A 56,300-nucleotide genomic window follows, 5' to 3' on the forward strand; every position below is an offset into this window, starting at 1 on the left:
GCGCCGGCGTCACCAGCAATCCGGTGCGGCTGACCCGTTCGGTCAAGGATGCGCTGACCCATGTCTCCTGCGGTGGTGCGCAAGCCTATGTCTGGCCAGGCGGCGGCATCACCGTGATGGCAGACGTGATGGACATGCCGACCAATTCCTTCGGTTACGTGCCGACGCCCGCCTTGGTGGCGCCGATCGAGTTCACCATGCGGCTTTCCGATTATGAAGCGCTCGGCGGCCATATGGAGGCGGTCGTGCCGATCGAGCAGGCTGTTGCGCTGGCCGAGCGGAAGATCGCTCCAGTATCGTCCGGCGCATGGCCGACGGATGTCCGCAATTTCCGCTGGGGCGGGTAGGCGAAGCGGGAGGAGGTCATGGCGGGAGCGGCGGCATATTATCTCGACGGACATGCGGACGGGCGGCTGCATCTGCAGCACGGCCCGATCGATCTCGTCATTGGGGTGGATGGCCCGGCCCGTGGGATCAACGGCCAGCGTCGGATTGCCTATGAGGCTGCCCATGCCCGTTTTGCGACGATCCTCGAAGAACTCGTTTCCGAGCTTTCGCTGCTGAAGCAGCCGGCACGGCGGGGAGGGGCAGATCCAGAGGGATCGACTGCCCGTCGTATGCTGGCTGCCGTCCTGCCGTTTGCGGATAACCACTTCATTACTCCCATGGCCGCCGTCGCCGGTTCCGTCGCCGATGAAATCCTGGCGGCAATGCTAAACGCTTTTTCCGAAAGCGATCGTCCGGCACGCATCCATGTCAACAATGGCGGCGATATTGCCCTTCATCTCGATCCCGGCGCACAGTATGCCATAAGGATGGCGAGGGAGGACGGTATCTCCTTCGGCGATTTTGCGCTTTCTCACCAAGACCAGAGCCGGGGCATCGCCACCAGCGGTCGCGGCGGCCGCAGTCTGTCGATGGGCATTGCCGATTCCGTTACCACGATCGCCGCCGATGCCGCTGCCGCCGATGCAGCCGCGACGCTGATTGCCAATGCCGTCGATCTCCCCGGCCATCCGGCCATCACCCGGCAGCGCGCCAAAGATGTGGTCGATGACAGCGACCTCGGCGAAAGACTGGTCGTCATCGGTTGCGGTGCGCTTTCGGCAGACGAGATCGACAGGGCGTTGGCATCGGGGGGCAAGCAGGCAGAGCGCTTCGTCACCCAAGGTCTCATCCATCATGCCGCTCTTTTCCTGCGCAACGAGGGCAGGCTTGCCTCGGCCTCGCATAAGCCAGAGATTTCACCCATGATATCCATTCCAGCGGAGCATCGCCCCCATGCCTGAACCTATCGTGCGCAAATATGCGCTGACCGTCGAAGAAATATTTCACGAAGGCGGCAAGCCCGCTGACGTGCCGCTGAAGAAGGGCGTCATCCTCGCAGTGATCGCAAATCCGTTCGCCGGCAGCTATCACGAGGACATTGCCGGCTTCATGAAGGATCTCGAACCGCTCGGCGTTGCGATGGCGAAGCGGCTTGCGGACGCGCTGGGCGGTGCCGACCAGATCGAGGGTTACGGCAAGGGTGCGATCGTCGGCCAGGCCGGCGAGTTGGAACATGGCGCGCTCTGGCATGTGCCAGGTGGTTATTCGATGCGCGAAATTTTGGGCGATGCAAAGGCGATCGTGCCTTCGACCAAGAAGGTCGGCGCCCCCGGCACCCGTCTCGATGTACCAGTGACCCATATCAACGCTTCTTATGTGCGCAGCCATTTCGATGCGATGGAAGTCGGCATTCCGGATGCACCCCGCGCCAACGAGATCGTGCTCGCTTTGGTGATGACCACCGGTGCCCGCGTCCATGCCCGTGTCGGCGGCCTGAAGGCAGAAGAGATCAAGGGTGAGGACGGGTTGCGGTGAGTGCGCAGATCCGCAAGATCGCGGTCGTCATCGAGGAGTTGCTGACGGAGGCCGGCCAGCCCGTCTCCCCGCCGACACGCCGGGCCGCGGCGATGGCCGTGATCCGCAATCCGTTTGCCGGGCAATATGTGAAGGACCTTTCGATCCTGATCGACCAGGGTGCAGAGCTTGGTGATATTCTCGCGGCACGATGCATCGCAGCGCTCGGCATCGAGGTGTCTCAGGCCGAGAGTTACGGCAAGGCGGCGCTGGTTGGTGAGGATGGCGAACTTGAACATGCCGCAGCGCTTCTGCACCCGACGATGGGCAAGCCGGTGCGTGATGCGCTCGGCGGAGGTGCGGCGCTGATCCCGTCCTCCAAGGCCCGCGGCCCGATGGGCATGGCCTTCGACATCCCGCTCGGCCACAGGCATGCCGCCTTCGTCCGTTCCCATTTCGACGGCATGATGGTGCGCGTGAGCGATGCACCCCGGCCTGACGAGATTGTTGTTGCCGTCGCCATCACCGATAGCGGGCGTCCGCTGCCGCGTGTCGGCGGGCTGACCAAGGACGAGATCACCGGCAAGGACGGGTTGCGCTGAGCCAATCTTGCAAGTGCCGACCGGATCGACTATTTTCAAGGAGTGGAAGGTGAGCTTTCGCCCACCTTCCGTTTGGCTGCAAAATAAATTGGGCACGTATAACGAGGGTCCAGCTCGTTCGTGCCCTTTTTATTTCAAGCGTGATGCGGATCGGCCATAGCTTCATCGCACACCTCCTTGTTCGAAAACGAGGCTGTCGCCACAGCCAGGGAAGCCCATTTCCCTGGTCGCACCGGCTGGCCCCGGCGCTGCTGCTTTCTCTACCGACACACAATCAATTGCATCTTTAGGTTTTATCATCAAGCGTGATACGCGCGGGCGAATTCGTCGCTTGACAGCCTCGGCCTGTCGCCGCAAATTCGTTCGTATACAAATAATAATCGGGAACGATCGTGGACGAAAATACAGTGCAGAAGGCCGGCCGCCAGTCGCAGGTGGCAGGTATCGATGTCGGCGGCACGTTCACCGATCTGGTGTTGTTCGATTCCGAACATGGCACGGTCAGGCTGGCAAAAACGCCGACGACGCTCGACAATCAGGCGACCGGCGTACTCAACGCACTGGATGCGGCAGATGCCGATCTCGCTGCACTCGACCTCATTGTCCACGGCACGACCACGACGACCAATGCAGTGCTGGAGCGCAATCTCTGTCGGACCGGTCTGATTACCACGATGGGGTTTCGCGACGTGCTGGAACTCGGCCGCCGCACGAGGCCGCAGGCCTATGGCATGAAGGGGCATTTCGTCCCGATCATCCCTCGTGATCTGCGGTTGGAAGTGCCTGAACGGATGGATGCGCGCGGCAATGTGTTGACTCCGCTTGACGAGGAGGCACTGCGCGCCGCGATGCAGGACTTGATCGCCAGGGGCTGCGAGGCGCTCGTCATCCATTTCCTGCATTCCTATGCCAACCCTTTGCATGAGCTGCGCGCCGGCGAGATCGCCCGCGACGTTTGGCCGAATAACAATGTCACGATCGGCCACACGCTTCTGTCCGAAAGCCGGGAATTCGAGCGCGGCGTGACGGCGGCCGTCAATGCCTCGGTCCAGCCGCTGCTGCGCCGTTATGTCGAGCGACTGGCCGACCAGCTGGCGGCACGCGGATACCGGCATGATGTGCTGGTGATGAACGGCAATGGCGGCATGGTGTCGGCCCGGCATGTGGCGGCGGAAGCGGCAAAGACGGTGATGTCCGGTCCGGCCTCCGGCGTCATGGCTGCCGCCTATACCGGCCGCCGCGCCGGCATCCCGAACCTGATCACCTATGACATGGGCGGCACTTCCACCGATGTGGCGCTGATCCGCAATGCGGAACCTGCGGTCTCCAACGAGATCGAGATCGAATATGCGATGCCGATCCATGTGCCGATGGTCGATGTGCGCACCGTCGGCGCCGGCGGCGGCTCGATTGCCCGCATAACCGCGGCCGGCTTGCTTCAGGTCGGGCCGGAAAGTGCCGGTGCTGCGCCCGGACCGATCTGTTATGGTCGCGGCGGCACGCTGCCGACGATTTCCGATGCCAACATGCTGCTCGGTCGGCTCAATCCGGCGCGGCTGAATTCCGTGCCCGGCGGGCCGACGATCGACGGTATTGCGGCGATCTTCGAGGAAAAGCTCGGCGGGCCTCTCGGTATTTCCGCAATCGAGGCGGCGGCTGCCGTCATTCGCATCGCCAATACGCGGATGGCCGATGCCGTACGGATGGTCTCCGTCAGCCTCGGCGAAGACCCGCGCGATTTTGCGCTCTTCGCCTTCGGCGGGGCCGGCCCGCTGCATTCGACCGCGATTGCCCGCGAGCTCGGCATCCCACGCGTTTTGACGCCGGCACGGCCGGGCATTACCAATGCGCTCGGCTGCGTCGTCGCCGATCTTCGCCACGACTTCGTCAATACCGTCAATCGACCGCTGCATTCCGTTGATATTGCTGCGGTTCATGCCCTGTTCGAGAAGCAAGCCGGCGAGGGCAGGCGACTGATCGACAAGGAGGCGGTGGCAATCCGCGAGGTGCGGGAAATCTGGTCGGTCGACATGCAGTTTGTCGGCCAGACGCATCTGCTGCGTGTGCCGCTGCCGTCTCCGATGCCGACGATCGACGAGCTTCAGGCGCGGTTCGAGGAGGCTTATTTCCAGCGCTTCCGCGTCGAGCTGTCGGATATCCGGGCGAGCCTCGTCAACGTCAATACCTCGGTCATCGGCCGGCGGGCGGAGATCGACCTGTCTTTGCTGATCGATAATAACGGGCGCAAAGCCACACTTGCGGAGGCACAGACCGGAGAAAGAAAGGTCTGGTTTGATGCCTGGATGGAAACTCCGATCTACTGGCGCGATCATCTACCCTCCGATGCCATCATCCATGGCCCCGCCATCATCGAGCAGATGGACACGACGATCATAATCGAGCCGGGCGACGTGGGGACGCAGGACCACGACGGAAACATCATCATCACGCTTGGAGCAGGCGGGACGGGAGAGGCCAGATGAGTATCGATCCGATCACGCTCTCCGTCATCCAGTCGGGCCTGCAGCAGGTCTGCGACGAGATGGACCTGACCTTTTCCCGCGCCGCCTTTTCGCCGGTCATCGCGGAAGCAAACGACCGGTCGGACGGAATTTATTCCGCCGAGGACGGCTCGCTGATTTCCCAAGGGGTGACGGGTCTGCCGGTGTTTGTCGGCACGATGCAATATTCCACCCGCACGCTGATCGAGATGATCAGGGCGGGCAAGGTGGCCGCGCCGAAGCCGGGCGACATCTATATCGTCAACGATCCCTATCTCGGCGGCACCCACCTGATGGATGTGCGTTTCGCCATGCCGGTCTACCGCGACGGCAAGATCTTCTGCTGGCTGTCGAATACCGGCCATTGGCCGGATACCGGTGGCGCGGTGCCGGGCGGATTTTCGGCATCTGCGACGGCCGTCGAGCAGGAAGGTTTGCGGCTTCCGCCGGTCAGGCTGTTCAAGCAGGGCGTGCTGGATCAGGAAATCTATTCGATCATCTGTTCCAATATCCGCGTTTCCGAACAGCGGATCGGCGACGTCAAGGCGCAGGCCGCGGCATTGCTGGTCGGCGAACAGCGGTTGGCACGTATTCTCGACCGGTATGGTGACGACACGGTGCAGGGCGCGATTGCCGAACTTCGGGTAAGGGCAGCCGGCCAGATGCGGGCCTATGCAAGGCTGATCCCCGATGGTGTCTATCATTCGGTCGCCTATGTCGATAGCGATGGCGTGGTCGACGAACCGCTGGAGATCCGTCTGGCGATCACGGCAAACGACGGGGAACTGGAATTCGATTTCACCGGCTCGTCGAAACCCTGCATGGGGCCGATGAATTCGGTTCTGGCGACGACCCTGTCGTCGGTCTATCTGGCCATGCGCCATATCTTTCCCGACGTGCCGATCTCGGCCGGCGCCTTCGAGCCGCTGACGGTGATCAGGCCGGAAGGCACGTTTCTCGATGCGCAATATCCGCGGCCGGTCTCTGGCTGTGCGGCGGAGGTTTCGCAGCGCATTGCGGAGGCGGTGTTCCTGGCACTGGTCGAGGCTCTGCCGGACCGTGTGACGGCGGCGCCGGCCGGCACATCTGGCAATTTTGCGCTTGGCGGGTTCGATCCGGATCGCAATCGTGGTTTCGTCATGTACCAGATTTCCGGCGGCGGTTATGGCGGCAATATCGACAATGACGGGCTATCGAACGGTTGCTCGACGATCGGCATTTCCAAGGCGCCGCCGGTGGAGATCATGGAGCAGCAGTTTCCGGTTCTCTATCACCGTTATGCGCTGCGGGAAGGGTCGGGTGGGGCGGGCAGGCATCGCGGCGGTTTCGGGCTCGATTACGAGGTCGAGCTTTTGCGCGGCCATGCGACCGCCAGCTTCGTCATGGATCATGGCCGGTTCGGGCCGCCCGGTGCGCTGGGCGGTGGCGACGGCATGCCGAATTCGGTGACGGTGTTCAAGGGCGGCGAGACGATCGTGCCGGGACATCTGTCCAAGGCGCAGGACATTCCGCTTCTGCCCGGCGACCGGGTGCGGGTGGGCACACCCGGCGGCGGCGGTTACGGCGATCCGAAAGCCCGTGACCGGGCGGCTGTCGCGGAAGATGTGCGGTTCGGCCGGTATACGGCGGAGCAGGCGCGGGATCTGTTCGGCGTGGATATTGCCGATATGGCCGCAGAATAACATGCGTTAGAAAGTCGGGGACGACGTGAGTGTCCCCGGCGTGATTTTTCGGCTCGGTCGCGGCTGATGCCATCCGGACGATGCCGCAGCAGGAATGGCCGAGTGCGGGCCTCGCCCTTCGGCCGGTTCGCCCCGATCAGCGGATGGCGCGCATCGCCTCGATGAAGGTCTTTGCCTTGGCAGCGATTGCCGCCACGTCGTCACCCGGCTTGTAGAGCGAGCCGCCGATGCCGAAGCCGGCCGTGCCGGCATCAACGAAGGCTTTCATGTTGTCGGGTGTCACGCCGCCGACGGCAAGCACCGGGATATCCTTCGGCAGCACGGCCTTCCAGGCCTTGATGACATGCGGCGGAATGGCTTCTGCCGGAAACGCCTTGACCCCTGTCGCTCCGGCGCCGATCGCGGCAAAGGCTTCCGTCGGGGTTGCGACGCCCGGCAGGCTGACCATGCCTTTGGCGACGCTCGCCTCGATGACCGAGAGATTGGCATTGGGCGAGATGATCACATTGGCGCCGGTGGCGGCGACATCGGCAACCTGTGCCGGCGTCAGTACCGTGCCGGCACCGATCAGCGCCTTGTCGCCGAAACGCTTCTGCAGCCTTTCGATGCTTTTGAGCGGATCGGGGGAATTCAGCGGCACCTCGATGATGCGCCAGCCGGCCTCGATCAGCGCCTCGCCGACCGGTTCCGCCTCGTCAGGCGTGATCCCGCGCAGGATGGCGATCAGGTTGCATTCTTTGAGTGCGTCATGAAAATTCATCGGAAACGTCCTTATTTCGTCAATTGCAGATGGCCGGCGATCAGCTGGACGCCGCGCTTGGCGGCATCGGTTTGCACCGGCTCGACAGTCAGGTCGAAGAGGGGCGCGATACGGCTGTAGCGGCTGTTGAGCACATTGTTGCCGACAATGCCGATCGCCTCGCCGGGAATGAGCCAGCCTGCGGCACGGGCTTGGCGGAATTCCGAGCCGATGACCAGGCCGGAAACATAATCACCGATATCCTCCGGGTCGAGAATGCCGGCAAGAACGCCGGTGCGGGCGGAAAACACCGCCGACAGGAAGGCATCGGCAGAGCGGCTGTCGCTTGCGGCAAATTCCGCACCCATGTCGAAGGCCCACCAGACGGGTTCCGCGCCCGGGGCGGGGTCCTGTGCCTTGGCGATGAAGGAATGTTTGGTCAGAAGCGAAAAGATCTCGCCGGTCGCATAGGTCTGGAAACCGGCGATGCGACAGTTTTCGACGCGTGCCCATTTGCTGTGGGTGCCGGGCAGGACGACGGTGCGGTCCTTCTCCAGTCCGAAGCCGACGATCTGGGTTTCTTCGCCGCGCATGACATCGGGAAACGGTTTTGCCGCCGGATCGCGCATGCCGGGCAGGAAGGTGATGACGGCGCCGTTTTGCAGCGTCAACTGCGTGGTGCCGGCGGCAAGTTCGGCAAGGCCGGCCGGCGCGTCGACATAAGGCACCTCGACCCAGCCGTTGCGGCTGGTGATCATGCCGCTGGCGAGAACCGGCAGCGGGCCGTGCGCGGCAAACCAGACGCCGACCGTATCCATCAGTGCAGCTTCGAATGCGCGGTCCTTGACGAACTGGATGCCGCCGCTCGTCGTGTCGCGGGCATCGAGCGTCTCGCCGGTTTCCGCCACAAGCGCCGCACGCAGCGAACTCGTCCCCCAATCGAGAATGATCGATACAGGCTTTGGCATTACAAATTTCCTCCCGGTTATGTTTTGCCCTTGGATAGCGCGGGGGCGGGCTGCCTGTCGAGGGTTATCGCCTATAAAGTCATACTTTTAGGTGGGGTGTGCGGATGGTCACGGCAATGCCCTCACGCGATCGGATCGATCCGTGGCCGAAGCCTTCATGTCTGATGCCTTCATGTCTGGCATCTGTTCGGACGGGGCACTGAAAGCTGCCTCGTAAAGTAATTTTAAATTGGCACCTCTCAGTGCCCCGTTCGGCAGTTTTTATCCGCAACTGCGATCTCTCTGCCTCAGCCTTTCCAGATGGTGTTCGTCTGGCTCCACGAAACACGGGCGGAACGACTTACCGCCAACATTCCGTTTTGCCGCCGTCGGGCTCCTCGCTGTCGCGAGCGGGCTATGAAAGCCCGGCGAAACCATCCTTGAGGCCGCCCTGTGTGCCGCACAGGCACGCCCGGCGCGCCGTTCGGGCATCAGAAGCGGTATGGCCGGTCCGTAACCTCGTCCGCTTCCCCCGTGTCGCCGGAGGGAGACCATTTTCTGCGAACCCCGATGAGAGAGACTTACGTCCTTTCTCCCCCACCGGTGCCGGTCCCGCCTCGCCGGAACGACTTCCGGTGTATCCGCGACGGAACGGCAAGAGTATAGGCGCCCGGCAGACTGCGGGGATGGCGATCCGGTTAAACTCTTGATCGTGCTGACGGTGATGTCTGAAACGTCCTCGTGACAGGACGGCTCAGAAGCCCTGGAAGAGAAAATCCGTGGCTGCGGTGATCTCGTCCTGTCGGCTGGATAGGTCGAGGATGGAATCTCCAAGCACCCGCTTCGGCAAGGATGCCATTGAGGGGATGAGGATATAGCAGGGCCGCCCGTCCACCTCGATGCGAGGACTGAGCTTGACGAAGACAGCGCCAATCTGGCTGATTGGCACAATGGGAGCAACGATACGGGTTTCTATTGAGTCGAGAAGGTCGGCCTGCAGATCCATGACCAAGCCGTCCCTTCCCTTTATCCTATGGATATGGAACCGGGCCATCAGAACGAGCGATATTCTTCGAGGGGCAAGCCGTTCTTTTCGATATATTCGTTATAGGCCGCGATCGCCTCGGCATTTTCTTCCAGCCAGCGGCGTTCTCGCTCTGTCTTGACGGCCTTGGCAATCCCTTCTTCTGCGGCGCGCGACAGGTTGATGTCCAGTTCGCGTGCCTGGGCCAGAAGCGCACTGTCGAGCGAGAGGTTGGCGGCCTTGCGGGATGCTGTCGACATGGACGTCCTCCGAAATAATGCGCAGATTGTATGCGCATTTTTGCTTATTTCAAGCGGCGTACGCTGAGGTCGCGGTGCGAGAGCGGGCAAAAAGAAAGCCCCTCGCAGGGAAACGAGGGGCTAGCTGGCTGGAAAGTCAGATTGGAACTCCTAGAAGTCCCGTCTTCATGACAGCATATTCATTTAAGCGATGCTTCACCCAAACAGGTGAGGCGGTTGCATTAGGTGCCGCGTTTCACCTCAAGGTGAGGTAGGAAAGCGGCAGAAAGGCGATCGTGACCGCAAGGAAAACGATCGCGGCTCGGACGAACCGTGCCCGGCGCGCCTTTCGAGCATCCCACTCGTAGACCATGTTTTCTCCCGTTTTTTATCGGATACCGGCAGAGCCGTAGGCTTGTCGGGTATTCGATTACCTCCATCTGCGTGGAAGCAAGAGAGTGTGATAATATTCGAAACTTGCGCGGCGCAGGTTCAACCCTGGCGGACTCGCAGAAACAATGACGCTCGGAGCGGGTATCGCCGGCGGCTCAGGGTTCCGGGGCGAGAATGCAGCACTGTTCCGGCACGGGGACGAGAACCGCCTTTGCACCCGGCCCAAGCGGTTCCGACAGAATACCGTTAGCGGTGATTTCGCCGGCGGCCGTCTCACATTTGTACTGATAGGCACGGCCAAGATAGGTGCGGGTGCCGAGCATTGCCGGAATGCCTTCTCCGTCCCGCCTGACGAGCAGGCCGTCGGGCCGCGCCGCCAGCACGAAATCGTCGCCGATCGGGCCATAAAGGTCCTGCGACAGATGCATGCGGGTGCCGCCTGCGGCTTGCGCCGTGACCATGGCCCCCTTGCGGGCGACGACCGTCATCGGGATGAGGTTCTCAAAACCGACAAAGCCGGCGACAAAGGCGTTTGCCGGCTTGCGATAAAGTGTTTCGGGCGTATCGAGCTGCATGATGCGGCCGGCATTCATGATCGCCACCCGGTCGGAAATCGAGAACGCTTCTTCCTGATCATGGGTGACATAAAGCGAGGTCGTGCCGTTTGCCTTCTGCAACTGGCGGATCTCGACGCGCATGTCGACGCGCAGCCTGGCATCAAGGTTCGACAGGGGCTCGTCGAACATCAGCAGCGGTGGCTTGATGACCAAGGCGCGGGCCAGCGCCACGCGCTGTTTCTGACCGCCGGACAGAGCTGCCGGCAGCCGGTCGGCGAGGGGTGCGAGGCCGACGCGCTCGAGCATGGCCAATGCACGCTTTGCCCGGTCGGATTTCGCAATGCCGCGCTGCTTCAGGCCGAAAGCGACGTTTTCCATGACCGTCAGATGCGGGAAAAGCGCGTAGTTCTGAAAGACGAGCCCGATATCGCGGGCATGGGCCGGCAAAGCGATGAGATCGCGGTCGCCGAGCCGCACATGGCCGGATGTCGGCGCGAGGAAACCGGCAACGATCCTCAGCGTGGTGGTCTTGCCGCAGCCGGACGAACCGAGCAGCGATACAAGCTCGCCTGCCTGAACCGAGATCGACAGGTCGCTCAGCACCTGTGTCTGGCCGTAATGGGCGGAAAGATTTTCGATGGTCAGCGATACGGTCAAGCGGTTCTACCCGAGGGGTTATTTGGTCAGGAAAGTAAGGCCCAGCGTCATCTCGACGACCGCCATCACGCCGACCGTCACCAGCATCAAAAGCACGGAGACGGAGGCGATGGTCGGGTCGAAAAACTGTTCTATATGGGCGAGAATCTGGATCGGCAGGGTGGAAATGCCGGGACCGGTGAGGAATACCGAAATCGACACGTCGTTGATCGAGGTGATGAAGGCAAGAATGAAGGCGGCAATCACGCCCGCCCGGATATTCGGCAAAACCACCGTCATGAAGGTCTTGAGCGGCGGGCAGCCGAGGCTGATGGCGGCTTCCTCGACGGAAAAGTCGAAGGATGCGAGGCTGGCGCCGACGACCCGCACCGAGTAGGGCAGAACGAGCAGCGCATGGCCGAGAACGAGGCTCGGAAACACCGGCAGGCCGAGGCCGATGGTGATCGATTTCAACAGCGAGAAACCGAAGACGATTTCCGGCACCAGGATCGGCAGGACGAAGAGGGTGGACAGAAATTTCGGCAGCTCGATGCGATAACGCGATAACGCGTAAGCCGCAGGAATGCCGATCAGCAGCGACATGCCGGTGCCGAGGATTGCCACCTCGAAGCTGGTGATCGCAGTGGTGCGGAAGGCGGAGATGGCGAAGATGTTGGAAAACCAGCGCAGTGTCAGTCCTTGCGGCGGAAAGGTCAGATAGGTCGTGTCGCTCAGCGAAGCGCCAACGATGATCACCAGCGGCGCCAGCAGAAACAGGAAAACGAGGGCGGCAAAGGCGCCGAGAAGCGGATGGATGCGCGTGATCATCTGATCTCCCATACTCCCCTCATCATACGGCCATCGGATTGAGACGCCGCGCCATGCGGCTCATGATCGAGACGACGGCGATGGTGATGACCACCATGATTGCCGCAACGGTGGAGGCGCCGACCCAGTCGAAGGTCACCATGGCGCGCTGGTAGAGAAGTGTTCCCATCATCATCTGCCGTTCGCCGCCGAGCAGTTGCGGCGTCGCATAGGAGGTGAAGCTGCCGGTAAAGACCAGCACCGCGCCGACGATCAGCCCCGGCACGGCAAGCGGCAGGATGACCTGAAAGAACGTGGCGATCGGTCTGGCGCCGAGCGAGGCGGAGGCCTCGACCACGTCGCGCGGAATGCCTTCCAGCACCCCGGTCAATGTCAGGATCATCAGCGGCACGAACAGATAGACCATCGCGACGATCACCGAGGCTTCCGTATAGAGCATCGACAGCGGCTCGGCGGTAAACCCGAGCGACAGCAGCGTCGAGTTGATTATACCGTTCTTGCCGAGAATGATCAGCCAGGCGAAGGAGCGCACGACGACGCCGGTCAGAAGCGGGAAAACGGCGGCGATGATGGCGATCGATTTCAGCCGCGCCGGCATCTGGGCGATCACATAGGCGGTGAGGAAACCGACGACGAGCGAGATCGCGGTGGTGATCAGCGCGATCCTGAGCGTGCGATAGAGGATATTGGTGCGGAAACCGCTGTTGAAGAATGCGGCATAGGTGGAAAACACGCCTTTCGGCTCGCCGAATGTGCTGGCGATGGTGATCAGCACCGGCACGACGAGCGCCGCCAGCACGGCAATCGTCGCCGGCATCGTCAGTCCCCATTTGGTGAACCTGGTCATGCGTTCAGTATCTCTCTCGACCGTAGCCGCCCCTCACCCCGCCGCCGCTTCGCTCGGCGACCCTCTCCCCGTAAACGGGGCGAGGGGGCGGCTATGTTGCGGCTGTCCCCTTCTCCCCGCCTGCGGGGAGAAGGTCCCGGTAGGGGGGGAGGGGCAGGCCCTATGGCAGCTGAGGCGATTTTCACCGCTTGCGCATCACTGCGCAAACAGTTCGTTCCACTGGTCGATCCAGTCGGCCTTGGCCTCGTTCATCTTGGCATAATCGATCAGCGACAGGCTTTTCACCTGCTCGGCGCCATAGGTCCAGATCTTCGCCTGCTCCGGCGTCAGCTCGACCCTGGTGTTGATCGGTGCGTCGACGCCCTGTTCGGCTTCCTTCTGCTGGACATCCTTCGACAGGGCGAAATTGATGAACTGGTAGGCGAGTTCGGTGTTTTCGGACCCCTTGGGAATGTTGATCGTGTTCAGCGTGGCGATATCGCCTTCTTTCAGCTTGGCCCAGGTCATGGTCGGGACAGCCGCCTGCATCGAGGCGAGGGTGAAATCCTGGGCGAGCGCGACACGCACCTCGCCGGTAGAGATCAGGTTCACCAGTTCCGAACCGGTATTATAGGTCTTCACGACATTCGGCTTCAGCTCCTCGATTGCCGAAAAGGCGCTTTCGCTGTCTTCGAACGCATCGCTTTCGGCATGTTTGCCGGCCTGCAGCACAACCATCGGTCCGGCGGTGGTGGTGATGCCCGGCAGCGACACGGATTTTTCCAGGTCCGGGCGCCAGAGGCCGTTCCACGAGCCGATCGGCGGTTTTACCGTAGCCGAATCGTAGACGATGCCGACACGACCGATCGTATAGGCCGGACCGAACTTGCCCTGCGGCTGCCGGCCGAGCTCGTAGATTTCCGCCAGATTGGGGATTTTTGCCGGATCGATTTCGGCAAACAGCCCGTCCTCAATGCCCTGCTGGGAAAAACTGTCGGAGAGATAGATGACGTCGACACCCTTGCCGTCGCGCAGCTTGAGCTTGTTCAGCCGGTCGGCATTGTTGCCGGTCTCGAAGACGATGTCGCAGCCGCAGATTTTCTTGAACGGGTCGATGATATTGGCATTCATCTTCTCGCCATTATACCCCCACCAGGAGATGGTGAGCGTCTTCGTCTGCGCGTTGGCCGCCAGGGCTGTCGCAACGGACGCGATCGCGGCAAGCGCCGAGACGCGAAGGATGTGGGACACGTTCACGGGATGGATACCTCTCGCAAAAACGGTTGACCGGCAGCTCCGGACCTTGAGGCGTAATTCTATTTTTTGGGCTGTCGGGCCGCAAGCCCGTTTGCCGGGCACTCCACCCTTTTCACATTTCCGCGAAAATGCGCTTGCACCTCTAGTGACTGGAGGTTTTAGAAGTGTTGCTCTAACCAGCACGTGGAGAGCGACATGACTGCCACCAATCACCCCCAGAACCAGGCCCGTTACAAGGTCGGCGGGATGGATTGCGCCAGCTGTGCCGCAAAGATCGATACGGCGGTGCGGCGTGTACCGGGCATTGAGGATGTGTCCGTCTCGGTTGCCGCCGGCACGATGACGGTCAGCCATGACGGACGTGCCGATCTCGGGCTGATGGAAAAGAAGGTTTCCGGCCTCGGGTATTCGCTCAGGGCATTGGGGAAGAAGGCACCGTCGCCGCAGGCTGGTTCCCGCGATCATGACCACCAACATGGCCCCGGCTGCGGCCATGACCATCACGACCATGGCCATGATGGTGGGCACGATCATTCCGCCCACAGGCATTCGGGCGATGGTCAAGCCGAGGTCGAGGGCCTGCACGGGCATGATCACGGACCGACGGATGGGCCGTGGTGGAAATCGCGCAAGGGCCGGCTGACCATCCTTGTCGGTCTGGCGCTCGCCGCCGCTTATGGGCTCGGCCATCTCTTCCCGGCCTATGATCTCTACATCTTCACTGCGGCAATGCTGATCGGGCTGGTGCCGATCGCGCGGCGGGCGATCATGGCCGCTTTGGCGGGCACGCCGTTTTCGATCGAGATGCTGATGACGATCGCCGCTGTCGGAGCGGTCGTCATCCATGCTTCCGAGGAAGCGGCGGCCGTGGTTTTCCTGTTCCTGGTCGGCGAACTTCTGGAAGGCGTGGCGGCCGGCAAGGCGCGCTCGAGCATCCAGAGCCTGACCGCTCTGGTGCCGAAGACGGCGCTGATCGAAGAAAACGGCAAGACCCGCGAGGTCCAGGCGGAAGAGCTTGCCGTCGGTTCGATCATCCTTGTGCGACCGGGTGACCGGATTTCCGCCGATGGCATCATCGTTTCCGGCGACAGCGCGATCGACGAGGCGCCGGTGACGGGCGAAAGCACGCCGGTCCGCAAGGGCGAGGACGATCGGGTGTTTGCCGGCACGATCAATGGCGACGCCGCTTTGCGCGTGCGCGTGACCGCCGCGGCGCAGGACAATACCATTGCCCGGGTGGTGAGGCTGGTGGAGGAGGCGCAGGAGAAAAAGGCGCCGACCGAACGCTTCATCGACCGTTTCTCGCGGTATTATACGCCGGGCGTCGTGGCGGTTGCCGCACTCGTCGCGGTCCTGCCGCCGCTTCTGGCCGGCGCCGACTGGAACGAATGGATCTACAAGGGGCTGGCGATCCTCCTGATCGGCTGCCCCTGTGCGCTGGTGATCTCGACGCCCGCGGCGATCGCCGCCTCGCTGTCGTCAGGCGCCCGCCGCGGCCTGCTGCTGAAGGGCGGCGCCGTGCTGGAAACGCTCGGAGAGCTGACCGTTGTCGCATTCGACAAGACCGGCACGCTGACATCCGGCAAGCCGCAGGTGACGGATGTGATCGCCTTCGGCCGCAATGCCGAGGATGTCCTGCGTTTTTCCGCGGCACTGGAAACGGGCTCCAGCCACCCGCTGGCGCTGGCGATCCTTGCCAAGGCTGCCGAGGACGAGGTCGATATCCCGCCTGCCGACGAAGCGAAGGCGCTGGGCGGCAAGGGCGTGACCGCGATCGTTGCCGGCGAGGAAGTTTTCCTCGGCTCCCCCAAGGCGGCGGCCGAGCGGGTTTCGCTGCCGATGGCGCATGGGCGCCGCATCACCGGTCTCAATGACGAGGGCAAGACCGTCTCGGTACTGATCGTCGGTGGGGTTCTCGCCGGTGCGATTGCGATGCGCGATGAACCGCGTGCCGACGCCAAGGCCGGCCTCAAGCTCTTGATGGATGCCGGCGTCAGGACGGTGATGCTGACCGGCGACAATGCCCGCACCGCTGCGGCGATCGGCAAGGATCTCGGGATCGAGGTGCGTGCCGAACTGATGCCGGAGGACAAGCAACGTATCGTCGGTGAATTGCAGCACGATGGTTTCGTCGTCGGCAAGGTCGGCGACGGCATCAATGACGCACCGGCGCTCGCAGCCGCCGATATCGGTATCGCGATGGGCGGTGGGACAGATGTGGCGCTGGAGACCGCCGATGCGGCGGTGCTGCACGGCCGGGTGTCGGATATTGCCGGCATGATCGATCTGTCGAAGCGGACGATGCGCAACATCCATCAGAACATCACCATCGCGCTCGGTCTGAAAGCGGTATTCCTGGTGACGACGATCATCGGCGTCACCGGATTGTGGCCGGCAATCCTCGCCGATACCGGCGCCACCGTTCTCGTGACGATCAACGCGCTGAGGCTGCTGCGCGGTTAGGTCTCACGCCCGTCGACGTCTGACCGGCTGCTCTGCCTGTGCGGTTTCGGCGGGCGGGATCCGGCCGAACAACACCACCGAGCCGCGGTTGAAGGATTTGGCCTGGTAGAGGGCAGCATCGGCTGCCCCGAGGGCGGTATCGCAGGAGGTCTCGCCCTTCTCGACGCTTCTTATGCCGAACGAGGCTGCGATCGACACCTTGGCCCCCGGCAGATCCATCCGCTTTTCGAGCGATGCCGCGATCGTCTGGCAGATTTCCTCGGCCCGGTCGGCCGAGACATCCGGCATGAAGATGGCAAATTCGTCGCCGCCGAGGCGGAAGAGGCGATCAGTCTCGGCAGTTGTCTCGCGCAGGCGCGCGGCGACGACCTTCAGCAATTCGTCGCCTACGGCATGGCCATAGGTATCGTTGACTTCCTTGAAGCCGTCGAGGTCGAGACAGACCACGGCCAGCGGCCCCTTCTCGCTCAGAGCCCGGAATTCCGGCTCCAGCAGAGCGCGGTTGGCAAGCCCGGTCAGGAAGTCATGGGTGGCGTTGTGGCGCATGCGTCTTTCGCGGGCGACAAGCATCCGCGCCGTGTTGCGTGACATGCGCAAGGTGAATATGCCGGCGGCCAGCAATGCCGCGCCGACCGTGATGAGCAGCGGAAAGGCGCGATAGAGCAGCTCGGAGGCCGGAGCCGGCGGGCGCCAGGACAGAACCATGTTTTCGCCGCTTGGATTGACGGCGATCTCGGCATAGGCCCGATCCGGGGTGACGGCATCGAGCGGGCTGACGCGGGCATCGTCAAGAAGAAACCTCGTACCGAAGAATTCCTGCAGGCTGCCGGTAATCGGCATGGCCGTGATGAGGATCGGGGCGCGCTCGCCTTTCGGTTTGGCGGTATTGAAGTCGGGCTGGAAGAGCGTTGCGGTCATCAGCACCGCGTCGTCGCCCAATATCTCGATGCGGCTGATGCTGACCGGTTTTGGAATACCCGTAATCGCGCGCCCCAATTCCCGGGAACGCACATTTGCCACCTGCGCCGAGGCATCGGCGACGATGGCATCCGCGCCTCTTTCGAAGAACCCGCGGCCTTTGACGCTATCGTCGGTGCGCCAATAGATCAGCTTGTCGTCACGGTCGATGACCGCCGCAAAACGGGTGCGTGACGTGCCGATCAGCGAGGCGCCGATATTGCGGTCCGTCCATTCGAAATCGAAATTGTTGTCGATCTTGGCAATGGATTCGTCCCAGATCGTCCAGGCGGTGAGGGCGAATTCAATATCGGTGATCCATAGATCGATATTGTGCCGAACGAGGTTTTCCTCGCGCTGGCGCAGGCCGGCGTCGATCTGGGCAATGCCCACATAGGGAATGCTGGCCATGCCGGCGATCAGCACCGCGATAGCGATGAGGGCCGGACCGACGAGCCTGAACTGGATGAAGCGCATTGGGGTGAAGACGCCCTTCGAACTTGGCCTTAAGCGGATACGGGGCTTTATCGGGCAAAAGTTCTTACGATGGGGTTATCTTCGATAGCTTATGTAGAGGTCGAAGAGATTTCTTCGGCAGATGGCGGGGGAAAGAACGGCTTGTGTGAAAACAACAGGCGTCGACAACCGTCCGCAGCTCTGCGGCCGTGTCCCGTAAAGATTGCATTTAGGATTTCCCGGTAAGGTCCTGTTAGTGAAATCCCGCGTTGCATCCACCGGACGGGTGGCGCTCCCGGGATCTGGTATCTTGCGTACGGGTGCTCATGCGTGTTTCTGCTGCTCTTTCGGCAATCTTGATCGCCTGTCTTGGCGTCTCCAGCTGCACCTCGAGCTCCAGCACGGAGACGGCACTCACTGTGCCGCCCGCGTCGGTGAAGACGGCGCGGCTACAGTCTTCTGCCGGTATGGCAATGCCGTCGACACCGGTTCCCGCGACCTCCGTTCCCGATATCGACCCGACACCGGTTGCCGCGATCACGCCGCCGGCCGGCGTTAACGACCCGCATGCGCTGGCATGGAACGGGCAGGCGAACGAACCGCACGCCTTCGACGGCATGGCCACGACAGTCGGCATGCCATTGCCCTCGCAGCGGCCCGTTGCGGGACTTCGCCCGGCGGTCGAACCGTCCTTTGCCCAGCCGCCGCTGCGCCGCGGGCGGGCCGAGCGCCTGAAGGTCTACGGTCATCGCTTTCGTGATGCCAAGCCGATGGATTTCGGCCGCGTCGCACCCCGGCAATTTGCCGTTCACGGCGTCGATGTTTCGCGCTGGCAGGCCAATATCGACTGGCCGACGCTGAGGACGCAAGGCGCCAACTTCGCCTATATCAAGGCAACCGACGGCGGCGATCATATCGACCCGATGTTCAAGACCAACTGGCGCGGGGCAAAGGAAGCCGGTATCCGCCGCGGCGCCTATCACTTCTTCTACTGGTGCCGTACCGCCGGCGAACAGGCCGACTGGTTCATCCGCAACGTGCCGCGTGACCCGGATGCCCTGCCGCCGGTGATCGACGTCGAATACAATCACCAGTCCGACTGCAAGATGCGGCTGTCGACCGAGCGGGTGCTCGAGAAGATGCAGGTCTTCATGGACAAGCTGGAAAAACATTACGGCCAGCGCCCGGTGATCTATACCGCGCCCGACTTTTATGCCGATCATCTCAAGGGCCAGTTCCGCGACCATCCGTTCTGGCTTCGCTCCGTCGCCGCCCATCCATCGAAGATCTACCCGGACCGCAAATGGCTGTTCTGGCAGTATTCGGGGTCAGGCCTGTCGCAGGGCGTCGACAACAAGATCGACCTCAACGTCTTCAACGGCAGTGAGAATGGCTGGCATGACTGGGTGGCACGCACCACCTGGTCGGGAAGCGCTGTTGCCGAGCGCTAAGCGACCCGATCAACAGTGCGGCAGGATCGCTTCAGGCGCCTAAGCCGTCTGATGAAGAGCATCCGTGCTATTTTCAATCAATAACGCCCCGCGCCGGGGACACTGAACAGGCGCGGGGCGCATTCCGTCCGGGTCGGACGCAGGCTCGCTGACGAAGGTCAGTCTGCCTGTGCCGTTGCCGTTCCGCCTTGCTGCGCGAGGTCTACGCGAGCAATTACCGACATGCCGGGAACAAGCCTGTCGGTGAGCGGCTGGTTCGGGTCTATCGCGATCCGGACCGGAATTCTCTGGGCGACCTTGGTGAAATTGCCGGTCGCATTGTCTGATTTTATCACGGCGAACTCGGAGCCGGTCGCCGGCGCGAACCGTTCGATACGGCCCTTGAAGCTCTGGTGGCCGAGCGCGTCGACGGTGAAAGTGACTTCCTGGCCGGTCTTCATGCCGTCGAGCTGGCCTTCCTTGTAGTTGGCGACGACCCAGACGTGATCGGGCACAAGCGAGCCGATCTGCGTACCGATCGACAGATACTGACCGAGCCGGCCGGTGACTTCACCGAGATGTCCATCCTGCGGGGCCGTGATGCGGGTATTCTGCAGGTCGATATCGGCAAGCGCGACGGAAGCCTTGGCACTGTCGACGGTTGCCTCCAGCGACCGACGATTGACGACGATCGTGTTGAGATCCTGTTCGGCGACGAGTTGCTCGGCCTCGGCCTGGTGCACGGAGGCCTGTGCCTGATCGTAGGTCGCCTGCGCCTTTTCGAAGTCGCTCTGGGTCGAGACATTGCTCTTGAGCAGCGACTGGGTGCGGTTATAGGCGGTCTTGGCGGCGTTGAAGGCGGCCTGGGCACTTTCGACGGCAGCCTTGGCGGAGACGATCTTGGCGTCGGCGGACTTGCGGCTCTGTTCGGAATTGGCGAGCGAGGCCTCTGCCGATTCAAGGCCTGCTTTCGCCTGCTCTAGCTTCTGGGCGTAGATGCGGTCGTCGATGCGGGCAATCAGATCGCCCTGCTTGACCTTCTGGTAGTCCTGCACCGGCACCTCGACCAGGTAACCGGCAAGCTGTGGACTGAGCAGCGTCACCTGCCCGCGGACATAGGCGTCGTTGGTGCTTTCGACCGAGCCCTTGAACGGCGGCAGGTCCCAGGCGTAAAGCACGAACAGAACACCGGCTATGCCGACTGCTGCCGTGATATAGGTGGCGATGGAGCGAAATACGGAATTCATGGGGTTTCTGCTTGTTCTATATGGCCGGTTGCAGGGGTTCAGGCAGTTCGAGGCACGTCTGCCGTACCCAGCAGCCGGTGGCGGTTTGACCAGAGAATGTGGATCACCAGCAGCGCGATGGCGGCCAGTGCGAAGAGGAATGTGGCGAAGAAGGCGTCGTTATAGGCCAGCACATAGGCCTGCTGCTGCACCTGCTTGGCGAGGGTGGTGGTGCCCTGCACCTTCTGCATGGCCGCATCGGCGCTAGAATGGGCGTAAGCCGCCGTATACTGGCTGATCCGCTGCGTCACCAGCGGATCGGTCGGCAACAGCCTCGCGGTGATGATTGCCGAATGATATTGTTCCCGCCAGGTAACAAAGCTGCCGAACATCGCGCTGCCGATGAAGGCACCGACCTTCTGGGTGAAGAGGAACACGGCGATGAAGCTGATAATATAGGTTAGTCCCTTCTTCAGCGCCGCCGCAAAACCGACGGCCATGGCCGGCGGCAGGAAGAGGCCGCTGCCGAAGGCGATCAGCGACTGGCTGACATACATCTGTTCCGGCCGGGTCAGGACGGTGGAATAGCTGTCCATCAGCGTGCCAATGGCGATCAGCACCAGTGCCAGAAGATGGATGAAGGCCTCCCGGCCGGGCTTCATGATTGCGGCGCAGAGCAGGCCCGAGGCGACGCTGGCGACAAGGATCAGCCAATACATGCCGGCCATTTGTTCGTTGAGCAGGCCGATCTGCTTGAAGAAGTTGATGGCACCGGTCGACTGTTCCGTCAGCAGCATGCGGAAGACCAGCAGCACCCCGGCAAAATGGACGATTTCCCAGGTGCCGATCCAACGCACGTCGATCAGGTTGTTCTTGCGGTTGAGCTCCAGCATGATGCAGAGCATGCCGGTGACAATGCCGCAGATCAGCACCCAGGCGAGCCAGTCGGCCTCCAGCCACCAGTAGAGACGACCCATGGTGAAAAAGATCGCCAGACAGCCGATCGAGGTCGCCAGCAGGCCGTAGCTGACATAGTCCATCGACGAGATGACCTTGGCGCGCGGCGGAGAGGTCAAAGGCAGATTGTAGATCAGGCAGAAAACGATCAGCGCCAGTCCCATTTCGACGAGGTAAAGTCCGCGAAGACCGTGGAAATCGAGAAGCTGCGGGGAAATCAGGCCGGCGATCGGGGTGGGGAGCGACAGGCCGATCAGCGCAAGGCAGAGGCCGATATTGAGCTTCTTTTCCGGCGGAAAGATCTCCAGCATGTAGAGAAAGGCGATCGAGGAGATCGGTGCCGCGGCCGCGCCGGCGAAAAAGCGCAGCGCGATGCTGAGCCCGAGATCGTTGACCCACAGATGCAGCAGGCTGATGATCACAAAGGGGATGATGGCGAGTTCGGCGAACTGCCGGATGCCGTATTGGGTGCGGACCTTGAAGAGAAAAAGGCCGAGGCTGGCATTGGGGAACAGATAGGCGGCCATCAGCCACGCGGCTTCGTTCTGCGTCGCCTCGAGCGGGCCGGCGATCTGCTGCAGGTTGGCAGAGATCAGCGAGGTGCCAAGCCCCTGCATGACGGCGGCGACGATGGAGGTGAAGGCATAAAGAAGCTTGATCGGCAACGGCCGTGGCACGAAGGCGGGTGGCGCTGCCGGGGCGGGTGCGGCGGCGGCTGCTGGTGCCGCCTCAGGCGTCCGCTCCTGCTTATCCTCGATCCGGGCTGCAACCTCACGCGGGGACATTTGCATCCTCCAGGCCGGACACGTTCGCCGAAATCGCCTGAAGCAGCGCAATGCCGTCTTTCAAAACGGCATCGTCGACGCCCTCGAAAAACTGGTGGCGGATCTGGTCGGCCAGTTCGCGTACGAAAGCTGCCTGCTCCTGTCCGTGTTCGGTCAGCACGATAAGCTTGACTCGGCGATCGTTTGCATCCGGACGGCGCTCGATCAGCCCGTTTTCTTCCATGCGGTCGAGCAGCCGGACCATGGTGGCCTGTTCGACCTCCAGCTCGCAGGCAAGCTCCGTCTGGGTCATGTGTTGTCTTTTCGCCAGCCGGAAGAGGGCGCGGGCACGCGGATAGGTCAGCCCGTGGGCTGTGACCTTCTGATTGAAAACCGTACGGATCTTGCGGCTGACCTTGGTCAGCTCTTCCAGGAACTCGGATGCGGATTGATCGCTGTAAGGCATAGTTAGCACACTAAGTTTATTTGCCGCACTAGTTAGCACGCAAACTATATGTGTTCAATCCTTGACGATGGGCAAACCTGACCTCTGATTTTTGCATGGGTCGAGATGCGCGCACCGACAGGGTCGGTGCGCGCAAGACAGAATCAGCGGCAGACTTTCGTCTCGCGAATGAACACCTTGCCGTGGCGATAGGTCTTGACCTTCTCGACATGGCAGACGTGGCGAGGGCGGACATGATGACGATCAACGACATGGTGACGCATGGCCGGGCGGGTGTCGGTGGTGACGATGACGCTGGCGGCCTGCGAGGCGGTGGCGGCGGACAAGAGTGTGGCAAGCGAAAGTGCTGCTGCGGCGATAATGGTCTTCATGGACAAGTCCTCATTTATTGGCCCCCGATAACGCGGCCGGGACCGGGCGGTTCCACAAGGCCGGAAAGTCGCTGTCACCGCAGCAATCCCTGTCCGCCGTCGACATAGACCGGCGTGCCGGTGACGTGGCGCGACTGGTCGGAGGCCAGAAACAGGATAACCGATGCCACGTCGTCGCTGCCGCCGGCCTTGCCGCCGGTGATGGGAATATCGCCATCGGGAAATTCGACCGGCACCGCCGTCTGTGTCTCGCCGCGGACCCTGGTATTGTCGTTGATGCTGGTATCTATCGCGCCGGGGCAGACGGCGTTGACGCGGATCCGGTGCCGGCCGAGTTCCAGCGCCAGCTGCTGGACCATCGCCACCTGGGCCGCCTTGGTCGCCACATAGGCGGTGGCGCCCGGCGTGTTGAACGTGCGATTGCCGTTGATCGAAGACACCACGACGATCGAGCCGCCCTGTGTTTTCAGATAGGGCACGCTGGCATTCAGGGTCAGATAGGTGCCGCGCAGATTGACCCGGATCGTCTGGTCCCATTCATCCGGCCTGAGATCGTCGATCGGCGCCCAGACGCCGTTAATGCCGGCATTCGCAACCACGATGTCAAGCCTGCCGGTCTGTGCCACCAGTTGCCCGACCGCTTCGTGCATCGCCGTCTCGTCGGCGATATCGGCTTCGAGAACGATGGCCTTGCCGCCGGCGGCCTCTATCTCGGCTGCCGTCTTTCGAAGCTCTTCGGGCGTGTGGCCGAGTATGCCGACGACGGCGCCGGCATCCGCAAGCTTGAGGGCCGAGGCCCGGCCTATGCCGGATCCGGCACCGGTGACCAGAGCGACGCGTGATCGAAATTCCATGAGCCATCCTCTCGCGTTCCACGGTATTCCAACCGCCGCAACGAAGGACAAAGCCGCAAGGTTCCGGTCTAGCGGGGCAGTTCCTCGGGATATTGCGCGACCAGAATGCGCAGGCCTTCGGCGAATTTGCCTCCGTCGCCGCCCATCTGGCGCATCTGCCCGAGATTATCGGTGAGATCGGCGCGCTTGACCGGCCGCGCAAGCGGGTTGTCGATCGAGCGTCGGACGAAATCGAAATAATCCTCGCCGTCACGTTTGCTCATTGCATCGACGGCGTCGATGACGCGCGGGGAAAACCCTTCCTCGCGCAGCCGTTCGAAGGTCCAGCCGGGGCCTTTTTCGACCACATCGTGGAGCCATGCGACAAGCGTCTCGTCCTCTCCCGTCACATGTTCGGCCACGCGCCGCACATGATCGATGAAAGGGCTGCCGGTCTTGCTCGATTGGCCCTTATGGGCCTTGGTGGCGATATCGATCGCCTTTTGCAGTTGCGTCTCGTAGCTCATCGAGGTCTTCCGGGACTGATTGTCTTCTGGCGCGAAGGCATAGCAAGGAGCTGCGACGAAAGCGATAGCGGTCTGGGCCGGTGATGCGATCAGTCACGCTGCTGGGAGCGGAGCAGGGCGGCGAAATCGTTGAAACCGCTTCCCTGAACCTGGACATGATCCCGGGCGATCATCGCCGCATCGTCCTGCCGTGCCTCGAAAATCGCCTTCACCAGTGCCTCGTGTTCGTCCAGCGAGGACAGAATGCGATTGGGCAGGCGCAGTTGCAGACGCCGGAAAGGGCTCAAGCGCAGCAGCAGCGCATTGCACTGTTCCTCCAGGTAGAGGTTGTGGCTCGCCCGGTAGATCGACTGATGGAATTCCTCGTTGCGGTGGTAATAGTCGTCGGGCGTGTCGTTAAGGGCCGCGGCACGACAGTCTTCCAGCGTCTTCTGGATCGCGATGCGATCGGCCTCGGTGAGGCGCCGGGCGGCGAGCCGCGCACCGGCCGCTTCCATCTCGGCCATGACCTCGAACATCTCAAGCACCATCTGCGGCTCGACGCGAGGGACGATCGCGCCCTTGCGCGGCATGATCTTGATAAGGCCGGCCGCCGCGAGCTTGTGCAATGCCTCGCGCACCGGCGTGCGCGACGTCTCGAAGCGGTTGGCCAGTTCCACCTCTTCGAGCCGTGTTCCGGGCAGGATCTTGCCGGTGACGATGGCGTCTTCGAGGCTTTCCTGAATGTGTTCCGAGCGTTTGCGTGTCACGCTGTACCTACCCTTTGTCGTGTCCCCAAGCCTTGTTACCCGGTTTGTTAGCCGGGTATGTCGACCTGTGGCAAGATGCGACGAAATGTACCTCGCGCCATGTATACATGATACTTGCGGAAAAATACAATCGGCGTAGATACGAATGCACCCGAGCCGTCTGGCCGGGTTCACGAAGCGGCGCCTCTGCGGCCCGACATGCCGTTGGCACGCCCTTCATCCTCTTCAATGACCGAGGATGCCATTATGGATAATCAGATACTTGCTCCTCTGGAGCGCTCCTGGACCACCCGTCGCGACGACAAGCTGAAACGGCTCAAGGCCGCAGCTCCCTATGCCGACGGAAAGATCCTGAAGGGTCGCGATATCGTCGCGGCACTCGAAGCCATCATCCAGCCCGGTGACCGCGTTGCGCTTGAGGGCAACAACCAGAAACAGGCCGACTTCCTGTCGCGCTCGTTCGTCCAGGCCGACCCGGCCAAGCTCCACGACATCCACCTGCTGATCTCGACGATCAGCCGGCGAGAACATCTCGATCTGTTCGAACGGGGCATTTGCCGCAAGCTCGACTTTTCCTTTGCCGGTCCACAGAGCCTCCGCGTGGCGCAGCTTCTCGAAGACGGCAAGCTCGAGATCGGCGCGATCTACACCTATATCGAGCTTTATGCCCGCATGTTCGTCGACCTGACCCCGAACGTTGCACTGGTCTGCGCCGTGCAGGCCGACCGGCACGGCAATCTCTATACCGGTGCCAATACCGAGGATACGCCGGCGATCGTCGAGGCCGCCGCATTCCGCCACGGCGTCGTCATCGCTCAGGTCAACGAGATCGTCGACGAACTGCCGCGCGTCGACATCCCAGCCTCGTGGGTCGACTTCGTCGTCGAGGCCGACAAGCCTTTCGCCGTCGAGCCGCTATTTACACGCGATCCGCGCCATATCGGCGAATTGCAGATCCTGATGGGGATGATGATCATCCGCGGTGTCTACGAGCGCCACGGAGTGACCGCGCTTAACCACGGCATCGGTTTCGACACGGCGGCCATCGAACTGCTGCTGCCGACCTATGCCACCTCCCTCGGCCTCAAGGGCAAGATCTGCAGGAACTGGACGCTCAATCCGCATCCGACGCTGATCCCGGCGATCGAAAGCGGCTGGGTCGACAGCGTCCATTGCTTCGGTTCCGAGGTCGGCATGGAGGACTATATCCGCGCCCGGTCCGACGTGTTTTTCGTCGGCCATGACGGCAGCCTGCGCTCCAATCGCGTGTTCTGCCAGCTGGCCGGACAGTATGGCGTCGACCTGTTCATCGGCTCGACCCTGCAGATGGATGCCGACGCCAATTCCTCCACCGTGACGCTCGGTCGTCTGGCCGGTTTCGGCGGCGCCCCCAACATGGGCAGCGACCCGCATGGCCGCCGCCATTCCAGCGACGCGTGGCTGAGCCTGATGACCAAGAACGAGCCGATCGCCCGCGGCAAGAAGCTGGTCGTGCAGACGCTTGAAACCTTCAAGGCGGGCGGCGAACCGGCCTTTGTCGACAGCCTCGATGCCATCGAAGTCGGCAAGAAGAGCGGTATGCCGATCGCTCCAGTGATGATCTATGGCGACGACGTCTCGCATGTCGTGACCGAAGAAGGCATCGCCTATGTCTACAAGGTCGACGGAGAGGAACGCCGCGAGGCGATTGCAGCGATTGCCGGCGCAACCGAGCTTGGCCGGCGGGCCAACCCGAAAAAGAGCGCCGATCTTCGCGCAAGGGGGATTGTCGCCCTTCCCGAGGATCTCGATGTCAGTCGCAATCAGGCCAGCCGCTCGCTGCTTGCCGCGCGCAGCATCGACGATCTGGTTGCCTGGTCGGGTGGGCTCTACACGCCGCCGCCGCAGTTCAGAAGCTGGTAAGCGGAGGTCACGGTGATGACAATCGCCTTCACCCATGGCGGCGCGAATGCCGCCTGGACCACCCGGCTCGACAGCCCGAGAGCCGCCTGGCTCGCCGACCGGGCCGTCGAAGCGCTGATCGACGAGGTCGAGCTGTGCCCCAAGCCCGCTCTCGTCGACAGCCGGGGTTCCGGTGCCCATGAGGACCTGACGCTCGACAGCATGCGCCGCTCGGCGCGGTCGCTGCACCCGACCTTCCTTGCCATGGGGCTTTGCGCCGAGGGGCGCAAGGCGGATCGTTCGCTGCGCGAGGATCTGGCGGCCATCGGGCGGGCGGGCGAGCCGGCGATGATGGCGGCAACTGGTGGCAGCAATGCCCATCGGGGCGCCATCTGGGCGGTCGGCCTGCTGCTTGCGGCATCCGCCATGCTGCCCGATGGCGATGCCGGCGAGATTGCCGCTCTGGCGGGGGAAATTTCCCGCCTGCCGGATCGCTTCATACCGTCCGCCCCTTCGCATGGGCAGAGGGTGGCGGCAAGCTACGGCGTGCCGGGTGCGCGCGGCGAGGCGGCGATGGGCTTTCCCCATGTCGTTTCCGTCGGATTGCCGGCTCTGCGGCAGGCCCGGCATGACGGCGCAGGCGAAGAACATGCCCGTCTCGATGCCCTGATGGCGATCATGGCAAGCCTCGACGACACCTGCATCCTGCACCGGGGCGGAAAACCTGCCCTTGATGTCGCCAAGGCTGGTGCCGGCCGGGTCCTTCGCCTGGGTGGAAGCGCAAATGAAGCGGGCATGAAAAAGCTCCTGCGCCTCCATGATGAACTGATGGCGCTTAATGCCTCTCCGGGAGGGGCCGCCGACATGCTGGCGGCTACTCTCTTCCTCGATCGGGTTGCCAGCGCCGCTGCGCCAACCCGCAACTGATGGAGATATTCCTATGGAAATCCTGAAATACGACTATCCGGCCGCGAAATCCCCCTTCGCCGGACAGGTCCATGTCGGAGTAGTCGGCTCCGGCGACCTGGAGGTTCTGATCGAGCCTTCGAAGGACGGAGTGGCGCATGTCGTGGTGACGACCAGCGTCAATGGTTACGGCCAGATCTGGAAAAATGTCGTCGACCGGTTCTTTACCGAGTTCGACGGCGCCGCATCGATTGAGATCAATGACTTCGGCGCAACGCCCGGCATGGTCGCCCTGCGCATGCGCCAAGCTGTGGAGGCCTCGAAATGAGCAATGCCCAAAAATCGCGTCCCGATTGGGAGCATTTTCTCGCCCGCAAGAGCTTTATCGAGCTGAGGGCCGCCGATCGTGCCGCCGCGATCCTCGACGAAGGAACCGGCCGGGTTCTGCTCGGCCCGTTCGACCGGCTGACCTCGCCCTGGCTGCCGCAGCAGAATATCGTCACCCAGGCCGATGACGGCGTCGTCCTCCTGAAGGGCAAGATCGATGGCAAGCCGGCGATCATCGCCTCGATCGAAAGCGCCTTCCAGGGCGGCAGCATGGGCGAAGTGGCCGGTGCCAAGATCGCCGGCGCACTCGAACTGGCCTTGAAGGACCACGAGAACGGCATTCCGATCCGTCCCGTCATTCTGTTCGAGACAGGCGGCGTACGGCTGCAGGAAGCCAATCTCGGCCTTGCGGTGATTGCCGAAATCCATGCGGCGATCGTTGCCCTTCGTCCGCATGTGCCGGTCGTCGGCGTCGTGGCCGGCATGGTCGGCTGCTTCGGCGGCATGTCGCTTGCGGCATCGCTCTGCAGCTATCTGGTCGTCACCAGTCAGGGACGTATCGGCATGAACGGTCCCGAAGTGATCGAGCAGGAAGCCGGCATCCAGGAACTCGACGCTTCCGACAAGAAGCTGATCTGGAGCTTGATCGGCGGCGAACAACGCGTGGCGATCGGCCAGGCCGATGCGCTGGTCGAGGATGACGCGGAAGCCATTGCCGAAGCTGTCCGGGCCGCCTTCCGCCAGGGTGTCGTTGCCGAACCGCGCAGCGCCCGTGTCGCCGAATATCTCGCCAAGCTTGACGCTTTCGATCCCGCCGGCCCGGCCGAGCCTCTGGCTCTGCGCGCCGCATGGGGACAAGGAGAAACAAAATGAGCAACGCTTCTTCAAGCCGTGGCCGTCTATGGCTCGGCCAACTGACCAAGAGCGAAGGTGAAGCCGCCTTTGGTAAGCCCTCGGTCCTCTTCGCCGATGCCCTTCTCGGCGAAGAGACCGCCCGCTTCATCGCCGTTGTGCCCGATCCGGCCAACCGTTTCCCGCGTGCGCGCACCGGCGAAGTCGGCCTCGAACAGGGCTGGATCCTTGCAAAGCTTGTGCGCGAGACGATTGCCGCCGATCAGGACGGCAAACGCCGGCCAATCGTTGCCGTCGTCGACGTGACGAGCCAGGCCTATGGCCGCCGCGAGGAAATGCTCGGCATCCAGCTTGCCTGCGCAGCTGCCGCCGACGCCTATGCGCAGGCAAGACTTACTGGTCATCCGGTGATCTCGCTGCTGGTCGGCAAGGCAATGTCCGGCGCTTTCCTGGCGCATGGTTATCAGGCCAACCGGCTGGTCGCGCTCGACGACAAGGACGTGCTGGTGCATGCGATGGGCAAGCAGGCTGCCGCCCGCATCACCCGTCGTCCGGTATCGGAACTTGACGAAATGGGCGAACGCGTGCCGCCGATGTCCTACGACATTCGCAACTACGCCAAGCTCGGCATTCTGCATGAACTGATCTCCGGCGTAAATGCCGGTGCGCCGTCCGACAGCGATGTCGGCAAGGTTCGCGATGTGCTTTCGACCTGCGTCGCCGATGTGCGGCAGGCCGGCCAGCGCGATCTTGCCAATCGCCTGACGTCGCCAGCAGCGCAAAACCTTCGTGCTGCCTCGATCGAGGTTCGCAAACGGCTCGCGGCCCAGTGGGCCGACGCCATCTGAGATGACGGCTGCCGGCTTCCTGGCTGATGACGCCCGGAAGCCGGCAGTCCTGCCCGGATCCATTTTTCGGATCACCGGCAGTCGGCCCGTTTTTCAACAATTTATTCCAGCCATCAATCAATCTGCCGCGGGGCAACCCGGCGGTCAGGGAAAGGTATTGCTATGTCCATGATCATAGCCTCGGCGCTCGTGCCGGTCTTTTTCGTCATGCTGCTCGGTTATTTCGCCGGCAAAAGACGCATCGTCGACAACACCAACATTGCCTCTTTGAACCATACGCTGATGATGTTTGCACTTCCGGCCGCATTGTTTACGGCGATCGCGCGTACCTCGCGCGAGGTCATTGTCCAGAACGCTTCGCTGATGCTGGTGCTCGCCATCGCACTGCTCACCGTCTTCATCGTCATGGCGGTTCTGCAATACAAGGCTTTCAAGCTGTCCCAGGCGGATGGTGCGGTTCAGACGCTGACCGTTTCTTTCCCGAATTTTGCCTCGATAGGCCTGCCGCTTCTGGTCAGCGTTTATGGTGGTGATGCCGCGCTGCCGGTCGCCGTTGCGATCGCCACCGGCTCGGTCACCATTTCGCCGCTGACCCTGACCCTGCTCGAACTGTCCAAGCAGGACGGCGCCGGCAAGTCGGGTATTGCCCGGTTCTTCGGTGCGTTGCGCAAGTCGGTCTCCAAGCCGATCTTCATTGCCCCGCTTCTTGCCGTCATCCTCGCGCTTCTGGGCATCCACATGCCGCCGCTGGTCGACAAGTCGCTCGGCGTCATCGGTGCCGCCACCGCCGGCATGGGCCTGTTTTTGACCGGCCTGATCCTCTCGGCACAGCCGATCCGCATCACCGGCAATGTCGTGCTTGGTGCCGCGCTGAAGAACATCATCCAACCGCTGATCGCACTTGCTGTCGTCAAGGCGCTCCATGTCCCCGAACCGCTTGCCGGGCAGGTCGTGCTGCTGGTTGCCATTCCGGCGGGCTTCTTCGGGCTTGTTTTCGGCGCCGGTTACGGCTCGCGTCCCGCCGTTGCCGGATCGACCCTGGTGGCATCGTCGCTGCTCAGCATCGTGACGCTGGCCGTCGCGATCGCCTATGTCGCTCCCCATTGAGGTAAGGCCATGACTTTCGCCGCAGCAATATTCCGGACACATGATCTTGTTCGCTTCGATCCTTCTGCCCTCAAGGGCGAGGACGTGCCGGATTGGGTGATAGGCTCGGTAGAGGCTGCGGCGTTCGCCGTCGTCAGACGCATGCCGTGCCGGGACGGACAAGTCCCGATCGGCATGCGGGGTGGCGAGAGACATCAACGCTGGGGCGGCTGGCTCGACCGGTCAGCTATTGTCGAGTGTCTCGAACCCGAGGCGCTCGTCTCGCGTGCCGCCAACCTGCCGGCTGACAGGCTGGCCTCCATTGGCGCGCTGTCTGCGCTTCCCGAGCTGATTGCACGGCTTTCGTCTTCAGGTTGGCGCTGGGGACCGACCGGCAGTGTCGGTTTTGAACTGGCGAGCGGCCGGCCGACGGCAACACCGAGCAGCGATCTCGACCTGATCGTTCGCTGCGACGAGCCGATCACGGCAGACGCGGCTCGCGCGCTCTTGGGGCATACGAGAGCTCTTGGAGTTCGTTGTGACGTGCTTCTGGAAACACCGGTCGGTGCCACCGCGCTTGTCGAGTTCGCAGAGGCAAAAGGGCCGGTCGTGGTGCGCACGGCGTCCGGTCCGCTCTTGATGGCGACGCCGTGGTCAAAGGAGTTAGGACAATGACTGTTTTTTTCTTTCCCGGTCAGGGCGCCCAGACCGCGGGTTTCCTGCATGCCCTGCCTGACGACGAGGTCGTCTGCGAAACGCTCGCCCAGGCGAGCGAAGCACTGGACCTTGATGCGCTGAGCCTCGATACCGAAGACGCGCTGAAATCCACCATCAATGTGCAACTCGGCCTGCTGATTGCCGGCACCGCATCGGCGCGGTCGCTGGCAAAGCGCGGGGTGCTCCCGGACAGCGTGGCCGGCATGTCGATCGGCTCGTTCGGGGCAGCCGTTGCCGCCGATGCGATCGACTTCAAGGATGCCCTTGCGCTGGTCAAGATGCGGGCGACGCTGATGGAATGGAGTTACCCGACGGGTTATGGAATGGCTGCCTTTGGCGGGCTTCGGCAAACCCGTCTGGAACAGCTGGCGGACAAGGCGCGGCGCGCCGATGAGCCGCTCTATCTGGCAAATTTCAATGCTCCGTCCGAGATCGTTGTGACCGGTGCCGCCGCCGCGCTGGAAAGGCTGATCACCCTTGCAAAAGAAGAGGGCGCAAGGCGGGCGCAGCGACTGGCCGTCAGCGTGCCGTCGCATTGCCCGTTGCTTGCGCCGGTTTCCGAAGCCCTTGCGAAAGCCGTTACGCAATATGAAATTCGGACGCCGAGGATCAACTATGTCGGCAATCGCACGGCGCGGCTCCTGCGCGATGCCGGGGCTGTTGCGGACGAACTCGCTCGCAATGTCAGCCATCCGGTGCTGTGGCACGATTCGACGACACTGCTGTTTGAACTCGGAGAACGGCTGTTCATCGAAATGCCGCCGGGCAATACGCTGACAAATCTGGCGCGCGACGCATTTGACGAGGCGCAGACAAAGGCGATGAGCGACACGCCGGTCGATACCCTTGTCTATCTTTCCGGCAAGCTCAAAAAAGCGACGGAGTTTTAATTCACCCGCTAGCGGATGTTCAGGGCGGCGCGGATGTCGGCGTCGTTTTCGAGCTTCTGGACCACGACGCCATACCAGCCGAGCCCGTCGTAATCCTCGTATCCGAGCGTTTTCGCATAGGCGACGATCGAACCATTATTGTCGTAATAGCTGCCGGAGGCCTGTCCGGCCGGATTGGCGAGTACGAAATGGCTGAACAGCAGGCCGGGGCTGGTCGTCGCGATGACGCGGCTATTGCCGTCGAGCAGCAGGACGGTGGTTCTTTCTGCAACATGCGGCGGCAGGTTCGCCTCCTTCTCGACGATCGACTGGCCCTGGTTCTGCCAGTCGAAATAGACGCCGAGCGTGCCCAGCAAAGCACCATCGACCTTGCCGCCTTCGCGGATGCCGGTGGCATAAACGAGGGCGGTCCGGTTGTCGTGCTGGGGTGAATGCTTGACCTCGTCGACGATATAGTCGTCGCCCGAGGCGCAGTTGCGGGCTGCGGCGAACCAAGGCTCGTCGGCGACCGAGACACCGGTCAGCTTGCGCTGGAACTTCGGATTGGCCGAGGCGATGATCCTGCCCGAAAGATCGGTCATCACCAGGTCGAGATAGACCGTATAGAAGCGGTTGATGACGCCGAGGCGTTCGGCGGCAAAGGCGCGTTTTTCGGGGTCCGGTACGGCAAGCGCCTGCCAGAGTGCCGTATCGGTCGCCCACCAGCGGACATCGGCGGTGCGCTCGAAAAGGTTGCGGACGATCAGTTGCACGAGCGTCTGGGCGAGATCGGTAAGCCTGACGCCCTCCATCTCGTTGACCAATTGGTCGGCCATCATCCGGGTCAGGCCGATGCGGCCGAGCACATTGCTTTCGAATTTCGCGGCGATATCGGTGGCGATCTGAGCCAGACGCTGGACTTCGTTGGCGACAACCGCGAATCCCTTGCCCATTTCGCCGGCACGGGCGGCCTCGATCAGCGCGTTGATGGCGAGAAGCTTGATCTGTTTGACGACATGGGTGTTGTCGGCGCTGAAGCGCTCCAGATCCTTGCCTATGCCGTCCGTGATGACCTGCATCGAGCGGGGCGTGGCTGCATGCTGCGGCTTTTCTAGCTCGGCGGGAATCATAAGCAAATCCTGAAGCAAAAGAGTAAATGTGACAATGTGTCCATAATTTACACGCTCTGGTTTTTACTTGGTTAACTAGAAGTGGTTCCGGCCTCGGTGGGGCCTTATTTTGTCTTATTTTTACGCGAAGGGCGAAATTGGCGTTTTTGACGGCAGCAAGTCTTGGATCGAGGCGGCGGCTTGTGATCGGGCCTGCCCTGAACGCAAAAATGCGGCGATTGCTCGCCGCATTTTCAAGCTTCGAATATCGGGCCGTTACGCCTTGATGAAGGCCAGGAGATCCGGGTTGATGAGGTCGGCATGGGTGGTGAGCATGCCGTGCGGGTAACCCGGATAGACCTTCAGCGTGCCGTTCTTGACCAGCTTGACGGAAAGCCGGCCGGCGTCATCGATCGGCACGACCTGGTCGTCATCGCCATGCATGACGAGGACGGGAACGGTGATCGCCTTCAGGTCCTCGGTCTGGTCGGTTTCCGAAAACGCCTTGATGCCTTCGTAATGCGCCTTGGCGCTGCCCATCATGCCCTGGCGCCACCAATTCTGGATCACGCCCGGATAGACCTTGGCGCCTTCGCGGTTGAAACCGTAGAACGGGCCGGTGGGGAAATCGACGAAGAGTTGTGCGCGGTTTTCGGCAACACCCTTGCGGATGCCGTCGAACACTTCGATCGGCAGCCCGCCCGGATTGGAAGCGGTCTTCAGCATCAGCGGCGGAACGGCCGACACCAGAACCGCCTTGGCGACGCGGCCGGCCGGCTGGCCATATTTTGCAACGTAACGGGCAACTTCGCCGCCGCCGGTGGAGTGGCCGATATGGACGGCATTCTTCAGGTTCAGGTGCTCGACGACGGCAAAGGCGTCGGCGGCGTAATGGTCCATGTCATGGCCATCGGAGACCTGGCTGGACCGGCCGTGGCCACGGCGGTCATGGGCGACGACGCGAAAACCCTTGGAGAGGAAATAGAGCATCTGGGCGTCCCAGTCGTCCGATGACAGCGGCCAGCCGTGGTGGAACATGATTGGCTGTGCGTCCTTGGGACCCCAGTCCTTGTAGAAGATTTCGACGCCGTCCTTGGTGGTTACGTAAGCCATGGTCTTGTTTCCTTCGGTGGGGTGCTTGGTGGACGCAGCATTGGCTGCGGGGGTGAACGTGGTAGGCAGTGCGAAAGTTGCGGCGGCAGCTGCTCCGGAGAGCAGGGCCCCGCGGCGGGTGATGGGGAATTGCTTGTCGGTCATCATCGGCTCCTGTGATCCCGGCCTCTCGTTGCGAGCGACCCTAAGCGTCTCTGGTGGGTGAATATTGTCGAAAAATATTGCCGCCAACAATTGAATTAATAATCACGAAATAATTGCGATTATTGGAATAATGAGGCGGCGGGTCACGCCGCCTCAGGCAGGGATCGTCAGGCCGCTCCCGGCCGGTTGATCGTCAGGAAGTGGCGGACGACCGGCTTGTCCGGGCCGGAGTGATAGGCGAGCACCTTGCCCTGCAGGTCGGCATCGGCGTTGGAAACCCGCTTGTGCTGGCGAAGATGTTCGGCCCAGGATTCGACCATGAACCATTCGACCAGCTTTTCCGGATCGGCCGAATCCTCTGTCACGCCCCAACCATAGGCACCGTCGCGGCGGCGTTCCTGGGAGAGTTCATCGAGCGCATGCAGGAAGGCGGTGCGGTGATGCTTTTCGACATGGTATTCGATCAGGATGAGGACAGGGCCACGGTCATGGGCGACGGGTTCCGCGACGAGCGGTTCGGGCCAGTGATTGGACGGCACCATATCCGCCTCACCGGAAGGCAATTTGATCCGGTGCATGATAAAACCGGCAAGGAGTAGACCGACGGCGCCGATCAGCAGCGTGCCCTGTATGCCGGCGGCCTCACCGATCGCGCCCCAGCCAAGGCTGCCGGCGGTCATGGCACCGTTGAAAACGGTCAGATAGACAGCCAGACCGCGACCGCGCACCCAGTTGGGAAGGACGGCCTGGGCCGCGCCATTGAGCGTGGTGAGAGCCGTGATCCATGCGCCGCCGAGAAACAGCAGCGTGATGATCGCAATCCACTTTGGCGGCGCAAGTGCCAGCGCAGCCATGACAAGCGCGGTGATGACGGCGGCGCCGAGAAGCAGGCCGTCGGCATCGAAGCGAGCACGCAGTTTCGGCATGACGAGCGCACCGCCGATCGCACCGGCACCGACCGCACCAAGCAGGATGCCGTAGAAGCTGGCGTCGCCGCCGAGCAGCTGGCGTGCGACGAGCGGCAGCAGTGCCCAGACGGCACTGGCAAAGGCGAAGAAGATTGCAGCCCGCAATAGCACGATATGCAGTGGCCGGCTGGCACGGGTGTAACGAAGGCCGGCACGGAATGCGCCGAAGAAACCCTCGGCAAGCGCATCATTGGCGTTTTTCGCCCGCGGCCACCAGACAAGGGCGGCGATGACGACGAGATAGCTTGCGACGTCGGCGCCGTAGGTGACACCCGCACCGAAGGCGGCAAGCAGAAGGCCGCCTGCGGCAGGCCCGATCGATCGGGCGATATTGATGCCGAGCGAATTGAGCGCGACGGCGCTTTTCACATCCTGTCGCGGCACGAGTTCCGGCACGATCGCCTGCCAGGTCGGTCCCATCAGCGCGGCACCGATGCCGCCGAGAAAGGTGAGCCCGATCAGGGCGCTGACGGAGAGCATCCCGGTGTTTGCCAGAACCATCAGCGTGATGCTGACGGACGCAAGCAGGATCTGCACCGCGATGAGGAACTTGCGGCGGTCGAGAATATCGGTGAGCACGCCGGCCGGAATGGCAAGCAGGAAGATCGGCAGCGTGCCGGCTGCCTGGACGAGCGCTACCGCGGCGGGCGAGGCGGAGAGATCCGTCATCAGCCAGGAACTTGCGACGTCGCGCATGAAACTGCCGGTATTGCCAAGCACGGTGGCGGCCCAGAGGATGGCGAAGACCGGCTGCGCGAGAGGCGCGAAGCTGCCTCCGGATGACCGTGGGGCGGATTTTGTGGGGCTCATTTGCCTGCTCCTTTGGTTAGATCAATTGCGGCGACAAGCACGAAGGCGCCGGCGAGGCCGAGATGTTCGAAGAAGGCGTTTTCCGCCATCAACCGGTCCATGCCGGGGGCCATTTCCCAGAAACGCAGGGCGATGAAGGTTGCAACAAGCGTGAAGCCCGCGAGCGCAAGGGCGGCTGCCCAGCGCAGGATGCCGGACACGACCATGGCGGAGGCGGTAAGCTCGAAGGCGATGACAGCGACGGCGAAGACGCCGGCCGGATGGAGGCCGAAATGCTGCATCTCGGCGATCGCGCCATTGAAATCGAAGATCTTGGTAAGCGGCCCCTGGATATAGGCCGCGCAGAGCGCCAGAAGTGCGGCGGTGCGTATCGCCGGTATGCTGGCGATTGCCTTGAGCGGCGTGCTCCAGCTTTTTAGGGATGATGCCTGGTCGGTCATGTGTGCTCCTTGAAGGTTGGCCGGTCTGGCTGAGCGGCTTTGTCTGCGGCTGATGGAGCGATATTGGCCGGAAAGATTGTCGCCAACAATTGCATCAATAGTTTCGATATAATTGCGATTATCGCAATTTACTAATTGGGTGTTCTTGAGTTTTGGCTACCCCGCAGTCGTCATCCTCGGGACGAGCCCAAGGATGACGTTGGAGACTGCGACAGCATTCCGTCCGCCTTACACGGCCCAGCAGGAGCAGCCGAGGGCGCCGAAGAAGCCCTTGAGATCCGAGATCGGCAGTTTCGAGGTCCAGGCGCCGGCATGGTCGTGGCCGTGGACGCCGCAATCGCTGGTGCAGCCGCAGGTCGAGATGGCCGTGCGGCGCAGCGAACGGGCGCCGGCACCTTCCGGCTCACCCCAGGCGGCATAACCGCCGAATTTGCGCACCGGCGACCAGTCGGGCATGGCGGGGGGAATGTTGCTCTCATCGAGTCTGGCGAAATCGCCGGCGCCATAAACGATCTTGCCGCCGACCATGGTCAGTTCGGAGGTGAGGAAAGAGATCTCGTCTTCGGCGCAGGCGAAGAAATCCTTGTCCGGTACGACGAGATCGGCGAACTGGCCCTTTTCGATACGGCCCTTCTTGCCTTCCTCATTGGAGAACCAGGTGACCTTTTCGGTCCACATCCTGAGTGCCGTCTCGCGGTCGAGGCAATTGGCGCGCGGATAAAGCTGCATGCCGCCGACTGTCTTGCCGGTCACCATCCAGGACAGCGAAACCCAGGGATTATAGGAGGCGACGCGGGTGGCATCGGTGCCGGCCGACACGTTGACGCCCTTGTCGAGCATCCGCCGGATCGGTGGGGTGGCCTCGGCCACGCCATGGCCATAACGCTCGACGAAATATTCGCCCTGATAGGCCATGCGGTGCTGAGTGGCGATGCCGCCGCCAAGCGCCGCAATCCGGTCGATCGAACGGTCTGATATCGTCTCGGCATGATCGAAGAACCAGTTGAGGCCTTCGAGGGGAATGTCCTTGTTGACCTTCTCGAACACGTCGAGTGACCGGCTGATGGTTTCGTCATAGGTCGCATGCATACGCCATGGCCAGCGGTTTTCGGCGAGAACCCGCACGACCTCTTCGAGTTCACCTTCCATCTCCGGCGCCATTTCGGGCCGCGGCTGGCGGAAATCCTCGAAGTCGGCGGCGGAGAAGACCAGCATTTCGCCGGCTCCGTTGTGGCGGAAATAATCGTTGCCCTGCTTGTATTTGACCGAAGACGTCCAGTTGAGGAAATCTTCCTTCTCGGCCTTCGGCTTCTGGGTGAAGAGATTGTAGGCGAGCCGGACGGTGAGCTGGTTCTCATCCGAAAGCTTCTGGATGACCTCGTAATCGTCGGGATAGTTCTGGTTGCCACCGCCGGCATCGATGACGCCGGTAATGCCGAGGCGATTGAGTTCGCGCATGAAATGGCGGGTGGAGTTGACCTGATAATCGAATGGCAGCTTTGGCCCCTTGGCCAGCGTCGAATAAAGGATGCCGGCGTTCGGCTTGGCGATCAGCATGCCGGTCGGATTGCCGTTGGCATCGCGGGTGATTTCGCCACCCGGCGGGTTCGGCGTGTCGCGGGTGTAACCGACGGCGCGAAGGGCAGCGCCATTCAGAAGCGCGCGGTCATAAAGATGCAGCAGGAAGACCGGCGTATCGGGGGCGACTGCATTGATCTCCTCGATTGTCGGCAGGCGCTTCTCAGTAAACTGATGTTCGGTAAAGCCACCGACGACGCGTACCCATTGCGGGGCAGGGGTGATCGCTACCTGGCGCTTCAGCATGTCCATGGCGTCGGCAAGCGAGCGGACACCATCCCAGCGCAGTTCCATATTGTAGTTGAGACCACCGCGGACCACATGGGTGTGATTGTCGATCAGGCCCGGCAGGACGCGCTTGCCCTTGAGATCGACGATCTTCGTGTCGGGACCGGCCAGCGCCATCACCTCGGCGTCGGTGCCGACTTCGACAAACGTGCCATCCTTGATGGCGATGGCGGTGGCATTCGGATTGGCGCGATCAAGCGTGGTGATCAGGCCGTGGTGAAGGATAAGGTCGGCGTACATGGCTTTGCTCCAGACGACGGAATTTCAATCGGGATGGCGAGGAATGGAAACGAGGCGGGTGTGCCCCCTCGTTTCCTTGCCTCAGCTTTCAGTGCTTGTCGGCGACGGCTTGGCCTCTGCCACATCCGCCTTGGTGCCTGCCGACACGCCCTTCGGCAGATGGCCGAACATGTGAGGCTTGATCTGGTTGATCCACGAGACGGCCGCCGGCTCCTTGCTCCAGAGGGATTTGGCAAGGGGGATGACCTGTTCACCGACAAGGATGCCGAGCAGGCCGACGAGAGCCACGATTGGCGGGGCAGGTGAGCGGACATTGAGGAGGCTGTAGACGATGCCGACCAAAAGACCGGCGCCCAGCGACAGAAGATAGAGTTTCATCGGATCGTCCTCGACATGGGGGAGGCCGCTTCGACAGGAAGGTAACGGGCTGTCGAAGCGGTGTGGCTGATGGCTTACTTGGCCGGGTTCGGGCCGATGCGTTTGCCGTGGGTGACGCGCTCTGCGGCGTTGTGGACCATGGTATAGGCGTAATCGATGCCCATGCCGTAGGCGCCCGAATGTTCCTTGGCGAGCGAGGTGACGGCATCATAGGTTTCGCGATGCGCCCAGTCGCGCTGCCACTCGAGGAGGACCTGCTGCCAGGTGACGGGGATGACGCCAGCCTGGACCATACGGTCCATCGCGTATTTGTGGGCGTCGGACGACGTGCCGCCGGAGGCGTCGGCGACCATGTAGATTTCATAATCCGGCCGGTCATGCATGGCAGACAGCGAGAAGGTGGTGTTGCAGACTTCGGTCCACAGGCCGGAGACGACGATCTTCTTGCGGCCTTCGGCGACATTCTTGTCGAGCGCATCGCGGACATTCTGGTCGTCCCAGGAGTTCATCGAGGTGCGTTCGAGAATGTCGTTTTCCGGGAAAACGGCGAGCAGTTCGGGGAAGGTATGGCCGGAAAAGGAGAGGGTTTCTACGGTGGTGATCGTCGTCGGGACGTTGAAGATCTTCGCTGCCTTGGCGAGGCCGACGACATTGTTCTTTAATGTCTGGCGATCCATCGACTGGACACCCAGGGCCATCTGCGGCTGCTGGTCGATGAAGATGAGCTGGCTGTTCTTCGGGGTCAGGACTTCGAGCTTCTTGGACATTTCAGGTTCCTCTTCGGTTGTTTGGACCGCGGATGCGGCAGGTTTCGTCGGCGCAGCACCTGCCGATCGGACGCCGGGATGTCTGGCGCTCGTTGCGGAGTGTTGGTGAGTGCCCGGAGCCGGTTCATCGGCCCAGCTGCCGGTCACTCTTGGTTGTCTTGGCTGCTGAAAATAAATCTAGAACGATTTCGTAATCGGCGAAATTGCAATATTAATTTCGATTGAATTGTGATTTTCGCAATAAACGAGATCTGCCTTCGTGTCGCTCATGCATCCACCCATCGCTCCCGCCTCGTGACCTTTCGTGCCGCGGAAAATCGCTCAATTGGCGATGCGGGTCTTGTCTCAAAGTCGGGTCGTTTGGACGAAAGGCATGTGGTTTTGATAAAAGGCAATAATGCGCCGCCGTCGGACAACGGGTTGTCCGACGATTTCAGCCGTATCGATTAGGACCGCGGCCCCATTTTTCGACCTCAGGAATTGCGCCGCCAGTTGCCGGGGGGCGTTCCGACGACATTGGTGAAGACCCGGGTGAAATGGCTCTGGTCGGCAAAACCGCAGGAAATAGCCACTTCGGAAAGCGAGATGCCGGGCGCACGCATCAGCTCGCGCGCATGAGAAATGCGCTCGTTGAGCAGCCATTGATAGGGCGTCATGCCCGTCGTCTCGCGGAAGGCGCGGATGAAATAACCGCGCGACAGGCTGCAAGCCTGTGCGACGTCGAGGACGGATATGTCACCATCGATATTTTCGAGAAGAAGAGTCTTGGCCAGCATTTCCTGCGATCGCGACAGCTTTCTGGAGCGCGTCGTGGATGTCGGCGACCTGCCGCCGTAACGCTGGACCATATGCGTCCCGATCGCCGTCGCCAGCTGGTCGACGAACAGCCTGCTTGCCTCTTCCGGCCGTTCCAATGCCGGGATCAATGCGCGCACAAGATTGGCGAGAACGGGGTCTGTGGACGCGGCTTCGGCTTCCAGCGAATTTACGCCGGCAAAATCGGCCTCCTGGGCGATGCGGCTCAGCGCCGCCGGTGAAATTTCGAGCAGCAGGAAGTCGAAAGGACCTTCCAGATCAGCCTTGTAGGGGTCGGCAAGGTTGCGGATATAAAGCGCATCCTTGGCAAACTCGTGAGTGGTTGCGTGATGCTCGTGGAAAATGCGGCGGGTGTGGCCGGCAAGTGTCGAGACGCCGATGGCAAAACCGCGATCGCTGGCCGGCGTGACGACCTGTTCGATCCTGCCGTCCCTCGTTCCTTTGCGGAAGAAGCTGATATCCGCCCCATGCACGGACTGATCCTTGTAGAGCTTGTCGAAGGGGCAGCCGAAACTGTCGGTTGTCGGATCGGCAGGGGATATGGTGCGAGCAATGGATTTACGAAGCAAGGCGCGCTACTTTCTCTTTCGACCCTTCAAGGGCGGCATCTGGCTTGATGCCAGGGCTGGCGGATCTCGTGTGCATATGTTCGCCGAATTTGATCGATTGCGCCATGCCGCATAAGTCTGAATTATCATTCAAACAAAGTGAGGCATGTTCCGCGACCATTTCAATCCGAGCAGCCCGGAATGCCGGACCCAGGATCGGGAACAAAATCCGGAGAGCGGAATGCGCAGTTTCTAAAATACTAAAATTCTCTATCTGCGTTATATAGTGAGCACGGCGCTTTAGAGGGCGCCAGCGAAATGAGCGAGACACATGTGAGTGAAGCACTGGCCGCAGGCGAAAAAATCGCAGAATATTTCAAAACGCAAAATGCCCGATTTCTGGTGAGCAGGCCGCTTCGCCGGGCCGAACTCGCCATCACTCATCTCTGGCGTCACTATGACGATGGCGACAATCTTGTTGTGCTGCCGCCGGATGATGCATTTCTCGTCGTGCTTTATCTGATCGATGTCGAGCATCGTGATGTCTGGCCTGATCGCCCGGCTATGCCGATCAGGACTTATCCGCAAGGATCGATCTGCCTTATCAGTCTGCAGCAGGGAGCGGCCATCGCAATTCGCGGCAGGTTCGAGGCTTTGGTTTTCCACGTGCCACGGGCGCATCTTGCCGAATTGGCAGAGGAGACAGGAGAGCCGCGCGTCGACGACCTTGCGATCTGCCGCGGAATGGAAGACCGGACCGTTCGCGATATCGGCGCCGCTCTGATGCCGCTTTTCGATATGGCGGATGATGTCAGGGACCGTCTCCTGGCGCATGTCGCGCTGGCGTTCAACGCCCATATCGCCCATCGTTACGGACGTTTGCAAAATACGCACTGAAGCGCCGCAGGTCCTTCAGACCCACGGCGCCTCAGATCTCTCGGGTTTGGCCGACGAAATGCCGGATCAGGCCGCCAGCGGCTCGAGATTGGCCGCGATCTGGTCGCGGAACGGCTCGTAGCGGCCCGGCAGTTTCAGCATTTCGCCCAGATGCGCGGTATCCTCGTCGCGGTTGAAACCCGGCTCGTTGGTGGCGATCTCGAACAGAACGCCGCCCGGCGTGCGGAAATAGATCGCCCAGAAATAATCGCGGTCGATCACCGGGGTGACCTGATAGCCGGTATCCATCAGCGCCTTCCTGACTTCCAGCTGTTTTTCGCGGTTGTCGACGGCAAAGGCGATGTGATGCACCGAGCCGGCGCCCTGGCGGGCAAACGGCGTTTCGGGCAAAGCCGCAAGATCGATCGTATCGGCACCATTGCCGCCGGGGATGGTGAAGCGGGTGACGTCACCTTGCTTTTCAGATCGCTGGTAACCCATGAAGCCGAGCAGTTCCTCCGTTGCGGCCGTGTCATGCAGGTTGAGACGGGCGCCCGAGAAACCGCGGATGGCGGCATCGTCCGGCACGCCGGCAGCAGTCCAGGGGAGACGGGCATCATCGGCAGTCTCAATCAGGGCGAAACCGTCGCCGTCCGGACCGGTGAAGCGCAGTCTTTTGGCGCCGAAGACGGTGTCTTCCTGCAGCCCGCCGACGCTCTGGGCGGCAAAGCGATCGCGCCAGAACGACAGCGCCCCCTTGGGAACCGAGAACTGGGTTTCGCCGACTTCGCCGACGCCAGCGCGGCCGCGCATCATCTGCTCGAACGGGAAATAGGTCATGACCGTGCCGGCCGAACCGTTTTCATCACCATAATAGAGGTGGTAGACGCTCGGGTCGTCGAAGTTTACGGTCTGCTTGACGCGGCGCAGGCCGAGTGTATCGGTGAAGAACCTGTTGTTCTGCCGTGCATCCGATGCCATCGATGTGACGTGGTGCAGTCCCTTGATGTCCTTGATCATGTCGGTGCCTTTCTCTCGGCGTGTATCTGTGTTCGATGGAGAGAGATCTATGCCGATTGATCCTTCGGTGGAATTGCAATATTAATTCCGATTGAATTGCCGTTTTTGAAATAATCGAGATGAATGACTATAAAGTCCTGAAAACCTTTCTTCTTGCGGCCGAGAAGCGCAACTTCGCCCAAGTGGCGCGTGAACTCGACATGACGCCGGCTGCCGTGACGCGGGCGATCGCAGCACTTGAGGCGGATCTCGGCGTCCAGCTATTTGTCCGCACCACAAGGCAGGTATCGCTGACCACCGACGGGGCCGTGTTCGCAGCCCAGATCCAGCCATCGATCGCGGCGTTGGAAGAAGCCCGCAAGGATGTGATGAATGCCCACAAGGCGGATCAGGGGCGCCTCAGGATCAGCGCGCCGACCTGGTTCGGCAAGGCGGTGCTGCCGCCGATCCTGTCGGGTTTCAAGGAGCGTTATCCGAAGATGAGCTTCGAGATCTCGTTGTCGGACGGGCTGGTCAATATCGTCGACGACGATTACGATCTGGCGATCCGCATTTCCTCGCAGCCATCCGACAAGTTCACCATATGGCGCAAGATCCGTGTCGTGCCGCGTATTCTGGTGGCCGCCCCCGGAAGCCGGTTCGTCGGCATGTCGCATCCGAGCGAACTGACGCCCGACGATTGCCTTGCCTATAGCGGCGAGAGCCGGCGGGAGAATTGGGTCCTGTCTGATGGCGGATCGAGCATGACGATTTCCGCCGGCCGCGCCTTCAGCGCCAATAATGGCGAGGTGCTGGCGGATATGGCAGCCGATGGTGCCGGCGTCGCCATGTTGCCGGGTTTCCACATTGCCGAACATTTGCGAACAGGCCGGCTGGTGCATGTTCTCAAAGGCTGGGCGCCGCCGGACCTGTGGTTGACACTCTATTACCCACCCTATCAGGCGCTGCCGCCGCGCATCGCCTCGTTTTCAAAATTCTTCGAGGAACAGGTGGCGTCCCACATGGTCATGCTGGATTGATCGGGGCTACAATTCGTCGAGTGTCTCGTTGAAGGCTTCGATCGTGCGAAGCCGCTTGCGGCCTTCGACACCGGCCTGTTCGAGACAGCGGGTGATCAGCGCATGGCAGAGTGCCATCACCGCCGTGTGGTTGAACAACGGGCCGGGCGCCAATGTCTGGCAATGGAAATGCCAAGTCGCAGCCTTTTCGAAGGGGGCGCCTTCATCGGTAATATAGATGAGCTGGGCGCCGGATTTCTGCACCTGCTGCAGGATGGCGTCCGATTGGGCGATGCGCCGGCGCATGGCGAAAAAGACGACGAGATCGCTCTTGCCGAGGCTGACGAGATGTTCGCCCATCGTCTGGCCGGGGCCGGGAATGGCAACGATATTCTCGATCACCTGTGTCAATTGCCATTGCAGATAGGACGCGAAGGATTGGCTCGCGCGGTAACCGATGACCCAGACCTTGCGTGCCTGCATGATCGCAGCCGATGCGGCATCGATCTGGCCGTCGGAAATCGAAACGAAAGTCGCCTCGATATTAGCGATGCCCTGCGCCACGTGCGAGTTGAGCGACTGCGCCGATGCGGCATCCGCCGATGCCGTCAGGAACAGCCGCGAGCCGGTATGTTTTTCCTGCCGCGCGTGACGACGGGCTTCCTCGTAGGTTTCGTAGCCGATCCGCTGGATGAAACGCGTCACCGTTGCCTTTGAGACATGCGCCAGTGCTGCCAGCTCCTGCGCCGAATAGCTCGCCAGTTCTCCGGGAAAATCGCAGACGAATTCTCCCACGCGCCGTTCCGCCGGGCGAAGATCCGGCAGCGCCTGACGGACACGGAAGAGAAAGGACTTGTCCTTGGGCACGATCTACTCCGGCATGTCATGGTCGGCCGACAGGCCGCGCGTCCTGATCTATCTGATTTGCGCAATTTCGGACGCAAGACCGCTGCGCGCGTTTGCTGGAACTGCTCTAGCGGCCGTCGCGTATCGCGGCAACCGGCTTGCTTTTCATTTGTTCAACAAGCATCTGCGCTGCCGCCGCAATCGGCGCGATCACCGGAACGGTGAAAAGCTCCCGCAAGGTCTCTGCCGCCTGGCCGAGCGGACCGCCGCCGATGATGACGGCCTCGGCACCATCTTCCTCGATACATTGCCGTACGGCAATCGCCAAGGCCGCGTTCAGCCGCTCCGGATCGCCGGCAAGCAGCAACGGATCTCCTACCGTCAGTCTTGTCCCGGTGAAAAACGGCGAGAGACCGAGGCCTTCGGCTTTTGCGGCAAAGCTTGTGACCAGATGCGGCGTCACCGTGGCAATGCCGAAGCGTCGGCCACCGCGGGAAGCCTCAAGCAGGCTCGCCTCGCAAAGGCCGGTGACCGGGGCGGAAACCTGCGCCCTGAGGGCTTCGATGCCCGGATCGCCAAAGGCGGCGATGACGATGCCGTCGGCCAAGGCTGCTCGCCCCATCGCCACCACGCCGTCCGCTGCCGCGGAAAGTGCTGCCTCGTCAAGGATCATCGGTTCGCCCGACGATGCCGTCAGCCCGGTTACGCAATGGTCCTGCGGCAGATATTGGCGCAGGATCCCGGTCATCATCGCAGTCGTCGCCTGCGACGTGTTGGGATTGATAAGTATGATCTTCTTCATGTCTCGGAGCGCCGGCCGGCGCTCTCTCCCTTGCTGTTCTATCTGTCTCTAGAGCCCGTCCGCATAGTGCAGACAGGCGACCTTTCTGGTCTTCTCGGTACCGACCAGACCCGGAACATTCAGACGGCAGGCATCGAAGGATTCCGGGCAGCGGGGCGAAAACGCGCAGCCGGCCGGCATGTTGGCGAGATCCGGCGGCGAGCCGGGGATAGTCACCAGCCGGTCGCGGCCATGGGCAAGTTCCACGCGGGCACCGAGCAGGCCCTTGGTATAGGGATGTTTGGGATCGCGGATGATATCGCCGACCGCACCTTCCTCGACGATCCGGCCCGCATACATGACGGCGATCCTGTCCGCCACTTCGGCCGCGACGCCGATATCATGGGTGACGAAGATGACGGAAAGCCCGTATTCCTTCTGCAATTCGCGGATCAGCAGCAGGATCTGAATCTGGACCGTGGCATCGAGCGCCGTCGTCGGTTCGTCGGCGAGCAGTACTTTCGGATTGCAGGCAAGCGCCATGGCGATCATTGCCCGCTGCAGCATGCCGCCCGACATTTCATGCGGATAGTTCTGCAGGCGCCGTTGCGGCGAAGGAATGCGAACCTTCTCGAACAGCGCCAGCGCGCGCCCGGCGGCAACCTGCCGCGACACTTTTTCGTGCCGCATGATGGTCTCCTCGATCTGCTGGCCGATCGTATAGACCGGATCAAGCGCCAGTCGCGGCTCCTGGAACACCATCGACACGACGGCGCCGCGCAGATTGCCCAGTTCCCGTGACGAAAGCCCGATGATGTCGCGCCCGCCGACGGCCATGCTGCCGGTGATGTCGGTGCCTTTCGGGTGCAGCCTCAGCAGCGAGCGCATGGTGACGCTCTTGCCGGAACCGGATTCGCCGAGAAGTGCGACCACTTCGCCGGCCTTGACCGACAGGCTGACGCCATTGACCGCTTTCACCGGCTTGCGGCCGCGATGGAAGGTGACGGAGAGGTTCTCAATATCGATGACTGTCTGCTGATCGCTCATCTCATGCCCCCGCAAAGACCGGTGCCAGCGCCGGAGCGCGGCTGTGGCCGGAACCCGGAACCGCCATCAGGCAGGCCGCCTGCTGTTCGGCAGAGACCGTAGCAAGCAGTGGCGGGGTCGTCGCGCAGACGCCTTCGGCAAGACTGCAGCGGGTGTGGAAGCGACAGCCTGATGGCGGGTCGATCGGGTTCGGCGGGTCGCCGGAGAGTGGCGGCTCTTCGGTCCTCTCTGCCGGATCCATCTTCGGCATGGAGGCGAGAAGCGCTGCTGAATAAGGGTGCTTCGTATTGTCGTAGATCGCGTCGCGCGTGCCGACCTCAGCGACCTTGCCGAGATACATGACCATCACCCGGTCGCACATGAAGCGCACAACATTGAGATCATGGGAGATGAACAGGTAGGTGAGGCCGAAATCGCGCTTCAGGTCCAGAAGCAGGTTCAGCACCTGCGCTTCGACCGACTTGTCGAGCGCCGAGACGGCCTCGTCGAGGATCACAAGGCGCGGCTCCAGCGCCAGTGCGCGGGCGATATTGACGCGCTGCCGCTGGCCGCCGGAAAGTTCGTGCGGGTAACGACCGGCGAACCGGACCGGTTCGAGGCCGACGCGGTGGAGCAGGTCATGGGCGCGGGCGATCGCCTGGGCCTGCGGCACGCCGTGGACGCGCGGGGCAAACGCGATCGATTCCTCGATCGTCAGGCGTGGATTGAGCGAGGCATAGCTGTCCTGGAACACCATCTGCACCTGCCGGCGGTACTGGGCGAGAGGCAAGGCGCCGCCCACCGTTTCGCCGTCGAACAGGATGTCGCCGTGATCCGGCATGATCAGCTGCATCAGCAGCCGTGCAGTGGTCGACTTGCCGCAGCCGCTTTCGCCGACCACGCCGAGCGTTTCGCCCTTGAGGATATCGAAATCGACGCCATCGACGGCGCGCACCACCTTTTTCGGTTGCAGGAAGCCGGAACCCTTGACCGGGAAATGCTTGATCAGCCCGCGGGCGGAAATCAGCGGCTGGGCAGGGCCGCCGCGTTCGCCGAGCGGCAGGTCTGGAATGGTTGTTTCTGCGACTGTCCTCATGACTTCACATCCATGGCCGCACGCAGGCCGTCCGAGAAAAGGTTGAAGCAGATCGAGGTGATGAAGATCATCACGCCGGGAAGCGCGGCGACAGCCGGATTGTTGTAGATCGCGGTGCGCAGCGTGTTCAGCATCAGCCCCCATTCGGCATCCGGCGGACGTACGCCAAGGCCCAGGAAGGAGAGGCCGGAGGCAAGGATCATCGATACCGAGATCAGGCTGGTGGAAAAGACGAAGATCGGCCCGAGCACGTTGCCGAGCACATGGACGCGGATGATCGTCATTGCCGGGGCGCCGGAGGCACGTGCCGCATCGACATAATCCAGGCCGCGGATCTGAGTCGTGACGCTTTCCGCGACACGGGCGATCTGCGGGATGAAGACGACGGTAAGCGAGACCAGCGCGTTCGTCAGTCCCGAGCCGAGCGCCCCGGACAGCGCCACTGCAAGCAGGACCGAGGGGAAGGCGTAGAAGACATCGACCGTGCGCATGATCAGCGTGTTGACGATGCCGCCGGCATAACCCGCAACGATGCCGATGATCGAGCCGATGACGAAGGCGATCGGTACCGGTACGACCCCCATGATCAGCGACAGGCGGGCGCCGTGGATGAGCCGCGAAAGCATGTCGCGTCCGAGTTCGTCGGTGCCGAGGAAAAAGCCCGGCGTGCCGATCGGTTTCAGTCTTCGGATGACGCTGCCCTTGGTCGGGTCATAGGGTGCGATATAGGGCGCGAGGATGGCGACCGCGACGATGACGATCAGGACGCCAAGTGCAGTCAGCGCGACGGGATCACGACAGAGACGGCGGACCACGCCGCTCCAGAAACCTGGAGATTTCGGCACGGTAATCGGCGTGGGCAAGATGTCGGCGGTGATGACGGCCATGCTCAGCTCCTCTGGATGCGCGGGTCGATGGCGCTTTGCAGCACGTCGACGACGAGATTGACGGTGACGAAGAACATTGCGAGCACGAGGATCGTGCCCTGCAGGATCGGCAGGTCACGGGTAAAGATCGCGCCGTTGAGGAGAAAGCCGGTGCCCGGCCAGGAAAAGACGGTCTCGATCAGGATCGAGCCGCCGAGAAGATAACCGAGCTGCAGGCCCATGACGGAAATCGCGGTCGGCGCGGCGTTGCGGATGACATGACGCATGACATGTCTGGTCATCAGGCCTTTGGCCGCAAGCGCCTGGACGAAATCCTGCGACAGGATGTCGGCGACAAGCGAGCGGATGGTGCGGGCGATAATGCCCATCGGGATGACCGACATGGTGACCGCCGGCAGGATCAGATACTGGATATAGTCCCAGCTGAAGGCACGGCCGTCCGAGCCGCCCGGTCCGCCGCCCATCGCCGGCAGCCAGCCGAGCGAGACGGAAAAGGCGATGACCAGCACCATTCCGAGCCAGTAATGCGGCACGCTGACGCCGAGCATGGCAAGGCCCGAGGCGATGCGATCGATCCAGCCGCCGCGAAAGACGCCGGCCACGAAACCGAGTGCTGCGCCGAAGGTGAAACCGATCAGCGTGGCGGCAACCGCAAGAATGATCGAATTGACCGAGGCGCTGAGAATTTCCTGCAGAACCGGACGACCGGTGGCAATCGAGGTTCCGAGATCGCCATGCAGCGCGTGCCATGCCCAAAGTGCGTATTGCACCGGCAATGGCTGGTCGAGACCGTAGAAGGTGCGCATCTGCGCCTGCATTTCCAGTGACGCATCGGTCGGCAGGATGGCCGCGAGCGGATCGCCGGGCGCGATATGGATCAGCATGAAGCAGACGATACTGACCCCGATCGCAACGGGGATGACATGCAGCAGTCGTTTCAGGGCGTAGACCAGCATGAACTTCTCCGGAAAACCTGAACGGGGTGGACCGCGCCCTGAAGGGCGCAGTCCGGCGATGCGGTCTTAAGAGACGGCGATCAGGGGTCGACGGAGATCGGCGAGAAATCCTGGAACCAGTTCTGTGCCTGGACGAAGCCCTTGACCTTGGTGGTCATGGCGCGCGGGTTGACGTCATGCGTCACCATCAGAAACAGCGCTTCGTTGACATATTTCTCATGGATCTGCTGCAGCACCTTGTCCTGTTCGGCGGCATCGAATGTGGTGCGCACCTTGCTGAACAGGGCATCCATTTCCGGATCACAATAATAACCCCAGTTGGTACCGTTCGGCGGCGCGAGATTGCACTGCGACTGGCGGATGAGGGCCGTGAACGGGTCCTGGATGAAGTAGCTGTAGTTGATCGCGGTCGCACCCTTGGCACTTGGATCCTTGGCACCGGCACGCCAGACGTTGATGACGGTGTTCCAGTCCATCACTTCGTATTCGACATCGATGCCGATTTCGGCGAGCGTCTGCTGGATATATTCGTTCATGGCGAGCGGCAGCATCTGGCCCGAGCCGGAGGACGAGATGATCACCTTGGTGTGGATCGGCTTGTCCGGACCGAAACCGGCCTCCGCCATCAGCTTCTTGGCTTCCTCGATATTGTATTCGAGCTTGAAGGTCGGCTTGCCGAACCACTGGTGGCCGGGTGGCAGATAACCCTGGGCCGGGATGGACAGGCCCTGCAGCAATTCGTTGATGCCGTCGCGATCGACGGCAAGGTTGGCTGCCTTGCGGACGCGGATATCGTTCCACGGAGAACCTTCGACGCGCGACAGGTGCCAGGTCCAGTTATGAGGATAGGCATTGGTGACGATGGCGAAACCTGCATCCTTCAGCGACTTGACGGAATCCGGTGCCGGTGCCTCGATCCAGTCGACCTGGCCGGAGCGCAGGGCTGCGACGCGGGTATTCGGTTCCGGCAGCGGGATCAGCACCAGCTTGTCGAGCTTCGGGATGCGGTCCTTGTCCCAATAGTCCTTGTTGGGCGTCAGTTCGGCGCGTTCGCGTGGTGTAAAACCGCTTTCCATCTTCCAGGGGCCGGTGCCGGACGGATGCTGCGCGACCTTTTCCCAGCTCTTGCCCTGGGCTTCCCAGTTGGCCGGCGAGGACATGACGATCCAGCTGATCTGGTAGGGCAGGGTGGCGTCCGGCGACTTGGTGATGATCTCGACCGTCGTGGGGTCGATGACCTTGTAGCTGGCGACTGCCGGAATCCGCGACTTGCCTTGGGCGGACTGGCGCTGGTCGAATTGCGGTGCGTCCGTCTTCAGCAGCTTGTCGAGATTCCAGACCACCGATTCGGCGGTAAACGCACTGCCATCATGGAATTTTACGCCTTCGCGCAGCTTGAAGGTCCATTTTGTCTGGTCGGAGGGGTCCACCGTCCACGATGTCGCCAAGCTCGGGATCAGCGCCGAAGGTTTGTCGGCCTTGGTGAGGTCCCATTCGATCAGCGAGTTATAGACGGTATAACCCATGAAACGCTGGCCTTCGCCGCCCTGGTCGGTCTGGCCGGTCGTCAGCGGGATATCGGAGGCGGTCATGCCGATGCGCAATGTGCCGGCGGCAAGGCTCACGGCCGGAAGCGAGGCGGCGAGCGTCAGTGCGGCTGCGCCCGCCAATGCCAGGCTGCGCAGGCCGGAGGCAATCGGCAGATGGCCGAAACTCTTCCCTGAAATCATCTTCATCTTATCCCCTTTTCTTTTAGGCGCCGGGCGTTCACCCGATCATGAAAGGAGAAGCAGATTTCATGCCAGATTTTATGAAACTGAAATTTCATATGTATTGCAGATGCATAGAGATATTTCGGTGATTTTATCTTCCATTTTTGAAAATCGGACCTGCTTCTTCTGTGGGCGCTGGGCAGATCGTTTTGCCAGCCTGAGAGGCATTTTGGGGCCGTCTGGGCGGATTATGGGCGTAATGGTGACGTGTTGCTTCGGCACCTGCCGGCGAATGAGCTATGGCGCGTCGCATGCTCGGGCCGATGCAAGTTAAGTTCACCACGGTCGCGACAATTTGATCGGACGGCAGATATGCATTCCCCTCATCCGATACAAAAAAGGTATCGCGATTTCAGGCGGATATGATCGCAATCCGTGTCGGTTTGTGCAGTTTTCGCCGCTCGATGCCCTCGAAACGAGCAAGCCCCACGATAATTGCAAGGGTGGTCAAACGTTTGCGCGACATCAAACCGCATTGTAAGGCTTGAAAACAATCAAGTATTGGGCCAAACCGTGTGACAGAGATCGAATGATCTCGACCTTGATAAAGGAGTCTCACTATGAAGTGGTCAGCACCTAAATTTGTCGAAGTGACCTGCGGCATGGAAATCAATCGCTATGCTCCGCCGGATGGCGACGAACCTGTCCTGTTCTAAGACTGCAGAGCACGGGATTCATGGCTAATCTCAGGTTTCTCGTGCTCGGCGCCGCCGCCGGTGGCGGCCTGCCGCAATGGAATTGCAATTGTGCCAATTGCGCCGCTGCGCGCGATCCGGCCTCGGGGCTTCGTCCTCAGACGCAATCGTCGCTGGCCGTCAGTATCGACGGTGATAATTGGGTCGTGTTCAACGCCTCCCCAGATATCCGCCAGCAGATACAACAGACGCCGGCACTTCATCCCAAAGCCCTTCGCCATAGCCCGATCCGGAATGTCGTCATCACCAATGCCGATGTCGACCATATCGGTGGGCTTTTGACCGTGCGTGAAAAACAGCCCTTCGGTCTTTTCGCCACTTCCGCGATCGAAAAGGTGCTCGATGCAAACCCGGTCTTCAGGGTTCTCGATCCCGCTTACGTGACGCGCAACACGATCCGTCTCGACGAGGATTTTTCCCCGCTCGACGGACTGCAGGCGCGAATCTTTGCCGTGCCCGGCAAGGTGGCGCTGTTCCTGGAGGAGGGCGAGCCCGAGCTTGGCCTCGAAGGCGAGCAGACGATCGGCATAGAATTTGTCGCTGCCGGAAAACGGGCCTATTATATCCCGGGCTGCGCCACGCTTCCGGATTGGCTGGCGGAGCGTATTCGTGGCGCCGATCTCGTCTTTTTCGACGGCACGCTGTATACTGATGATGAAATGGTCAGGGCGGGAACAGGTGCCAAGACCGGGCAGCGCATGGGCCACATGTCGATTTCCGGACCGGATGGCAGCCTTGCGCAATTGTCCAAGCTGGATATCGGCCGGATGGTCTATGTCCATATCAACAATACCAACCCGATCTGGCGTAACGGGCCGGAAAGGGAGGCCGTCGAGGCGGCCGGATTTGCCGTCGGATTTGACGGCATGGAGATCGATCTTGCCTGATATTCAGACTGCCGCTCAAAACAGAACCGACTTCGAAGCCCGGCTGCGCGCCATCGGCGATGCCCGCTATCACGACAAGCACCCGTTCCACGGCATGCTGCATGGCGGCCATTGCAACATCACGCAGGTGCGCGCCTGGGTGATAAACCGCTTCTATTACCAAAGCCGTATCCCGGTGAAGGACGCGGCCTTCATGTCGCGCTGCGAAGATGCCTCGATCCGCCGTGCCTGGCGCAAGCGTATCGAAGACCATGACGGCGGCGTAGAAGAAGGTGGTGGTATCCGTCGATGGCTGAAGCTTGCCGAAGCCGTCGGCCTCGATCCCGATTACGTCGCCTCCAATCGCGGCGTGCTGCCCGGCACCCGTTTTGCCTGTGATGCCTATGTCCGCTTCGTCCGCGACATGCCGATGATCGACGCGGTCGCCGCTTCGCTGACCGAGCTTTTTGCCCCCACCATTCATAAGAACCGTATCGCCGGCCTGATCGAGCATTACGCCTTCGCCAACGAACAGGCGCTGTCCTATTTCCGCAAGCGGCTCGACGAAGCGCCGGTCGATGTCGCCTTCGGCCTGAACTATGTGCTCAACCACGCTGACACGAAGGAAAAGCAGGATGCGGCGGCAGCCGCGCTGACCTTCAAGACCGATGTGCTGTGGGCGCAGCTCGATGCGCTTCACCATGCCTATGTTTCGCCCGCGCTGCTGCCGCCGGGCGGCTGGGACGGCAAGGAAGGCGTGATCGGCGATCTCTACCAGCCGGCGCTGAAGCAAGAGGTCAAGGGAGCAGCGGAATGACGGAGCCCGCAGCCGTCATCGTAACGGGCGCGACCATTGCCAAACTGGCGCGCGGCGTCCGGTTGCGGGAGGATCCCGTGCGCGGCCAGAACGTGCTGCTGGCGCCTGAGCGGGCGCTGGCGCTCGACGAGATCGCGGTGATGATCGTCAATGCGCTGGATGGCGAGCGCAGTCTCGATGCGATCGCCGAGGATTTCGCCTTGAAGTTCGGAGCACCGAAGGAACAAATTCTTGCCGACGTGATTGCCTTCGTCGACGAGTTTTCCAAGCGTCGAATGCTGGAGCTGAAGTCGTGAACGAACATGTGACGGTGCGGCCGACGAGCGAATGGACCGATCAGAACGGGGTTGTAGGGCGTATCCGCATCCCGGCGCCGATCGCCATGCTTGCCGAACTGACGCATCGTTGCCCGCTTGCCTGTCCCTATTGCTCCAATCCGCTGGAGCTGGAAGGGGTCAAGAGCGAGCTTTCGACGCAGGAATGGATCAGCGTTTTCCAGCAGGCAGCCTCGCTCGGCGTGCTGCACCTGCATCTGTCCGGCGGTGAACCGGCATCGCGCCGCGATCTGGTGGAACTGACTGCTGCCGCTGCCAAAGCCGGTCTTTATACCAATCTGATCACCTCGGGCATCGGCCTGACCGAAAAGCGCATCGCCGAGCTTTCCGAAGCTGGGTTGGACCATTTGCAGCTGTCGATCCAGGGCGCGACGCCCGAGCTTGCCGACAAGGTCGGTGGCTACAAGGGGGGGTACGCCCGCAAGATAGCGGTTGCCGAATGGACCCATGCAGCCGGCATTCCGCTCACCGTCAATGCCGTCTGCCACAAGCAGAATATGGACCAGATGGGCGATATGCTGGATCTGGCCGTCAAACTCGGCGCCCGCCGCATCGAGATTGCCACGGTGCAGTTCCATGGCTGGGCAGACAGGAACCGCAAGGCGCTGATGCCGACCAAGGAACAGTTCCTCAAGGCAAACGCCTTCGTCGCCGAAGCGCGCAAACGTCTCGAAGGCATCATCGTCATCGACTATGTCGGGGCCGATCACCACGCCTCCTATCCGAAGGCCTGCATGGGCGGCTGGGCACGCACTGGTCTCAACATCACGCCGTCGGGTAAGGTCCTGCCCTGTCACGCTGCCGAAACCATTCCTTCGCTGACATTCGACAATGTGCGAGACAAGACGCTCGACGCGATCTGGTACGAGGGCCAGGCGTTTAATGCCTATCGCGGCGATAGCTGGATGCCGGAACTCTGCCGCAGCTGCGACCGCAAGGCGATCGATTTCGGCGGCTGCCGTTGCCAGGCGATGGCGCTGGCCGGTGATGCGTCGGCGACCGACCCGGTCTGTATCCGCTCGCCGCTTCGCCATCTCCTGACCGAGCAGGCCGAGGCCGACAGCCTCGCCGAGCCACCGCCTTTCGTTTATCGCGGTCGCTGATTTCAGGATCGCCCGGCTCCCGCTCTCCTTAACTCCATCGGCCTCACGGCCAGACCCTTCGGTATCATCCTTTTCGTGTTTTCGGCGGATGCCGATGATCGCACGAGGGGCATGTCGCGGAGCGCCGGTCTAGAGCCCGATCTATCGAGCTTTTGACCGCTCCTGCGGCCAGCCTCGTTGGTCTTCGAAAGACCTGCAATCAATCCGATACAGCGTCAACTTGCCTCATCACTGCGGCCGCATGCGCACTTTCGCGCAAATCCAACTGA

The 56,300-nt window shown here is 61.8% G+C and carries 55 protein-coding genes (1 of these 55 running past the window's edge); 23 read left to right on the top strand and 32 right to left on the bottom strand.

Annotated elements, in window-relative coordinates; translation table 11 throughout:
* The 6 genes from AC2GXZ_RS18060 to AC2GXZ_RS18085 form a co-directional block, all read left to right on the top strand.
* A protein-coding gene (locus AC2GXZ_RS18060; RefSeq protein ID WP_483760571.1) for a 6-hydroxynicotinate reductase crosses the window boundary here: on the top strand, positions 1–347 show its final stretch. It extends 1,159 nt beyond the left edge of the window; the window shows 347 of its 1,506 coding nt (coding positions 1,160–1,506); its start codon lies beyond the left edge, outside the window; its stop codon occupies positions 345–347.
* An 18-nt stretch (positions 348–365) separates the two neighbouring features.
* Positions 366–1,289, top strand: coding sequence for a UPF0280 family protein (locus AC2GXZ_RS18065; protein ID WP_483760572.1), 924 nt, complete (start codon positions 366–368; stop codon positions 1,287–1,289).
* Complete coding sequence (locus tag AC2GXZ_RS18070; protein ID WP_483760573.1) at positions 1,282–1,863, top strand: amino acid synthesis family protein; 582 nt, start codon at positions 1,282–1,284, stop codon at positions 1,861–1,863. Before AC2GXZ_RS18065 ends, AC2GXZ_RS18070 begins: the two co-directional genes overlap by 8 nt.
* The gene (locus AC2GXZ_RS18075) at positions 1,860–2,444 is read left to right on the top strand and encodes an amino acid synthesis family protein (RefSeq protein WP_483760574.1); all 585 of its coding nucleotides are present in this window, start codon (positions 1,860–1,862) and stop codon (positions 2,442–2,444) included. The genes AC2GXZ_RS18070 and AC2GXZ_RS18075 overlap by 4 nt, the downstream gene beginning before the upstream one ends.
* A gap of 392 nt (positions 2,445–2,836) precedes the next feature.
* On the top strand, positions 2,837–4,927 hold the full coding sequence (locus tag AC2GXZ_RS18080; protein WP_483760575.1) for a hydantoinase/oxoprolinase family protein: 2,091 nt from the start codon (positions 2,837–2,839) through the stop codon (positions 4,925–4,927).
* A complete protein-coding gene (locus tag AC2GXZ_RS18085) occupies positions 4,924–6,627 on the top strand; it encodes a hydantoinase B/oxoprolinase family protein (RefSeq protein ID WP_483760576.1) in 1,704 nt (567 codons plus the stop codon). The genes AC2GXZ_RS18080 and AC2GXZ_RS18085 overlap by 4 nt, the downstream gene beginning before the upstream one ends.
* Before the next feature lie 136 nt (positions 6,628–6,763).
* Here the strand turns inward: AC2GXZ_RS18085 and AC2GXZ_RS18090 are convergent, their stop codons facing one another.
* The 8 genes from AC2GXZ_RS18090 to AC2GXZ_RS18125 form a co-directional block, all read right to left on the bottom strand.
* Positions 6,764–7,387, bottom strand: coding sequence for a 2-dehydro-3-deoxy-6-phosphogalactonate aldolase (locus tag AC2GXZ_RS18090; RefSeq protein ID WP_483760577.1), 624 nt, complete (start codon positions 7,385–7,387; stop codon positions 6,764–6,766).
* An 11-nt stretch (positions 7,388–7,398) separates the two neighbouring features.
* A complete protein-coding gene (locus AC2GXZ_RS18095) occupies positions 7,399–8,334 on the bottom strand; it encodes a 2-dehydro-3-deoxygalactonokinase (protein ID WP_483760578.1) in 936 nt (311 codons plus the stop codon).
* A gap of 733 nt (positions 8,335–9,067) precedes the next feature.
* Entirely contained in the window at positions 9,068–9,367 is a 300-nt protein-coding gene (locus AC2GXZ_RS18100; RefSeq protein WP_483760579.1) for a CcdB family protein, read from the bottom strand.
* Positions 9,367–9,597: a type II toxin-antitoxin system CcdA family antitoxin gene (locus tag AC2GXZ_RS18105; RefSeq protein ID WP_483760580.1), complete on the bottom strand. Its 231-nt coding sequence runs from the start codon at positions 9,595–9,597 to the stop codon at positions 9,367–9,369. Before AC2GXZ_RS18105 ends, AC2GXZ_RS18100 begins: the two co-directional genes overlap by 1 nt.
* Before the next feature lie 527 nt (positions 9,598–10,124).
* Complete coding sequence (locus AC2GXZ_RS18110; RefSeq protein ID WP_483760581.1) at positions 10,125–11,183, bottom strand: ABC transporter ATP-binding protein; 1,059 nt, start codon at positions 11,181–11,183, stop codon at positions 10,125–10,127.
* Positions 11,184–11,201: 18 nt separating this feature from the next.
* Positions 11,202–11,990: an ABC transporter permease gene (locus AC2GXZ_RS18115; protein WP_483760582.1), complete on the bottom strand. Its 789-nt coding sequence runs from the start codon at positions 11,988–11,990 to the stop codon at positions 11,202–11,204.
* 22 nt (positions 11,991–12,012) lie between these two features.
* On the bottom strand, positions 12,013–12,837 hold the full coding sequence (locus tag AC2GXZ_RS18120) for an ABC transporter permease (RefSeq protein ID WP_483760583.1): 825 nt from the start codon (positions 12,835–12,837) through the stop codon (positions 12,013–12,015).
* A 195-nt stretch (positions 12,838–13,032) separates the two neighbouring features.
* On the bottom strand, positions 13,033–14,067 hold the full coding sequence (locus AC2GXZ_RS18125) for an ABC transporter substrate-binding protein (protein ID WP_483760861.1): 1,035 nt from the start codon (positions 14,065–14,067) through the stop codon (positions 13,033–13,035).
* A 201-nt stretch (positions 14,068–14,268) separates the two neighbouring features.
* On the opposite strand from AC2GXZ_RS18125, the gene AC2GXZ_RS18130 reads away from it, so the two are divergent.
* Positions 14,269–16,536, top strand: coding sequence for a heavy metal translocating P-type ATPase (locus tag AC2GXZ_RS18130; protein WP_483760584.1), 2,268 nt, complete (start codon positions 14,269–14,271; stop codon positions 16,534–16,536).
* Positions 16,537–16,539: 3 nt separating this feature from the next.
* Here AC2GXZ_RS18130 and AC2GXZ_RS18135 read toward each other — a convergent pair whose 3' ends face one another.
* Positions 16,540–17,970, bottom strand: a complete 1,431-nt coding sequence (locus tag AC2GXZ_RS18135; protein WP_483760585.1) for a sensor domain-containing diguanylate cyclase — start codon at positions 17,968–17,970, stop codon at positions 16,540–16,542.
* A gap of 305 nt (positions 17,971–18,275) precedes the next feature.
* Between AC2GXZ_RS18135 and AC2GXZ_RS18140 the strand changes: the two genes are divergently transcribed.
* The gene (locus AC2GXZ_RS18140; protein WP_483760586.1) at positions 18,276–19,400 is read left to right on the top strand and encodes a glycoside hydrolase family 25 protein; all 1,125 of its coding nucleotides are present in this window, start codon (positions 18,276–18,278) and stop codon (positions 19,398–19,400) included.
* 158 nt (positions 19,401–19,558) lie between these two features.
* On the opposite strand, the gene AC2GXZ_RS18145 is transcribed toward AC2GXZ_RS18140, so the two are convergent.
* The 7 genes from AC2GXZ_RS18145 to AC2GXZ_RS18175 all read right to left on the bottom strand — a co-directional run bounded on the left by AC2GXZ_RS18145 (position 19,559) and on the right by AC2GXZ_RS18175 (position 25,272).
* Positions 19,559–20,626: an HlyD family secretion protein gene (locus AC2GXZ_RS18145; protein ID WP_483760587.1), complete on the bottom strand. Its 1,068-nt coding sequence runs from the start codon at positions 20,624–20,626 to the stop codon at positions 19,559–19,561.
* Between the two features lie 38 nt (positions 20,627–20,664).
* Positions 20,665–22,347, bottom strand: a complete 1,683-nt coding sequence (locus AC2GXZ_RS18150; protein WP_483760588.1) for an MFS transporter — start codon at positions 22,345–22,347, stop codon at positions 20,665–20,667.
* Positions 22,334–22,792, bottom strand: coding sequence for a MarR family winged helix-turn-helix transcriptional regulator (locus AC2GXZ_RS18155; RefSeq protein ID WP_483760589.1), 459 nt, complete (start codon positions 22,790–22,792; stop codon positions 22,334–22,336). The genes AC2GXZ_RS18150 and AC2GXZ_RS18155 overlap by 14 nt, the downstream gene beginning before the upstream one ends.
* 143 nt (positions 22,793–22,935) lie before the next feature.
* Entirely contained in the window at positions 22,936–23,163 is a 228-nt protein-coding gene (locus AC2GXZ_RS18160; RefSeq protein ID WP_483760590.1) for a hypothetical protein, read from the bottom strand.
* A 74-nt stretch (positions 23,164–23,237) separates the two neighbouring features.
* Positions 23,238–24,017 (bottom strand): SDR family oxidoreductase, encoded by a 780-nt coding sequence (locus tag AC2GXZ_RS18165; protein ID WP_483760591.1) that lies wholly within the window; start codon positions 24,015–24,017, stop codon positions 23,238–23,240.
* 68 nt (positions 24,018–24,085) lie between these two features.
* Positions 24,086–24,523 (bottom strand): HD domain-containing protein, encoded by a 438-nt coding sequence (locus tag AC2GXZ_RS18170; RefSeq protein ID WP_483760592.1) that lies wholly within the window; start codon positions 24,521–24,523, stop codon positions 24,086–24,088.
* Positions 24,524–24,612: 89 nt separating this feature from the next.
* Complete coding sequence (locus AC2GXZ_RS18175; RefSeq protein ID WP_483760593.1) at positions 24,613–25,272, bottom strand: GntR family transcriptional regulator; 660 nt, start codon at positions 25,270–25,272, stop codon at positions 24,613–24,615.
* A gap of 246 nt (positions 25,273–25,518) precedes the next feature.
* On the opposite strand from AC2GXZ_RS18175, the gene mdcA reads away from it, so the two are divergent.
* The 8 genes from mdcA (at position 25,519) to AC2GXZ_RS18215 (ending at position 32,779) form a co-directional block, all read left to right on the top strand.
* Positions 25,519–27,174: a malonate decarboxylase subunit alpha gene (gene mdcA, locus AC2GXZ_RS18180; protein WP_483760594.1), complete on the top strand. Its 1,656-nt coding sequence runs from the start codon at positions 25,519–25,521 to the stop codon at positions 27,172–27,174.
* 15 nt (positions 27,175–27,189) lie between these two features.
* Positions 27,190–28,080, top strand: a complete 891-nt coding sequence (locus tag AC2GXZ_RS18185) for a triphosphoribosyl-dephospho-CoA synthase (RefSeq protein ID WP_483760595.1) — start codon at positions 27,190–27,192, stop codon at positions 28,078–28,080.
* Between the two features lie 13 nt (positions 28,081–28,093).
* A complete protein-coding gene (locus AC2GXZ_RS18190) occupies positions 28,094–28,387 on the top strand; it encodes a malonate decarboxylase subunit delta (protein WP_483760596.1) in 294 nt (97 codons plus the stop codon).
* Entirely contained in the window at positions 28,384–29,259 is an 876-nt protein-coding gene (locus tag AC2GXZ_RS18195) for a biotin-independent malonate decarboxylase subunit beta (protein ID WP_483760597.1), read from the top strand. Before AC2GXZ_RS18190 ends, AC2GXZ_RS18195 begins: the two co-directional genes overlap by 4 nt.
* Entirely contained in the window at positions 29,256–30,086 is an 831-nt protein-coding gene (mdcE, locus tag AC2GXZ_RS18200; protein WP_483760598.1) for a biotin-independent malonate decarboxylase subunit gamma, read from the top strand. Before AC2GXZ_RS18195 ends, mdcE begins: the two co-directional genes overlap by 4 nt.
* Before the next feature lie 162 nt (positions 30,087–30,248).
* Positions 30,249–31,193 (top strand): AEC family transporter, encoded by a 945-nt coding sequence (locus tag AC2GXZ_RS18205; protein ID WP_483760599.1) that lies wholly within the window; start codon positions 30,249–30,251, stop codon positions 31,191–31,193.
* A gap of 9 nt (positions 31,194–31,202) precedes the next feature.
* Positions 31,203–31,847 (top strand): malonate decarboxylase holo-ACP synthase, encoded by a 645-nt coding sequence (locus tag AC2GXZ_RS18210; protein ID WP_483760600.1) that lies wholly within the window; start codon positions 31,203–31,205, stop codon positions 31,845–31,847.
* Positions 31,844–32,779 carry an ACP S-malonyltransferase gene (locus tag AC2GXZ_RS18215; protein ID WP_483760601.1) on the top strand — a complete coding sequence of 312 codons (936 nt, stop codon included), beginning with the start codon at positions 31,844–31,846 and terminating at the stop codon, positions 32,777–32,779. The genes AC2GXZ_RS18210 and AC2GXZ_RS18215 overlap by 4 nt, the downstream gene beginning before the upstream one ends.
* Positions 32,780–32,787: 8 nt before the next feature.
* Here the strand turns inward: AC2GXZ_RS18215 and AC2GXZ_RS18220 are convergent, their stop codons facing one another.
* The 8 genes from AC2GXZ_RS18220 to AC2GXZ_RS18255 all read right to left on the bottom strand — a co-directional run bounded on the left by AC2GXZ_RS18220 (position 32,788) and on the right by AC2GXZ_RS18255 (position 41,978).
* Positions 32,788–33,888: a methyl-accepting chemotaxis protein gene (locus AC2GXZ_RS18220; RefSeq protein ID WP_483760602.1), complete on the bottom strand. Its 1,101-nt coding sequence runs from the start codon at positions 33,886–33,888 to the stop codon at positions 32,788–32,790.
* Positions 33,889–34,143: 255 nt separating this feature from the next.
* Entirely contained in the window at positions 34,144–34,980 is an 837-nt protein-coding gene (locus tag AC2GXZ_RS18225) for an alpha/beta fold hydrolase (protein WP_483760862.1), read from the bottom strand.
* Between the two features lie 311 nt (positions 34,981–35,291).
* A complete protein-coding gene (locus tag AC2GXZ_RS18230) occupies positions 35,292–36,902 on the bottom strand; it encodes an MFS transporter (protein WP_483760603.1) in 1,611 nt (536 codons plus the stop codon).
* Positions 36,899–37,342 (bottom strand): DoxX family protein, encoded by a 444-nt coding sequence (locus AC2GXZ_RS18235; protein ID WP_483760604.1) that lies wholly within the window; start codon positions 37,340–37,342, stop codon positions 36,899–36,901. The genes AC2GXZ_RS18230 and AC2GXZ_RS18235 overlap by 4 nt, the downstream gene beginning before the upstream one ends.
* A gap of 228 nt (positions 37,343–37,570) precedes the next feature.
* Positions 37,571–39,448 carry an amidohydrolase gene (locus AC2GXZ_RS18240; protein ID WP_483760605.1) on the bottom strand — a complete coding sequence of 626 codons (1,878 nt, stop codon included), beginning with the start codon at positions 39,446–39,448 and terminating at the stop codon, positions 37,571–37,573.
* Positions 39,449–39,529: 81 nt separating this feature from the next.
* Positions 39,530–39,826, bottom strand: coding sequence for a XapX domain-containing protein (locus AC2GXZ_RS18245; RefSeq protein ID WP_483760606.1), 297 nt, complete (start codon positions 39,824–39,826; stop codon positions 39,530–39,532).
* A gap of 74 nt (positions 39,827–39,900) precedes the next feature.
* Positions 39,901–40,593 carry a hydrolase gene (locus AC2GXZ_RS18250; protein WP_483760607.1) on the bottom strand — a complete coding sequence of 231 codons (693 nt, stop codon included), beginning with the start codon at positions 40,591–40,593 and terminating at the stop codon, positions 39,901–39,903.
* 473 nt (positions 40,594–41,066) lie between these two features.
* A complete protein-coding gene (locus tag AC2GXZ_RS18255) occupies positions 41,067–41,978 on the bottom strand; it encodes a helix-turn-helix domain-containing protein (protein ID WP_483760608.1) in 912 nt (303 codons plus the stop codon).
* 297 nt (positions 41,979–42,275) lie between these two features.
* Between AC2GXZ_RS18255 and AC2GXZ_RS18260 the strand changes: the two genes are divergently transcribed.
* Positions 42,276–42,854: a hypothetical protein gene (locus tag AC2GXZ_RS18260; RefSeq protein WP_483760609.1), complete on the top strand. Its 579-nt coding sequence runs from the start codon at positions 42,276–42,278 to the stop codon at positions 42,852–42,854.
* 66 nt (positions 42,855–42,920) lie between these two features.
* On the opposite strand, the gene AC2GXZ_RS18265 is transcribed toward AC2GXZ_RS18260, so the two are convergent.
* Entirely contained in the window at positions 42,921–43,853 is a 933-nt protein-coding gene (locus AC2GXZ_RS18265) for a VOC family protein (RefSeq protein ID WP_483760610.1), read from the bottom strand.
* 119 nt (positions 43,854–43,972) lie between these two features.
* Here AC2GXZ_RS18265 and AC2GXZ_RS18270 point away from each other — a divergent pair, with 119 nt between their 5' ends.
* Positions 43,973–44,872, top strand: coding sequence for a LysR family transcriptional regulator (locus AC2GXZ_RS18270; protein ID WP_483760611.1), 900 nt, complete (start codon positions 43,973–43,975; stop codon positions 44,870–44,872).
* 6 nt (positions 44,873–44,878) lie between these two features.
* On the opposite strand, the gene AC2GXZ_RS18275 is transcribed toward AC2GXZ_RS18270, so the two are convergent.
* From AC2GXZ_RS18275 to AC2GXZ_RS18305, 7 genes are all read right to left on the bottom strand, one after another.
* On the bottom strand, positions 44,879–45,721 hold the full coding sequence (locus AC2GXZ_RS18275; RefSeq protein ID WP_483760863.1) for a MurR/RpiR family transcriptional regulator: 843 nt from the start codon (positions 45,719–45,721) through the stop codon (positions 44,879–44,881).
* A 103-nt stretch (positions 45,722–45,824) separates the two neighbouring features.
* On the bottom strand, positions 45,825–46,499 hold the full coding sequence (locus AC2GXZ_RS18280) for an aspartate/glutamate racemase family protein (RefSeq protein WP_483760612.1): 675 nt from the start codon (positions 46,497–46,499) through the stop codon (positions 45,825–45,827).
* 48 nt (positions 46,500–46,547) lie between these two features.
* Positions 46,548–47,525, bottom strand: a complete 978-nt coding sequence (locus tag AC2GXZ_RS18285) for an ABC transporter ATP-binding protein (RefSeq protein ID WP_483760613.1) — start codon at positions 47,523–47,525, stop codon at positions 46,548–46,550.
* Between the two features lies 1 nt (position 47,526).
* A complete protein-coding gene (locus tag AC2GXZ_RS18290; RefSeq protein ID WP_483760614.1) occupies positions 47,527–48,600 on the bottom strand; it encodes an ABC transporter ATP-binding protein in 1,074 nt (357 codons plus the stop codon).
* On the bottom strand, positions 48,597–49,487 hold the full coding sequence (locus tag AC2GXZ_RS18295; RefSeq protein WP_483760615.1) for an ABC transporter permease: 891 nt from the start codon (positions 49,485–49,487) through the stop codon (positions 48,597–48,599). Before AC2GXZ_RS18295 ends, AC2GXZ_RS18290 begins: the two co-directional genes overlap by 4 nt.
* A gap of 2 nt (positions 49,488–49,489) precedes the next feature.
* Positions 49,490–50,443 carry an ABC transporter permease gene (locus AC2GXZ_RS18300; RefSeq protein WP_483760616.1) on the bottom strand — a complete coding sequence of 318 codons (954 nt, stop codon included), beginning with the start codon at positions 50,441–50,443 and terminating at the stop codon, positions 49,490–49,492.
* 80 nt (positions 50,444–50,523) lie between these two features.
* On the bottom strand, positions 50,524–52,140 hold the full coding sequence (locus tag AC2GXZ_RS18305) for an ABC transporter substrate-binding protein (RefSeq protein WP_483760864.1): 1,617 nt from the start codon (positions 52,138–52,140) through the stop codon (positions 50,524–50,526).
* 635 nt (positions 52,141–52,775) lie between these two features.
* On the opposite strand from AC2GXZ_RS18305, the gene pqqA reads away from it, so the two are divergent.
* The 5 genes from pqqA to pqqE all read left to right on the top strand — a co-directional run bounded on the left by pqqA (position 52,776) and on the right by pqqE (position 56,031).
* Complete coding sequence (pqqA, locus tag AC2GXZ_RS18310; RefSeq protein ID WP_119944210.1) at positions 52,776–52,871, top strand: pyrroloquinoline quinone precursor peptide PqqA; 96 nt, start codon at positions 52,776–52,778, stop codon at positions 52,869–52,871.
* A gap of 20 nt (positions 52,872–52,891) precedes the next feature.
* Entirely contained in the window at positions 52,892–53,797 is a 906-nt protein-coding gene (gene pqqB / locus AC2GXZ_RS18315) for a pyrroloquinoline quinone biosynthesis protein PqqB (protein ID WP_483760617.1), read from the top strand.
* A gap of 1 nt (position 53,798) precedes the next feature.
* Complete coding sequence (gene pqqC, locus AC2GXZ_RS18320; protein WP_483760865.1) at positions 53,799–54,593, top strand: pyrroloquinoline-quinone synthase PqqC; 795 nt, start codon at positions 53,799–53,801, stop codon at positions 54,591–54,593.
* Positions 54,590–54,889 carry a pyrroloquinoline quinone biosynthesis peptide chaperone PqqD gene (gene pqqD / locus AC2GXZ_RS18325; RefSeq protein ID WP_483760618.1) on the top strand — a complete coding sequence of 100 codons (300 nt, stop codon included), beginning with the start codon at positions 54,590–54,592 and terminating at the stop codon, positions 54,887–54,889. Before pqqC ends, pqqD begins: the two co-directional genes overlap by 4 nt.
* 62 nt (positions 54,890–54,951) lie before the next feature.
* A complete protein-coding gene (gene pqqE / locus AC2GXZ_RS18330) occupies positions 54,952–56,031 on the top strand; it encodes a pyrroloquinoline quinone biosynthesis protein PqqE (RefSeq protein ID WP_483760866.1) in 1,080 nt (359 codons plus the stop codon).
* The last annotated feature ends 269 nt before the right edge of the window (positions 56,032–56,300 follow it).

This window comes from Aliirhizobium sp. YIM B11859, assembly GCF_057163345.1.

Bases quoted from the DNA above. Each gene is read 5' to 3' on its own strand.
- AC2GXZ_RS18115 (WP_483760582.1), bottom strand. From the start codon at position 11,990: ATGATCACGCGCATCCATCCGCTTCTCGGCGCCTTTGCCGCCCTCGTT.
- AC2GXZ_RS18065 (WP_483760572.1), top strand. From the start codon at position 366: ATGGCGGGAGCGGCGGCATATTATCTCGACGGACATGCGGACGGGCGG.
- AC2GXZ_RS18190 (WP_483760596.1), top strand. From the start codon at position 28,094: ATGGAAATCCTGAAATACGACTATCCGGCCGCGAAATCCCCCTTCGCC.
- AC2GXZ_RS18230 (WP_483760603.1), bottom strand. From the start codon at position 36,902: ATGAGCCCCACAAAATCCGCCCCACGGTCATCCGGAGGCAGCTTCGCG.
- AC2GXZ_RS18235 (WP_483760604.1), bottom strand. From the start codon at position 37,342: ATGACCGACCAGGCATCATCCCTAAAAAGCTGGAGCACGCCGCTCAAG.
- AC2GXZ_RS18090 (WP_483760577.1), bottom strand. From the start codon at position 7,387: ATGAATTTTCATGACGCACTCAAAGAATGCAACCTGATCGCCATCCTG.
- AC2GXZ_RS18155 (WP_483760589.1), bottom strand. From the start codon at position 22,792: ATGCCTTACAGCGATCAATCCGCATCCGAGTTCCTGGAAGAGCTGACC.
- AC2GXZ_RS18205 (WP_483760599.1), top strand. From the start codon at position 30,249: ATGTCCATGATCATAGCCTCGGCGCTCGTGCCGGTCTTTTTCGTCATG.
- AC2GXZ_RS18240 (WP_483760605.1), bottom strand. From the start codon at position 39,448: ATGTACGCCGACCTTATCCTTCACCACGGCCTGATCACCACGCTTGAT.
- AC2GXZ_RS18270 (WP_483760611.1), top strand. From the start codon at position 43,973: ATGAATGACTATAAAGTCCTGAAAACCTTTCTTCTTGCGGCCGAGAAG.
- pqqA (WP_119944210.1), top strand. From the start codon at position 52,776: ATGAAGTGGTCAGCACCTAAATTTGTCGAAGTGACCTGCGGCATGGAA.
- AC2GXZ_RS18070 (WP_483760573.1), top strand. From the start codon at position 1,282: ATGCCTGAACCTATCGTGCGCAAATATGCGCTGACCGTCGAAGAAATA.
- AC2GXZ_RS18120 (WP_483760583.1), bottom strand. From the start codon at position 12,837: ATGACCAGGTTCACCAAATGGGGACTGACGATGCCGGCGACGATTGCC.
- AC2GXZ_RS18160 (WP_483760590.1), bottom strand. From the start codon at position 23,163: ATGAAGACCATTATCGCCGCAGCAGCACTTTCGCTTGCCACACTCTTG.
- AC2GXZ_RS18195 (WP_483760597.1), top strand. From the start codon at position 28,384: ATGAGCAATGCCCAAAAATCGCGTCCCGATTGGGAGCATTTTCTCGCC.
- pqqD (WP_483760618.1), top strand. From the start codon at position 54,590: ATGACGGAGCCCGCAGCCGTCATCGTAACGGGCGCGACCATTGCCAAA.
- pqqB (WP_483760617.1), top strand. From the start codon at position 52,892: ATGGCTAATCTCAGGTTTCTCGTGCTCGGCGCCGCCGCCGGTGGCGGC.
- AC2GXZ_RS18100 (WP_483760579.1), bottom strand. From the start codon at position 9,367: ATGGCCCGGTTCCATATCCATAGGATAAAGGGAAGGGACGGCTTGGTC.
- AC2GXZ_RS18265 (WP_483760610.1), bottom strand. From the start codon at position 43,853: ATGATCAAGGACATCAAGGGACTGCACCACGTCACATCGATGGCATCG.
- mdcE (WP_483760598.1), top strand. From the start codon at position 29,256: ATGAGCAACGCTTCTTCAAGCCGTGGCCGTCTATGGCTCGGCCAACTG.
- AC2GXZ_RS18260 (WP_483760609.1), top strand. From the start codon at position 42,276: ATGAGCGAGACACATGTGAGTGAAGCACTGGCCGCAGGCGAAAAAATC.
- AC2GXZ_RS18170 (WP_483760592.1), bottom strand. From the start codon at position 24,523: ATGAGCTACGAGACGCAACTGCAAAAGGCGATCGATATCGCCACCAAG.
- AC2GXZ_RS18300 (WP_483760616.1), bottom strand. From the start codon at position 50,443: ATGCTGGTCTACGCCCTGAAACGACTGCTGCATGTCATCCCCGTTGCG.
- AC2GXZ_RS18220 (WP_483760602.1), bottom strand. From the start codon at position 33,888: ATGATTCCCGCCGAGCTAGAAAAGCCGCAGCATGCAGCCACGCCCCGC.
- AC2GXZ_RS18085 (WP_483760576.1), top strand. From the start codon at position 4,924: ATGAGTATCGATCCGATCACGCTCTCCGTCATCCAGTCGGGCCTGCAG.
- mdcA (WP_483760594.1), top strand. From the start codon at position 25,519: ATGGATAATCAGATACTTGCTCCTCTGGAGCGCTCCTGGACCACCCGT.
- AC2GXZ_RS18245 (WP_483760606.1), bottom strand. From the start codon at position 39,826: ATGAAACTCTATCTTCTGTCGCTGGGCGCCGGTCTTTTGGTCGGCATC.
- AC2GXZ_RS18105 (WP_483760580.1), bottom strand. From the start codon at position 9,597: ATGTCGACAGCATCCCGCAAGGCCGCCAACCTCTCGCTCGACAGTGCG.
- AC2GXZ_RS18165 (WP_483760591.1), bottom strand. From the start codon at position 24,017: ATGGAATTTCGATCACGCGTCGCTCTGGTCACCGGTGCCGGATCCGGC.
- AC2GXZ_RS18285 (WP_483760613.1), bottom strand. From the start codon at position 47,525: ATGAGCGATCAGCAGACAGTCATCGATATTGAGAACCTCTCCGTCACC.
- AC2GXZ_RS18225 (WP_483760862.1), bottom strand. From the start codon at position 34,980: ATGGCTTACGTAACCACCAAGGACGGCGTCGAAATCTTCTACAAGGAC.
- AC2GXZ_RS18095 (WP_483760578.1), bottom strand. From the start codon at position 8,334: ATGCCAAAGCCTGTATCGATCATTCTCGATTGGGGGACGAGTTCGCTG.
- AC2GXZ_RS18150 (WP_483760588.1), bottom strand. From the start codon at position 22,347: ATGTCCCCGCGTGAGGTTGCAGCCCGGATCGAGGATAAGCAGGAGCGG.
- AC2GXZ_RS18295 (WP_483760615.1), bottom strand. From the start codon at position 49,487: ATGGCCGTCATCACCGCCGACATCTTGCCCACGCCGATTACCGTGCCG.
- AC2GXZ_RS18280 (WP_483760612.1), bottom strand. From the start codon at position 46,499: ATGAAGAAGATCATACTTATCAATCCCAACACGTCGCAGGCGACGACT.
- AC2GXZ_RS18140 (WP_483760586.1), top strand. From the start codon at position 18,276: ATGCGTGTTTCTGCTGCTCTTTCGGCAATCTTGATCGCCTGTCTTGGC.
- AC2GXZ_RS18145 (WP_483760587.1), bottom strand. From the start codon at position 20,626: ATGAATTCCGTATTTCGCTCCATCGCCACCTATATCACGGCAGCAGTC.
- AC2GXZ_RS18210 (WP_483760600.1), top strand. From the start codon at position 31,203: ATGACTTTCGCCGCAGCAATATTCCGGACACATGATCTTGTTCGCTTC.
- AC2GXZ_RS18290 (WP_483760614.1), bottom strand. From the start codon at position 48,600: ATGAGGACAGTCGCAGAAACAACCATTCCAGACCTGCCGCTCGGCGAA.
- AC2GXZ_RS18135 (WP_483760585.1), bottom strand. From the start codon at position 17,970: ATGCGCTTCATCCAGTTCAGGCTCGTCGGTCCGGCCCTCATCGCTATC.
- AC2GXZ_RS18185 (WP_483760595.1), top strand. From the start codon at position 27,190: ATGACAATCGCCTTCACCCATGGCGGCGCGAATGCCGCCTGGACCACC.
- AC2GXZ_RS18130 (WP_483760584.1), top strand. From the start codon at position 14,269: ATGACTGCCACCAATCACCCCCAGAACCAGGCCCGTTACAAGGTCGGC.
- AC2GXZ_RS18250 (WP_483760607.1), bottom strand. From the start codon at position 40,593: ATGTCCAAGAAGCTCGAAGTCCTGACCCCGAAGAACAGCCAGCTCATC.
- AC2GXZ_RS18215 (WP_483760601.1), top strand. From the start codon at position 31,844: ATGACTGTTTTTTTCTTTCCCGGTCAGGGCGCCCAGACCGCGGGTTTC.